The sequence below is a fragment of the Pseudomonas sp. HY2-MNA-CIBAN-0224 genome (assembly GCF_040310285.1).
GTDB classification, from domain to species: Bacteria; Pseudomonadota; Gammaproteobacteria; order Pseudomonadales; family Pseudomonadaceae; genus Aquipseudomonas; species Aquipseudomonas helleri.
In genome coordinates this window covers 57,672-109,187 of sequence record NZ_JBEOPQ010000009.1, presented here as the reverse complement: position 1 = coordinate 109,187, position 51,516 = coordinate 57,672, and the positions used below count along the sequence as shown (strand labels likewise).

41 protein-coding genes (1 of these 41 cut by a window edge) are annotated in these 51,516 nt (G+C 59.3%); 11 read left to right on the top strand and 30 right to left on the bottom strand.

Annotated elements, in window-relative coordinates; all coding sequences use genetic code 11:
* Positions 1-94: 94 nt before the first annotated feature.
* Positions 95-571 carry a copper chaperone PCu(A)C gene (locus AAEZ03_RS07570; RefSeq protein ID WP_048387643.1) on the bottom strand — a complete coding sequence of 159 codons (477 nt, stop codon included), beginning with the start codon at positions 569-571 and terminating at the stop codon, positions 95-97.
* 29 nt (positions 572-600) lie between these two features.
* On the bottom strand, positions 601-1,206 hold the full coding sequence (locus AAEZ03_RS07565) for an SCO family protein (RefSeq protein WP_350577394.1): 606 nt from the start codon (positions 1,204-1,206) through the stop codon (positions 601-603).
* A 503-nt stretch (positions 1,207-1,709) separates the two neighbouring features.
* On the opposite strand from AAEZ03_RS07565, the gene AAEZ03_RS07560 reads away from it, so the two are divergent.
* From AAEZ03_RS07560 to AAEZ03_RS07550, 3 genes are all read left to right on the top strand, one after another.
* Positions 1,710-3,821: a TonB-dependent receptor gene (locus AAEZ03_RS07560; protein WP_502947913.1), complete on the top strand. Its 2,112-nt coding sequence runs from the start codon at positions 1,710-1,712 to the stop codon at positions 3,819-3,821.
* A 309-nt stretch (positions 3,822-4,130) separates the two neighbouring features.
* Positions 4,131-5,822 carry a lipid IV(A) 4-amino-4-deoxy-L-arabinosyltransferase gene (gene arnT / locus AAEZ03_RS07555; RefSeq protein ID WP_350577388.1) on the top strand — a complete coding sequence of 564 codons (1,692 nt, stop codon included), beginning with the start codon at positions 4,131-4,133 and terminating at the stop codon, positions 5,820-5,822.
* Positions 5,819-7,357, top strand: coding sequence for an ArnT family glycosyltransferase (locus tag AAEZ03_RS07550; protein WP_350577385.1), 1,539 nt, complete (start codon positions 5,819-5,821; stop codon positions 7,355-7,357). Before arnT ends, AAEZ03_RS07550 begins: the two co-directional genes overlap by 4 nt.
* A gap of 13 nt (positions 7,358-7,370) precedes the next feature.
* On the opposite strand, the gene pssA is transcribed toward AAEZ03_RS07550, so the two are convergent.
* The 3 genes from pssA to AAEZ03_RS07535 form a co-directional block, all read right to left on the bottom strand.
* A complete protein-coding gene (pssA, locus tag AAEZ03_RS07545; RefSeq protein WP_350577382.1) occupies positions 7,371-8,714 on the bottom strand; it encodes a CDP-diacylglycerol--serine O-phosphatidyltransferase in 1,344 nt (447 codons plus the stop codon).
* Positions 8,715-8,864: 150 nt separating this feature from the next.
* Positions 8,865-10,001, bottom strand: coding sequence for a glycerate kinase (locus tag AAEZ03_RS07540; RefSeq protein ID WP_350577380.1), 1,137 nt, complete (start codon positions 9,999-10,001; stop codon positions 8,865-8,867).
* A 120-nt stretch (positions 10,002-10,121) separates the two neighbouring features.
* Positions 10,122-11,219, bottom strand: coding sequence for a sugar diacid recognition domain-containing protein (locus AAEZ03_RS07535; RefSeq protein ID WP_350577377.1), 1,098 nt, complete (start codon positions 11,217-11,219; stop codon positions 10,122-10,124).
* Between the two features lie 158 nt (positions 11,220-11,377).
* On the opposite strand from AAEZ03_RS07535, the gene AAEZ03_RS07530 reads away from it, so the two are divergent.
* On the top strand, positions 11,378-12,691 hold the full coding sequence (locus AAEZ03_RS07530) for an MFS transporter (RefSeq protein ID WP_350577375.1): 1,314 nt from the start codon (positions 11,378-11,380) through the stop codon (positions 12,689-12,691).
* Positions 12,692-12,762: 71 nt separating this feature from the next.
* On the opposite strand, the gene AAEZ03_RS07525 is transcribed toward AAEZ03_RS07530, so the two are convergent.
* The 6 genes from AAEZ03_RS07525 to AAEZ03_RS07500 form a co-directional block, all read right to left on the bottom strand.
* Positions 12,763-13,974, bottom strand: coding sequence for an amino acid deaminase (locus tag AAEZ03_RS07525; RefSeq protein WP_350577373.1), 1,212 nt, complete (start codon positions 13,972-13,974; stop codon positions 12,763-12,765).
* Between the two features lie 16 nt (positions 13,975-13,990).
* On the bottom strand, positions 13,991-14,380 hold the full coding sequence (locus tag AAEZ03_RS07520; RefSeq protein ID WP_048372043.1) for a RidA family protein: 390 nt from the start codon (positions 14,378-14,380) through the stop codon (positions 13,991-13,993).
* Between the two features lie 52 nt (positions 14,381-14,432).
* Positions 14,433-16,685 (bottom strand): ATP-dependent DNA helicase, encoded by a 2,253-nt coding sequence (locus AAEZ03_RS07515; RefSeq protein WP_350577371.1) that lies wholly within the window; start codon positions 16,683-16,685, stop codon positions 14,433-14,435.
* On the bottom strand, positions 16,682-18,331 hold the full coding sequence (locus AAEZ03_RS07510) for a VRR-NUC domain-containing protein (protein WP_350577369.1): 1,650 nt from the start codon (positions 18,329-18,331) through the stop codon (positions 16,682-16,684). The genes AAEZ03_RS07515 and AAEZ03_RS07510 overlap by 4 nt, the downstream gene beginning before the upstream one ends.
* Before the next feature lie 157 nt (positions 18,332-18,488).
* Positions 18,489-19,931: a hypothetical protein gene (locus AAEZ03_RS07505; protein WP_123749257.1), complete on the bottom strand. Its 1,443-nt coding sequence runs from the start codon at positions 19,929-19,931 to the stop codon at positions 18,489-18,491.
* A gap of 317 nt (positions 19,932-20,248) precedes the next feature.
* Positions 20,249-21,265 (bottom strand): zinc-dependent alcohol dehydrogenase family protein, encoded by a 1,017-nt coding sequence (locus AAEZ03_RS07500; RefSeq protein ID WP_350577367.1) that lies wholly within the window; start codon positions 21,263-21,265, stop codon positions 20,249-20,251.
* 289 nt (positions 21,266-21,554) lie between these two features.
* Between AAEZ03_RS07500 and AAEZ03_RS07495 the strand changes: the two genes are divergently transcribed.
* Complete coding sequence (locus tag AAEZ03_RS07495; protein ID WP_350577365.1) at positions 21,555-22,469, top strand: LysR family transcriptional regulator; 915 nt, start codon at positions 21,555-21,557, stop codon at positions 22,467-22,469.
* 114 nt (positions 22,470-22,583) lie between these two features.
* Here AAEZ03_RS07495 and AAEZ03_RS07490 read toward each other — a convergent pair whose 3' ends face one another.
* The 7 genes from AAEZ03_RS07490 to AAEZ03_RS07460 form a co-directional block, all read right to left on the bottom strand.
* Entirely contained in the window at positions 22,584-24,800 is a 2,217-nt protein-coding gene (locus tag AAEZ03_RS07490; protein WP_350577362.1) for a TonB-dependent receptor, read from the bottom strand.
* Between the two features lie 115 nt (positions 24,801-24,915).
* Entirely contained in the window at positions 24,916-25,908 is a 993-nt protein-coding gene (locus AAEZ03_RS07485; RefSeq protein WP_350577359.1) for a siderophore ABC transporter substrate-binding protein, read from the bottom strand.
* Between the two features lie 14 nt (positions 25,909-25,922).
* A complete protein-coding gene (locus AAEZ03_RS07480) occupies positions 25,923-26,684 on the bottom strand; it encodes an iron ABC transporter ATP-binding protein (protein ID WP_350577356.1) in 762 nt (253 codons plus the stop codon).
* Positions 26,681-27,631, bottom strand: a complete 951-nt coding sequence (locus AAEZ03_RS07475) for an iron chelate uptake ABC transporter family permease subunit (protein WP_350577353.1) — start codon at positions 27,629-27,631, stop codon at positions 26,681-26,683. Before AAEZ03_RS07475 ends, AAEZ03_RS07480 begins: the two co-directional genes overlap by 4 nt.
* A complete protein-coding gene (locus AAEZ03_RS07470) occupies positions 27,628-28,569 on the bottom strand; it encodes an ABC transporter permease (RefSeq protein WP_350577350.1) in 942 nt (313 codons plus the stop codon). Before AAEZ03_RS07470 ends, AAEZ03_RS07475 begins: the two co-directional genes overlap by 4 nt.
* A complete protein-coding gene (locus tag AAEZ03_RS07465; RefSeq protein WP_350577347.1) occupies positions 28,569-30,335 on the bottom strand; it encodes an ABC transporter ATP-binding protein in 1,767 nt (588 codons plus the stop codon). Before AAEZ03_RS07465 ends, AAEZ03_RS07470 begins: the two co-directional genes overlap by 1 nt.
* Positions 30,329-32,116, bottom strand: a complete 1,788-nt coding sequence (locus AAEZ03_RS07460; RefSeq protein WP_350577344.1) for an ABC transporter ATP-binding protein — start codon at positions 32,114-32,116, stop codon at positions 30,329-30,331. Before AAEZ03_RS07460 ends, AAEZ03_RS07465 begins: the two co-directional genes overlap by 7 nt.
* A 190-nt stretch (positions 32,117-32,306) precedes the next feature.
* Here AAEZ03_RS07460 and AAEZ03_RS07455 point away from each other — a divergent pair, with 190 nt between their 5' ends.
* Complete coding sequence (locus AAEZ03_RS07455; RefSeq protein ID WP_350577341.1) at positions 32,307-32,951, top strand: TetR/AcrR family transcriptional regulator; 645 nt, start codon at positions 32,307-32,309, stop codon at positions 32,949-32,951.
* On the opposite strand, the gene AAEZ03_RS07450 is transcribed toward AAEZ03_RS07455, so the two are convergent.
* Together AAEZ03_RS07450 and AAEZ03_RS07445 are read right to left on the bottom strand one after the other, a co-directional pair.
* Positions 32,948-33,412 (bottom strand): tautomerase family protein, encoded by a 465-nt coding sequence (locus AAEZ03_RS07450; protein ID WP_350577338.1) that lies wholly within the window; start codon positions 33,410-33,412, stop codon positions 32,948-32,950. The two genes, AAEZ03_RS07455 and AAEZ03_RS07450, sit on opposite strands and share 4 nt — an antisense overlap.
* Before the next feature lie 100 nt (positions 33,413-33,512).
* Positions 33,513-34,703: an MFS transporter gene (locus tag AAEZ03_RS07445; protein WP_350577335.1), complete on the bottom strand. Its 1,191-nt coding sequence runs from the start codon at positions 34,701-34,703 to the stop codon at positions 33,513-33,515.
* A gap of 99 nt (positions 34,704-34,802) precedes the next feature.
* On the opposite strand from AAEZ03_RS07445, the gene AAEZ03_RS07440 reads away from it, so the two are divergent.
* The 5 genes from AAEZ03_RS07440 (at position 34,803) to AAEZ03_RS07420 (ending at position 41,184) form a co-directional block, all read left to right on the top strand.
* Entirely contained in the window at positions 34,803-35,744 is a 942-nt protein-coding gene (locus AAEZ03_RS07440; RefSeq protein WP_350577333.1) for a LysR family transcriptional regulator, read from the top strand.
* A 127-nt stretch (positions 35,745-35,871) separates the two neighbouring features.
* A complete protein-coding gene (locus AAEZ03_RS07435; protein WP_278938138.1) occupies positions 35,872-36,381 on the top strand; it encodes a sigma-70 family RNA polymerase sigma factor in 510 nt (169 codons plus the stop codon).
* Positions 36,382-36,386: 5 nt separating this feature from the next.
* Positions 36,387-37,376: a FecR domain-containing protein gene (locus tag AAEZ03_RS07430; protein ID WP_278938137.1), complete on the top strand. Its 990-nt coding sequence runs from the start codon at positions 36,387-36,389 to the stop codon at positions 37,374-37,376.
* Between the two features lie 118 nt (positions 37,377-37,494).
* The gene (locus AAEZ03_RS07425) at positions 37,495-39,954 is read left to right on the top strand and encodes a TonB-dependent siderophore receptor (protein WP_350577329.1); all 2,460 of its coding nucleotides are present in this window, start codon (positions 37,495-37,497) and stop codon (positions 39,952-39,954) included.
* 606 nt (positions 39,955-40,560) lie between these two features.
* The gene (locus AAEZ03_RS07420; RefSeq protein ID WP_123749274.1) at positions 40,561-41,184 is read left to right on the top strand and encodes a glutathione S-transferase family protein; all 624 of its coding nucleotides are present in this window, start codon (positions 40,561-40,563) and stop codon (positions 41,182-41,184) included.
* A 117-nt stretch (positions 41,185-41,301) separates the two neighbouring features.
* Here the strand turns inward: AAEZ03_RS07420 and AAEZ03_RS07415 are convergent, their stop codons facing one another.
* The 10 genes from AAEZ03_RS07415 to AAEZ03_RS07370 form a co-directional block, all read right to left on the bottom strand.
* Positions 41,302-42,729: an aldehyde dehydrogenase family protein gene (locus tag AAEZ03_RS07415; RefSeq protein WP_350577326.1), complete on the bottom strand. Its 1,428-nt coding sequence runs from the start codon at positions 42,727-42,729 to the stop codon at positions 41,302-41,304.
* 14 nt (positions 42,730-42,743) lie between these two features.
* Complete coding sequence (locus AAEZ03_RS07410) at positions 42,744-44,243, bottom strand: CoA-acylating methylmalonate-semialdehyde dehydrogenase (protein WP_350577323.1); 1,500 nt, start codon at positions 44,241-44,243, stop codon at positions 42,744-42,746.
* 52 nt (positions 44,244-44,295) lie between these two features.
* Complete coding sequence (locus tag AAEZ03_RS07405) at positions 44,296-44,655, bottom strand: RidA family protein (RefSeq protein ID WP_278938132.1); 360 nt, start codon at positions 44,653-44,655, stop codon at positions 44,296-44,298.
* Positions 44,656-44,689: 34 nt separating this feature from the next.
* Positions 44,690-45,724 (bottom strand): zinc-dependent alcohol dehydrogenase, encoded by a 1,035-nt coding sequence (locus AAEZ03_RS07400; RefSeq protein WP_048371992.1) that lies wholly within the window; start codon positions 45,722-45,724, stop codon positions 44,690-44,692.
* Between the two features lie 103 nt (positions 45,725-45,827).
* The gene (locus tag AAEZ03_RS07395; RefSeq protein WP_350577320.1) at positions 45,828-46,619 is read right to left on the bottom strand and encodes an IclR family transcriptional regulator; all 792 of its coding nucleotides are present in this window, start codon (positions 46,617-46,619) and stop codon (positions 45,828-45,830) included.
* An 81-nt stretch (positions 46,620-46,700) separates the two neighbouring features.
* Positions 46,701-47,870, bottom strand: a complete 1,170-nt coding sequence (locus tag AAEZ03_RS07390; RefSeq protein ID WP_350577317.1) for an NAD(P)/FAD-dependent oxidoreductase — start codon at positions 47,868-47,870, stop codon at positions 46,701-46,703.
* Entirely contained in the window at positions 47,867-49,348 is a 1,482-nt protein-coding gene (locus tag AAEZ03_RS07385; protein WP_350577314.1) for an FAD-dependent oxidoreductase, read from the bottom strand. Before AAEZ03_RS07385 ends, AAEZ03_RS07390 begins: the two co-directional genes overlap by 4 nt.
* On the bottom strand, positions 49,345-50,160 hold the full coding sequence (locus AAEZ03_RS07380) for an ABC transporter permease (RefSeq protein WP_350577311.1): 816 nt from the start codon (positions 50,158-50,160) through the stop codon (positions 49,345-49,347). Before AAEZ03_RS07380 ends, AAEZ03_RS07385 begins: the two co-directional genes overlap by 4 nt.
* Positions 50,161-50,164: 4 nt before the next feature.
* Positions 50,165-51,046, bottom strand: coding sequence for an ABC transporter permease (locus AAEZ03_RS07375; protein ID WP_350577308.1), 882 nt, complete (start codon positions 51,044-51,046; stop codon positions 50,165-50,167).
* Positions 51,043-51,516, bottom strand: the end of a protein-coding gene (locus AAEZ03_RS07370; protein ID WP_502947912.1) for an ABC transporter ATP-binding protein. It continues 609 nt past the right edge of the window; only the last 474 of its 1,083 coding nucleotides appear in the window; its start codon lies beyond the right edge, outside the window; its stop codon occupies positions 51,043-51,045. Before AAEZ03_RS07370 ends, AAEZ03_RS07375 begins: the two co-directional genes overlap by 4 nt.

The following is a 51,516-nucleotide window of genomic DNA, read 5'->3' as shown; positions in this document are numbered from 1 at the left end:
ATCGAGGCGGTAGTCTCGTGGGCTCGGAGATGTGTTAAGAGACAGTCTTAAAAGATCGCGAGGCAAGCTCGCTCCTACAGGTTTGGTGGGGGGATTAGTGCGCGGTGCCGTGGTCGTGCATGTCCATTTCCATGTGCATCGTGTTCAGCGCACGTGCCTGGGCTTTGACTTCGATCGACTCTTTGGTGCCTTTGGCATCTTCGACAATCAAGGTCAGCGGCACGTGATCACCGTCTTTGATCTGACCTGTCAGGTCCATCAGCATCACGTGATAACCCTCGGGCTCGATGTTGACGGTCTTGCCGGCCGGCAATGCCACGAAAGGAACAGCGTGCATGCTCATGACGTCGTTTTTCATGGTCGACTCATGAATCTCAACGGTCTTGGCCACCGGGGATTTGACCTCAACCAGCTTGCTGTCGGCGCTCGCGGTGATGTGCATAAAGGCACCGGACGAAGGCTGGCCAGGAACAGTCGCGCGCACCCAGGCGTCATCGACAACGGTCTGTGCAGAAACGTTAAGGCTCAAGCCGAGCAACGACAGCAACATCAAGCGATTTACAGTTTTCATAAGACGGGCTCTTTCAAAGGAAGCGGAGATCAGCAGACCGACATCACCGTCAGCAGGTCTTCGGTGCACTGCTTGGCCGTCAGTGAAGGCGACAAGCCCAAACGCAGTACGCCACGCGTATCAAACACGAAGCTGGTGGCCGTGTGCGACAGGGTATACGACGATCCGGTCGGGATCTTTTCGTAGAACACCTTGAACTCTTTGGCCGTGGCAGCGGTTTCTTCGAGGGTGCCAGACAACGCAATAAAGCTTGGGTCGAAGGCTCTGACATAGGCATCGAGCATTGCCGGCTTATCGCGCTCCGGGTCCAGGGTGATGAACACCACCTGCAGACGATCGCCGTCCGGGCCCATCATTTTCTTGATTTGCGCAGCACGGGCCAATGCGGTCGGGCACACGGCCGGGCATTGGGTGAAACCGAAGAAAATCATCGGCATCATTCCGCGAAAGCTGCCGAGCATCATCTCGTTGCCTTCAGCGTCGCGAAGCTTGAACTTGCGGCCCAGAATCTCGTTGCTGAGGTCTTTGCCGTATTTGTACGACAAACCGCTGCCGGGGTCACAACCGGCCAGCAAGCCGAGACTGAGCAAGCCAAGACCGGCAACGACATGGCGGCGAGTCAGTAATGCATTCATGTCAGGTTCCTTTAAGCGGTCTGGCCTGTAAGCCTGACCTTTGCCCTGCGCAGTCAGCACAGGTGTGCGCATGACTCGACCAATGGACCCGCCATTAGCAGCAGCGCACGATTGCTGTGGGGTAAACGCGTTTCATGGGCGCTGAATCTACCACTGTCACGGCCCTGTCGCACGGCAGGCACGCCCCGTTGTGGTGCGCACATAAGCCCAACGCCAGCAAATCCGGGCAACGTGGCGGCGGTGCGACAAATCGACTCAGGCAGGCAGCGTATCCCTGATTGTCATAAGCGCCGCAGTGGCGATCAGGTTAATTAATGTAAAGGCGCGTGAAGTTTCGCTTTTTGATGCAAGAGAGAATCTATATCATTTGCCTTTAAGTTTGCACGGACGCCGACACTTCTCTCACTCTGCGCGGAATTCTGATGCCGACCACCCTCGCCCCGTTTCGTTTGACTTCACTGGCAGCCACCTTGCTTGGCCTGCTGGGTACTTCGCTGTGCAGCATGGCTGCTGCCGATCAAGCCCCGGCCTCCGTACTGACCCTGGACAGCACGGCCATTTCAGCCGATGAGTTACCCAAGAACGCCCTGCCGACCGTATTCAGCGGCGGCCAGGTCGCTCGGGGTGGTGAGTTGGGCGTGCTGGGCAATCAGGACATGATGGATGTGCCGTTCACGATGTCGAGTTACACCTCGCAACTGATCGAAGACCAACAAGCAGAAAACATCGGTGACGTGCTGCTAAACGATTCATCGGTACGCCAGTCCTTTGGCTACGGCAACGCGGCGCAGATTTTTGTGATTCGGGGCTTGCCTCTGAACAGTGACGATATTTCTTACAACGGTTTGTACGGCGTATTACCGCGCCAAGTCATCAGCACCGACAGCCTTGAGCGGGTTGAAGTGTTCAAGGGCCCCAATGCCTTTATTAATGGCGTGACTCCAACCGGCTCAGGCGTCGGCGGTGGCATCAACTTGCAGCCAAAGCGCGCCCAGGACACTCCGACCCGGCGCTTCAGCACCGATATTTCCAGCAGCGGCCGCGTGGGTGAACACCTCGATCTGGGCCAGCGCTTTGGCGACAACAATGAGTTTGGCGTGCGCATGAACATCGCCCAGCGCGAAGGCGATACCGCTATCGACAACGAAAGCCAGCGCACCAAGCTGTTTGCCCTGGGGCTGGATTACCGGGGTGATCGCTTGCGCGTGTCGACTGATTTTGGCTATCAAAAGCAGCGCATCAATGGCAATCGCAACACGGTGTATATCCCCGCCACATTGACCGGCATCCCCCACGCCCCGGATGCCGACACCAATTACAGCCAGAAGTGGACCTTCACCGAGCTGGAAGACACCTACGGCATGGCCCGTGGCGAGTATGACGTCAACGATCAGTGGACCCTGTATGCCGCCGCCGGGGCCAAGCACACCCGCGAAGTGGGCAACTACTCCACTCCGACCCTGCGCAGTACCGCAGGCGCGACCACCGCTTCAAGCATGTTTGTCGCCCATGATGAAGACAACCGCAGCGCCATGGCCGGCCTGCGCGGCACGTTGCAAACCGGCCCGGTGAGCCATCAAATCAACCTGGGGGTGACGGGTATCTGGACAGAGCAACGCTCGGCATATGAGTTGAGCGGCAGTTTCGCCAACGACTTGTACCACCCGATCGACGTGGCCAAGCCGACGGTTTACCCGTACGTGGGCGGCGATATCAACGACCCGGGCATCGTCGGCAAGACCATCAACCGCAGCATGGCGATTTCCGACACCCTGGGCTTTATGGACGACCGTATTCTGGTCACCTACGGTCTGCGTCGGCAAAACCTGAAAGTCGACGGCTGGAGCTACGCCGGCGCGCGCACGGCCACCTATGACGAGTCCATCACCACGCCGGTCTACGGCATCGTGCTCAAACCATGGGAACACGTGTCGCTGTACGCCAACAGCATCGAAGGTCTGGCCAAGGGCCCGACTGCTCCGGCAACCGCAGGCGGTGCTGAGGTGACAAACCGCGGTCAGGCCTTTGCCCCTGCACGCTCCAAGCAGGTTGAAGCCGGGATCAAGTACGACAAAGGCACCTTTGGCGCGAGCTTTGGGGTGTATCGCATCGAGCAGCCCAGCGACGGCTATGTCGACGCGCAAAACACCTACGTCCGCCAAGGCACCCAGCGCAATCGCGGGGTTGAGCTGAACATCTATGGCGAGCCACTGGACGGCTTGCGTTTGCTGGCGGGTGCGACCGTGATGGACACCGAACTCAGCGGCACCAAAAACGGCGCCAACAATGGTAATCGGGCGATCGGCGTGCCGAACTTCCAGTACAACCTGGGTGCCGACTGGGATGTACCGGGGCTTGAGGGCGTCGCATTGAATGGGCGCATGCTGCGCACTGGCGGCCAATACGTCGATGCGGCCAACACCCTGAGCATTCCGGCCTGGAACCGCTTCGATCTGGGCGCACGTTACAGCTTCGAGGTTGAGCAGCGTGCCGTGACACTGCGGGCCAACCTGGAAAACGTCGCCAACACCCGCTACTGGGCGTCGGCCAATGGCGGCTACCTGAGCCAGGGCGAACCGCGCGCACTGAAAGTCTCGGCTACGGTCGACTTTTAAACCCGCCCGACTCGTGTGGGAGCGTCCGCCCCGCCTTCAACGCCGCGCTGCCGCGCAGCAAACAGGCCGCCAAGTATCTTCAGCATCCCCCAATCGGTTCCCTCTCCTTCGGGAGAGGGCTAGGGTGAGGGGCTCTTAGATCAAAAGCCAGATCAAGATCAAAAGATCGCGAGCAAGCTCGCTCCCACAGGTTTTGCAGCGTCTGGCACGCTGCATTTTTTTCACATTGAGTTCACCTCCCCTCCACCCACAGCCCTCTAACGTGCCCGCCATAAATGACGTCCATTAAGGACTTTGCAGGTGGAAAGCATGACGGCTGTAGCCTCTCAACACACTCTGAGCAATCGCCTTGAGCGCTGGGCCATCCCCGGCCTGGTCGTGGCGTTTGTGCTGTTTTATCTCGTACCCTTGATGACCCACGGTTTGTGGATCCCTGACGAAACCCGGTATGCCCAGATCAGTCAAAGCATGTTGCAAAGCGGTAACTGGGTGACGCCGCATTTCATGGGGCTGCGCTATTTCGAGAAGCCGATTGCGGGCTATTGGCTGATTGCCATCGGCCAGGCCGTGTTCGGTGACAACCTGTTCGGGGTGCGCATCGCGTCGGCACTCACCGCCGGGCTGAGTGTGTGGCTGGCCTGGCTGCTCGCCAGCCGGCTGTGGCATGACCCACGCAAGTCGTTTGCCAGCGCGCTGCTATTGATGAGCTTTGGTCTGGTTGCTGGTGAAGCGGGCTACGCCAACCTCGACCCGCAGTTCGCTTTTTGGGTCAACCTGAGCCTGGTTGCCCTGTGGTTTGCCTTTACGGCTCAAAGCCAGCGCGCACGTCTGCGGACCTGGAGCGTGCTGGGCGTGGCCTGTGGCATGGGCTTCATGACCAAAGGGTTCCTCGCCTGGCTACTGCCGGTGTTGGTCGGCGTGCCCTTTGCCCTGTGGCAGCGGCGCATCAAGGACATGCTTTGCTATGGGCCGCTGGCGGTAGTGCTCGCAATCGCCGTGTGCTTGCCCTGGGCGCTAGCGATCCATCATCAGGAACCTGACTTCTGGCAGTTCTTCTTCTGGAATGAACACATCCGCCGCTTCAGCGCGAGCGATGCCCAGCACATTCAGCCCTGGTGGTTCTATCTGCCGCTCCTGTTGGCCGCCAGCCTGCCGTGGGCAACGCTACTGCCTGCGGCGCTGCTCGACGCCTGGCAGCAAAAACGCCAGCCGGGTATCGCCTTCCTGCTGCTGTGGTTGTTGCTGCCGCTGGCCATGTTCAGCTTGAGCAAGGGCAAACTGCCGACGTATATCCTCCCGTGCCTGCTGCCATTGGCCTTGCTGATGGGCCATGCGCTGATGTCCTGGATCGATCAGGGGCGCAGCACGGTGATACGCCTCAATGGCCTGTTGAACGCGCTGCTGGCCGTGGCCGGGCTCACGGGCTTGATCTACCTGCAAGTGACGCGCCCGGTTTACGCCAACACCGAGATGTTCAGCCTGTCGTTGGGGCTGATTGTGTTGATGGGCTGGCTGCTGGCCAATGCGCTGCAAGCCATGCGGCCATTGCAGTTGTGGGCCGCACCGGCTTTGGGCATGGGCCTGCTGGTTGCGTTGTTGCCTGCGGCGATGCCCGCCAGCGTGGTCAACAGCAAGATGCCCGATCAATTTATCGCTGAGCATGTTCAAGAGCTGAGCCAGACCCGCACCTTGTTGAGCAACGAGCTGGGCAGCGCCGCCGCACTCTCGTGGCGCCTGAGCCGCCCCGACGTGACGCTGTACGACACCGAAGGCGAACTTAAATACGGCCTGGATTATGCCGATTCAGCTACGCGTAAGGTTGATATGGCTAACATCGGCGAGTGGATGAAAGAAGCGCAAGCCCGTGGCCCGGTTGGCGTGGTGATGCGTGCTCGTTCGGCCCTTGAGGTTCAGGAAGTCGAATTACTGCCCTTGGGCGGCAAGCGCTATGAGCGTGGCGACCTGGCGATCTTTATCTTCCCTCAGGCCAACCCTGAATGACCGTTATCCAACGCTGGACCTCAGAACACCGGGCGCTGCTGCTGTTGCTGGGCGTGTCTGCCTTGATGCTTTTACTCGGCTTGGGTTCGCGCGAACTCTGGGGCCCGGAAACCCGCTGGGCCAACATTGCCCTGCAAATGCTGCAAAGCGGTGATTACCTGGACCCGTACCTCAAGGGCTCGGCCTATTACGACAAACCGCTGCCCTCCTACTGGCTGATCACCGCGATGGCCGGGGTGCTTGGTGACCTGAATCACTGGTCATTACGCCTGCCATCGGTCATCGCCGCCTGGTTGAGTGTGTGGTTGGTGTACCTGATCGGCAAACAGCTGTTCAGTCAGACCACAGGTCTGATCGCCGGCTGGATGCTGATCAGCACGTTTTACTTTGTGTTCTGGGGCCGCGTCGCCACGGCCGACATATTGACCGTGTGTGGCCTGCTCGCCGCCGTGTGGTGGTATTGGCGGGGCCCTGATGACACCCGGTTTAGCCGTTACTGCGTGTTCTTCTTGTTGCTGGCCGTGAGCTCATTGCTCAAAGGGCTGATCGGCTTTGTGTTACCGGGGCTGATCTTGCTGCCCCATGTACTGAGCGAGCAGCGCTGGAAGCGACATGTGAACGTGCGTTTGTGTGCGGCCCTGGCCATCGCGCTGGCGGTGTACCTCATACCCTTTGCCCTTTCGCATCTGTATGGCGCTGCCAGCTACGGGCAAAGCGGGTTGGGCCTGGTGCTGCGTGAAAACGTGGTGCGCTTCTTCCAGCCTTTCGACAACCTGGGGCCGATTTACACCTACCTGCTCTACTTGCCGGTCTACACCCTGCCCTGGGCGCCGGTCTGGATCATTGCTCTGTGGGTTGCGCTGCGCAACTGGCGGCATATAGAGCCAAATGCCCGCTGGCTGGTCTGGGGCCTGACCCTGTTGTTTGTGTTCTTTACCGCCAGTGGCAGCCGCCGCAGCTATTACGTGCTGCCGCTGGTGCCCTTCGCGCAACTGCTCGGCGCCAGGTGGGTTGCCCGACGCCTGCAACAGCGCAAAAAAATCGTGGGCCGAGGCTGGAAAGTAGCCTTCGGGCTGAGTTGCGGCTTGCTGCTGTTGGTACTGGGGGTGTTTTACCCGTGGTCCAACAGTGGCGGCGGCGTGATGCAATTTGGTCAGGACGTTAAAGCACGAGCCAGTGCCCAAGCGCCTTGGGACGACTGGCGCATGGTGATGATTGAAGTCGACAACAAACTGCCGCTGTATGTGCAGAACGACAATCAGCCGTTTTACTTTGTCAGCGAAGACCAGGACTACCCGCATCAGGGTGACAGCGCCGCCCTGATGGCATGGCTGGATAAAACCAGTGGCCATCACTTTGATCCAAAACGCACCTTGATCTTCGCCCAGCACCGCAGCGGCGACCCGTTGCCGCTGGGCTATTTGAGCGTGGATCATCAGGTGGTCAGCAGCCAGGTCGATAACGGCGATCGCCTGCTGCACCGCCGCGAGACTGAAAGCGTGGCGTATATTCCCGCCGGGGGTGGGAGCTTTTAGCTGAGCGCTGGATTCAAAGAATCCTGTACAACAGACGTTCGATTCGAACCCGGCTGACGCGGCGCAGGAACTTGGCCACGGCGGGCGGGTAGTCCGTCAGGGTTTCGAGATTTTTGAAGTGATCGATGCGCTGGGTGTGGGCGAAGATCGCTTCCAGTTCCTTGCGCCGGGGTTCGAGCAATTCGCGACGCGGGTCGTCGATCAGCAGGCCGTTTTCCAGGTCCAGGCGGAACGCTCGCGGGTTGAGGTTGTTGCCGGTCAGCAAGGTGTAGCGATCATCAACCCACATGCCTTTGAGGTGATAGGTGTTGTCACCGTCACGCCACAGGTGCAGGTTGAGCAGGCCGCTGTCGATCTGGCGCTGATGGCTTTTGGCAAAACGACGCAGGCTCAGTTCGTACAGGTAGGGCAATGCTGCGATCACCCTGAACGGTTCACTCGGCGGGATATAGAAGTCGTTGGCGGTCTTGTCACCGACCACGATGTCGATCTTCACCCCACGCTCCAGCGCTCGGTTGATCTCGCGGGTGACGGGCAGCGGCAAGTTGAAATACGGCGTACAAATGGTCAATTGCTGCTGGCTGCTGGCAATCAACTCGCACACCACCCGGTTCAGCGGGTTGTTTTTACCAACGCCCAGCAGCGGGCTGACGGACAGGCCAAAGTGCCCCACCGTGCCTTGTGTGGTGTCGTAACTGGCTTTTTTCAGATGGCTGCGCAAGTTGCCAATGGCGCTGCGCAGGCTGCGCGTGGTCGGCAATGACGGCAGATCCAGACGGTGCACGGCCTTGGCTTCAATCAAGTCATGCTGAACAAAGTGCTGCATGGAATCCGCCAGCGCTTTGTTGTTCAGCACGTGATATCGGTCGTAGCGGTACTTGTCCAGCTTATGCAAATACACGTTGTTCAAGCTGGCGCCGCTGTAGATCACGCAGTCGTCGACAATAAAGCCCTTGAGGTGCAGCACCCCGAACAGCTCACGGGTTTGCACCGGCACGCCGTAAATCGGCACCTCGCTGTCGTGAGCTGCCGTTTGCGCCTGATACCAGGCCGCGTTGCCGGGCTGCTTGCCCGCGCCAATCAGCCCGCGCTGCGCCCGCAACCAGTCAACCACCACCGCAATTTCAAGTTCCGGACGTGCCGCTTTGGCAGCGTGCAAGGCGTCAAGAATTTCCTGGCCGGCTTCGTCCTGTTGCAGGTACAAGGCCACCAGCGTGATCCGATGACGAGCACCCGCGATATGCGCCAGCAGGCTGCGACGGAACTCGGCAGCACTGGGCAAAATGCTGAACGCATCGGCAGACAATGGAAAACTGCGCAGTTTGGGCAACAAGGAACGTTTGAAGAGCGACGGCATAGGGCTCGCAAGGGTCGAATGCAAAAGACCGCACAGCTTACACGATTCTTGGCAATCACATTAACTGTAGGAGCGAGCTTGCCTCGCGATCTTTTTAAAGATCAAAAGATCGCGAGGCAAACTCGCTCCTACAGAGGGGGCCGGCTGCGATTACAGGGTGCGCAACGTCAACAAACGGGCGATGTCGCGGGCGCGGTCGGTGAGCAATTGCTCTGCCTGGGCGCAGGCGTCTTCGAGGCTCATCGGGCCGCTGGTCAAGGCGAAGGCGGCGTGGATGCCATGGGCGTACAGGGCTTGGTAGCCCTCGCCCAACGTCCCGGCCAAAACCACCACCGGCACGCCGTGGGCTTGTGCGATACGGGCAACACCAAACGGGGTTTTGCCACGCAGGGTCTGCGCATCAAAACGCCCCTCCCCGGTGATTACCAGGTCTGCGCCCTTTACCGCTTCGGACAAAGCAACCAACTCAGCAACCACCTCGACCCCGGCACGAAATTGCGCGCCAAAGAACGCTTTGGCGGCAAAACCAAGCCCGCCCGCTGCACCCGAACCCGGCTCATCACGTACATCCTTAGGCAAGACCTTGGCGCAATGATCGGCAAAGTGCCCGAGGGCTTGATCCAGCAGGCGCACTTGCTCAGGCGAGGCACCTTTTTGCGGGCCAAAAATGGCGGACGCGCCATGCTCGCCGCACAGCGGGTTATTGACGTCAGCCGCGATGTCAAAACGTACGTCATTCAAACGCGGGTCCAGACCGGCCAGGTCAATGCGTGCCACGTTGGCCAAGGCCAGGCCGCCCTGGACCAGAGGTTGGTCCTGGGCATCGTATAAACCCAGACCCAACGCTTGCAGGGCACCGGCACCGGCGTCGTTGGTGGCGCTGCCGCCGATGGCCAGGATGATGCGCTGAGCCCCGGCATCCAGCGCGGCCTTGATCAACTCACCGGTCCCGAACGTACTGCTGATACAGGCGTCGCGCTCATTGCGAGCGACCAACTGCAAGCCGCTGGCCTCGGCCATTTCAATGATTGCGGTGCGGCTGTCCGGCAGCCAGCCCCAGTTGGCCTCGACCGCAGTACCCAAAGGCCCTTGCACGCGATTACGGCGCAGTTGCCCGTTACCGGCGGCGACAATCGCATCTACCGTCCCTTCGCCACCATCGGCCATGGGGCACGTGATCAACTGCGCATCCGGTAGCACATCGCTAAATCCGGCAGCAATGGCATCGGCGACTTTTTCAGCGCTCAGGCTGTCTTTGAACGAGTCGGGGGCAATCACGATTTTCATGGGGCGAATCTCCAGTTCTTATGCGTTCCATGCTGCCAGTAATCAGCTGCAAACACGCCGTTCTGGTGCACAAGCAATCACAGGGTTTGTTGTTCATTTCTACAACCGTAGCTGTGCAAGCTAGCTGTGTGGCAGCAATTGCACCCCCAGGTACAGCGCCAGCATGCCGTTGAGGCTTAACGGATCGACCCCACTCAACTCGGCAATACGCTCCATGCGGTAGCGCAGGCTGTTGCGGTGAATGCCTAGCGCATCGGCACATGGCTGGCTCTGGCCGTCGTGTTCGCACCAACTGCGCAGGGTTGAGATCAGTTGCCCGTTACTGTCTTTGGCCACCACTTTGTGCAGCGGCCCTAACAGCTCTTCGAGGGCATCGTCGTTGCGATGGCGCCACAACATCACTGGCAAGCGATAACGATTGAGCGTCAAGACACGCGTCTGCGGCAACACATCCCGCCCATAAGCCAGCAAGTCACCGACCCGTCGATAGCAGCGACGTAAGCCCTTCAAGCCGTCGGCCTGACCACCTGCAGCAACGCGCAAGACGTTCCAGCCCAGACCATCAAGGCGTTCAAGCAAACGCAGGTCATCCAGTACGGTGGTCGACGGCCGACACCACAACAACGAACCGGTGGCCGGGGTCACGCACCAGCTGTCCGGATAGCGAGCCTGCAACCAGGCACTCAAGGCTTCGGCGCTTTGCCCCGCGCCCAACTCAAACAAAAATGGAATGCGTGATAACTGCGGCTTAAGCCCCAGTTGTTGGGCTTCATCAATCAGCCGGGGCGAGTCGCCCGCATCACTGAGCAATAAAGCCACCAGGTCATCGCAACGCTGCCGCCGCCATTGTTGTTCGGCCTGTTGGTGACGCTGGCCCACCAGCATTTCAGCGGTCATGCGCACCAGCTCGGCATAAGTGCGCAGCAACTCGGGCTCGCCGGTCAGCCCGAGCACGCCAATCAGGCGCTGGTCGAGCAATAAAGGCAGGTTGATACCCGGCTGCACGCCCTTGAGGTGCTTGGCCGTTTGCGTGTCAATCTCGACCACCCGTCCGTTGGCCAGGACCAGTTGTGCACCTTCGTGCCGAGTATTAATGCGCTCTGGCTCACCGCTGCCTAGAATCAGGCCCTGGCTGTCCATCACGTTTACGTTGTACGGCAAAATGGCCATCGCTCGATCAACGATGTCCTGCGCCAGATCATGATCCAGTTCAAACATGGGGTGACAATCCTTGGAAACATTTGTTCATGGGCACAGGCTGCTGGCCAAAAGGCTGTGCATTGGCACAAAGACAGCAACGCCGAGGTGACCGAGACTCATGCAGCGATCAACGTTAACCTCGGATCGTGAAAAAACATAATAAAGAGAGACAAAAGATGTCACAGAGCGCCAACACGACGCTGATCAGCGATGACGACAAAAACGCCATCTACAAGCGCATCACCCTGCGCTTGATCCCCTTTATCTTCATCTGCTACCTGTTCAACTACCTCGACCGGGTCAACGTTGGATTTGCCAAGCTGCAGATGCTCGACGCACTCAAGTTCAGCGAAACCGTATATGGCCTGGGCGCCGGTATTTTCTTTATCGGCTATGTGCTGTGCGGCGTACCGAGCAACCTGGCCCTGACCCGCTTCGGTCCACGGCGCTGGATTGCGGTGATGATGATCACCTGGGGCCTGCTCTCGACCTGCCTGATGTTCGTCACCACGCCGACCCAGTTCTACGGCCTGCGTCTACTCACCGGCGCCGCCGAAGCGGGCTTCTTCCCTGGCGTGGTGCTGTACCTCTCGCAGTGGTTCCCGACCTTCCGCCGTGGCCGCATCATGGCGTTGTTCATGTCGGCCATTCCGTTGTCCGGCTTGCTCGGCGGGCCTTTTTCCGGATGGATTCTCAGCCATTTCGCGGCAGGCCAGGGCGGCCTGGCAGGCTGGCAGTGGATGTTCCTGCTGCAAGGGATTCCGACCGTGCTGCTCGGTGGCCTGGCGATTTTCCTGTTGAGCGACAGCTTCGCCAATGCCAAATGGCTGAGCGCCCACGAGCGCGCAGTACTGGAAGCCGACCATCAACTGGACGCCGCCAACCGGCCCTCCACGGCAACTGATTCGCTGCTTGCGGTGTTCAAGAACCCGGCCATCTGGGCGTTTGGCTTGATTTACTTCTGCATTCAGAGTGGCGTGTACGCGATCAACTTCTGGCTGCCGTCGATCATCAAAAACCTGGGCTTCAATGACGCTCTGGTGATTGGCTGGATCAGCGCGATCCCCTACTTGCTGGCGGCAGTGTTCATGCTGTTGGTGGGGCGTTCTGCCGACCTGCGCAAAGAGCGGCGCTGGCACTTGGTGGTGCCGATGCTGATGGGCGCAATCGGGCTGATCATTGCGGTCAACTTCGCGACCCAGCCGGCCATTGCGATTTTGGGTCTGACCATCGCGACCATGGGCGCATTGACCGGCCTGCCGATGTTCTGGCCGGTGCCGACCGCCCTGCTCAGTGCTGGTGCGGCAGCGGGTGGCCTGGCCTTGATTAACTCGATGGGGCAGATGGCGGGCTTCTTGAGCCCTTACCTGGTCGGGTTTGTCAAAGACGCGACCGGCTCTACGGACGTGGCCTTGTACATGCTGGCTGCCGTGATTGTCGGTGGCAGCCTGCTGGCCTTGCGCATGACCCGGGGCATGACCAACGCCTGATGGTTCACGCTTTTGCTTCGCGATCTTTTTGATTTTCAAGATCAAAAGAGCGCGAGGCAAGTTCGCTCGGGTTAGAACTCGATATTCAGTTGCTCAACCACGTTGAACTGCTCGTCTACCAAGCAACCGACGCGCCATTTGTCGAAGGTCAGGCACGGATGTGAGGTGCCAAAACTGATAATGTCGCCGATGGTCAGCTCAATGCCAGGGGCAACGGTCATAAAGGCATGCTGGTCCATCACGGCGGTCACCCGGCATTCGCTGACGTCATCGCCAAACGCAGGCACTACGCCTTCGCGGTAACGTTTTAGCGGCATCGGCAAGCCCGCATCGTAGGCCACATCACGTTTGCCCAAGGCAACAACGGCAAAGCCCGGCTCAGGCAGCGATTGCACGTGGGCCCAGACTTCCAGCGCCGGACGCAGACCTTCGTGCAGGTCACTGCGCCGATCCAGCACGCAGCATTGCGCCTCTTTGTAAATGCCGTGGTCGTGAACCACGTAGCTGCCAGGTCGCAGCACGCTGAGGAATCGCCCGCTGGCCGACTCGGCGGCGAACGCTTCAGCAATCAAGTCATACCAGGCAGATCCCGACGCCGTGATGATCGGTTTATCGAGGGCAAAGGCGCCGTCTTTTTGCAGATGCAGGGCCAAACGCACCAGCGACGCTGCAAAAGCACGAATCTCGCTGATCGCTGTGTCACCCCGAATCACCCCTTCGTAGCCTTCGATGCCCGTCAACGCAAGCGCTGGCTGGGCGTTGATCGCCGCCGCCAGCGCCAGTACTTGCTCCTCTGTGCGACACCCGCAACGCCCGCCGACTACACCGTACTCGATCATCACGTTGAGACGCTGGCCGCGCCCGGCAAAAAACGCGCCCAATGCTGCGACGTTGTCCGGATGATCCACCATGCAGTAGAACTCGAACGCCGGGTCCGTTTGCAGCTCGGCTATCAGTACCATGTTCGGCTGACCCACCAACTGGTTGGCCATCAGCACCCGGCGCACGCCGGCGGCATAGGCGGCACGGGTTTGCACCGCAGTGCCCAAGGTCATGCCCCAGGCGCCCTGCTCCAGCTGGCGGCGAAACAAGGCCGGGGCCATGCTGGTTTTGCCGTGCGGGGCCAAAACTGCGCCGCTGCGGGTTACGAAGTCCTGCATCCAGCGAATGTTGTGTTCCAGCGCCGCACGGTGGATCACCAGCGCAGGCAAGCTGACGTCACGCAGCAGATTGTCGGCACGTTTGCCAGCGCCCTTGGGCACCAGCGCAGTATTGAGTGGCATCGGTAAACCTCGTGTGTCAGACCTTGGCTTTGTAGGCGATGCAGTCGATCTCGACCTTGCAATCGACCATCATCATGGCCTGAACGCAGGCGCGGGCCGGGGCATGTTCGCTTTTGAAATACGACGCAAAGACCTTGTTGAAACTCCAGAAATCACGCGGGTCTTGCAGCCAGACTCCGGCACGCACCACATCTTCCAGGCCGTAACCGGCTTCTTCAAGAATCGCGATGAGGTTTTGCATGGTCTTGTGGGTTTGCTCAACAATCCCGCCGTTGATGATTTCACCGTTTTCCATGGCCACCTGACCCGACACGTGCAGCCAGCCATCGGCCTCGACAGCGCGGGCGAATGGCAAGGGTTGACCACCGGCGCCCACAGCTCCAGTACCGTAACGTTTGATGCTCATATAAGCAGGCTCGGTTAGTGAACAGGCTGGCAGTGTGTCACACGCCACGCCATCAGCCCAATTGCCACCAACCGGGCAGCAGTTGTTGCACCTTGGGTTCTGCAAAGCGGTCATCGATCAAGAACAGCGTGCCTTGGTCGCTTTGGGTACGGATCACGCGCCCGGCGGCCTGCACCACTTTTTGCAGGCCTGGATAGAGGTATGTGTAGTCATACCCCGCGCCAAACAGCCCGGCCATGCGCTGCTTGATTTGCTCATTGACCGGGTTCAATTGCGCCAGCCCAAGGGTGGCGACAAATGCACCGATCAGCCGCGCCCCAGGCAAGTCGATGCCCTCGCCAAACGCACCGCCCAGCACGGCGAAGCCAACACCTTGGCTGGCCAGGGTGAACTGATCCAGAAAGCCTTGGCGCGCGGCTTCGTCCATGCGTCGTGATTGCAACCACTGCGGCACCTGCGGATGGCGTTCGGCGAGCAACTCTGCAACCTGTTGCAGGTAGTCAAAACTGCTGAAAAACGCCAAATAGTTGCCGGGGCGTTGCGCGAACTGGGCCGCGATCAATTCGACGATAGGCGCCAGGGACGCTTCGCGGTGCACATAGCGGGTCGAGATCTGGCTGACAACCTGCACTTTGAGTTGCTGTGCACTGAACGGCGATTCGACATCGATCCAGACCGTATCGGCAGGCAACCCCAGCAGGTTGGCGTAATAAGGGCGCGGGCTGAGCGTTGCCGAAAACAGAACGTTGCTCTGCGCGCTGGCCAGCCGCGGACCGATGAATCCGGCCGGGACAATGTTGCGCAGGTTGAGTTGTGACACCCGTCGCCGGCCAGCATCGCGCACGCTGACGTCGAACAAAAAGTGCTGGTCAAACAGCTCGGCCACCCGATTGAACTGCAAGGCTTCAAAATAGAAGGCTTGCAGGTTGCCGGTCAGCCCTTGCGGATGATCGTTGAGGTAGTCACCGATTGCCGTTATGCAGCCCGACAAGGCGCTGAGCCATTTACCCGGCAGTTGCGGATGCACCTGATAAGGCCCGGTTTGCTCCTTGTGCAGTGCATTCCATTCACGATTGAGGCGCTTGAACGGTTTGTCGAGCGCGGCCGGAGCGTTTTGCCGAACGCTGTTGAGGGTCTGTTGATCAAGGCTGGCGCTGTACATCTGCCGCGCCCGCTCCACCAGGTTATGGGCTTCGTCGACCAGCGTCGCGACCCGCCATTGATTGGCTTGGGCCAGGCCGTAGAGCAAGGCCGTAAAGTCGAAATAGTAGTTGTAATCGGCAATCACCAGATCAGCCCAGCGGGCCATTTCCTGGCTCAGGTAGTACGGACACACCTGATGGTTCAGGGCGACGCCGCGCAGTGTCTGCTGGTCCAGCGGTGACTGGGCAACGGCCGCCTGACGCGCAGCGGGCAGGCGATCATAAAAAACCTTGGCCAACGGGCAGGCATCGCCATTGCAGGCGTTTTCGGGGTATTCACAGGCCTTGTCCCGAGCCACCAGTTCCAGCACGCGAAACGGGCTCTGCGAACCTGCCGGGTACAGCACTTGTGCAGCATCCAGCGCCAATTTGCGGCCGGGCGTCTTGGCGGTCAGGAACATCAACGTGTCGAGTTGTTGTTTGGGCATGGCCTTGATCAAGGGGAACAAGGTGCCAATGGTTTTGCCAATGCCGGTGGGCGCCTGGGCCATCAAGCAACGGCCGCCGCTGGCGGTTTTGTACACGGCCTCGGCCAGGCTGCGTTGCCCGGTACGAAACTGCGCATGGGGGAAGACCAACTGCTGCGCCGCTTCATCGCGAGCCTGACGGTGGCGCATCTCCTGCTCGGCCCATGTGAGGAACAGCGAGCATTGCTGATTAAAGAATTGTTCGAGGTCGGCAGCCTTCCAGGTTTCTTCGATTCGTGTTTCTTTCTCGCTGACGATATCGAAGTACACCAGCGCCAGATTCACCTGGGGCAGTTGCAGGCTTTGACACAGCAGCCAGCCATACACCCGGGCCTGAGCCCAGTGCAGTTGCCGATGGTTGACGGGGATCGAGGCAAAGTCGCCGCGAAAGGTTTTCACCTCTTCCAGTACATTACCTTGCGGGTCGTAACCGTCAGCACGACCGCGCACGGTCAAGCTCTGGTACTGGCCTTCAAGGCTCACTTCGGTTTGATACCCGGCACTGCGCCGTGAGGCTACTGTACGATGCCCGGCAATGCCCTGCTGCGCCGTCGGCGACGGGGTAAAGCGCAAGTCAAGATCGCCGACCTTGGCCGTGAACTCGCACAAGGCGCGCACTGCCACGCGATAACTCAAGGGCGAGCGTCCTGCCATTGCACGTAACACACCGTGACCGGCATCTGATGTTGCTCGCACAGCGCGAGCCAGCGCAGTTGGTTGTCTTGCAAGCGGTCACCGGGGCCTTTGACTTCGATCATGCGGTAAGCCTTTTGCGCTGGCCAGAACTGAATCAGGTCAGGCATGCCGGCACGATTGGTTTTGATATCTTGCAACAAACGCTTGAACCAGACTTTCAGGTGTTCAGGCGGCAAGCACAGCAAGGCATCGTCCAGCAGGCTTTCGCTCACATAGTCCCAGGCCACAAAAGGTGACTGCACGCCGAATTTGGCGGCGTAGGTGGCGCGTATGGTGTGTTGGTATTGCAGGCTATCCAACTGCGCCAGGCAGGCGTCGAACAACTCTGCACGCCTGGAAAAGAAATCTTGATCGAGCAAATCGGCCGGGCCGCTTTGATAAGGGTGAAAAAACGCACCCGGCAGCGGTGCGAAAATCGCCGGCCAGCACAGCAAGCCGAACAGACCGTTGATCAAAGTATTTTCGACGTAGTAAACCGGAGCTTCAGGCGCTTGCAGGTGGTTAACCACTTTGAACTCAACCGACAGGGGTTCATCACGATCGAGGCTCAGGTCCAGGCGCTCGATCGGTTGCGCCTTGGGTCGCTCCAGCGCCGCCAGGCCTAGCTTGCGGCGCAAACGGGGCAGCATGCGCAGCAATTGCTGTTGCTCAGCGTCGGTAAAAGGCGCATCCGCATTGGGCTTGGTCAACGCCATGGCCTGCTCAAACTCACCCAGCAGCTCAAGCACCCTAACCATGCGCAAACGCGCCTCAGGGTGCTGGCTGTCACGGTAGACCCGTAAAGCCTGGGGCAACTCCCCTGCCCGCTCGTGGAACTGGCCGATTTGAAACAACAAACGCGCCCGACGACGTTGCAGCCAGCGGTTATCAGTGTGGTAGTCGAGCACCCTGCCCTGTATGTCCTGCACTTCGCCACCCGCTTCAAACGCCTCACGGCAGGCGTGGAGGTGCAGGTAGCCATCAATATCGGCCCGGCAGCGCAAGGCGCGGGATTCCGGGCTGAACGGCACGGTTTCGTAGTTAAACAGCCCCAGATCAGCCAGGACCAGGTCCGGCCAGCCCTGGCTCAGGTTGCCAAAGAACATCAGCCGCAAACGATCGCTCAAGTCCCGGTGATTAAGGGTATAGAGCTGTTCATCCAGTGCGGGATGCCATTCGTTCAAGCTTTGTTGATGGGTAAAATCAGCAGCAAGATCCTCAAGCCACGTGGTTTTTTTACCTTTGGGCTGGGTGATGTGCGCACTGAAACGGCCAAGGATCTCGGGCTTGGTCAAGACCTCAAACACCTCGGCCAGTACCAAGGGCGCCTGATCATTCACCCAGCCGCCCTCCACCAAAGGCTGTGCAGCAGAGCGTATATCGCCGATTTCTGCATAACTGAGCTTGCTCGCCCGAAAATGTGCGCCTTTGCGCATCACCATGCGCACCCACAGCGCTTGTGAAGCAGCAGGCAACTGGCCAAAACCAGCAATAAACTGCTGCTCTTCAGGGCTCAGGACATCCTCATACCGGGCCGCCACCCAGTCGAGTACATGCTGAAAGTTTTTGAGGTAATAAAACGGGTCTTGTAGGGGATCAGAAATCACAGGCACAACAAACCACTGGCTTTGGTTACTGGTTATGCATACAGATAGCAGTTCGCCTACCCGCCTGGCAAACCCTATTGGATGAGTGGCTGACGAGTTCGGGTGTGGTTGCCGCTGACCAGGGACCAGACAGCGGCTTCAGGTCTACTGTTAAATCTCAGAGCAGTTTGTTCGGGTCATGCATCCACAGCGCAGCAATCAGGGATTTACCGGCAGTAAAGTCTGTTTTTGACATACCGAACAGCACCCTAAGTGATGACACAGGCAGCCCGCTGATCGATTCAAGCCACTTTACATCGGCCTCAGACGCGGCATTTTCCTCCATCAGGGCAAGCCGCAAGTCATTCTGGGCGTAAAGCTTTGCAGGGTAGCGTTGTCGTAAGAAGGCTTCGAGACCACTTGCCTGATCCACGAACGGTGAATACAGTGCGCACACCAGATGTTCATCGGTCATGCCGTGAAGCTCGTCCAGATAATGCGTAATGCTGTGTCGAAGCTTTTCAATGCGTCTTGGGGTATTAAAACTTCCGCCCAGCTGTTTAATCACCTGACTTTTATAGCGCTCATTAGTTTGATTGTCGGCGCTGGCCTTGCGCAAAAACTCTTGCACCCCGACATGATATTCATCCCCGCATTGACAAACACCGCGAACGCCCTGTACATGCGCCGACAATAAAACAACAGCGGCCTGAGGCTCTTCAATATCGAGGATCTTTATGTTCCAAGACCCCTCTACAAACATCAGCACTTGCGAATGCAGCATATCGACTTCATAAGAGAGGCAATCGAACACGTTGATAACGTTAATTTCAGTGTCTGCACTTTTTGTACCCAACAGATTCAACGGTACGGGAAGGCGCAACCAGTGTTTAAAATCATCATCCAGCTTTGAACATAATTTGACTGCACTTTCAAAGCCTTGGGTATACAGAGCATTGGGCGCATGGCCCTGCTTAAGTGCCACTTTTTTTATCCATTGACTGTACTCACCCAGATGTTCGGGCGGGCGACGATCGATCAACGCATCAACGTGCCCGCCCCATTCGCAGGCACGCCGATAGAGCTTGGCACGCGACAGCAGATCAGCGTAAAAGAACGTCGCTCGGGGCACACCTTCCGAGAGATGCCCGGCCATCAGTATCTGCGTGCGATCCATGTCGGACCCCAGCCGCTCAAAGGCGACCGGTATATGCTTGTCCAGCCGCCTGACTTGCGTTTCATCTACCAGCAGCAGCTCCACCGTAGGATCGTCATACACAAACAGCTCATTGCATTGAGTCTGTATTCGCGCCATGACCTTGGTCGTGACACGGGGCTGACGCAATACGGCAATACGCAAGGTAAATGTTTCGGGGGTACGACCGGCAATACTCAGTTGGGCTGCACGTAAAAAAGCCAAGGTGTAAGCGCATTCTTTGCCGCCTTCATGAACCACCATGACCCGATAACTTCCAATGCGCTCCAGCCCTCCAGCGGCGACTAATATGCGTTGAACCAACAACTGCAACGCAATGCGCTCGGGGCGACTAAAAAAACCCAGCAGCCGGTGTAGAACTTGTTGATAAACAAAATGCATGGCTTGTTCATGAAAGTTGCTCATGGGCTATTCCTCCAGTTCGACCGCTGTATTATCGACAGCCCTCAGCGCCAAGCACACCGTTACCTAATGGGTTCACCCCATAACAGATGCGACCCACATATGCATAGGAATCCACCTACACATAAAACACACACAAAAGAATATTTTTCCAGATTGGAAAAATCTAAATGAATTGATCCCCAGCAATAAAAATTTTCAGGGGCGATATTCAATAAACAAAAGCGAGGGCCATGTTTACTCATGCGCAACAAAAATGCCCTTGAACTCGAGATTCAAGGGCATCTTGTTTGCAACTGGAGGCCGTATTGGGATTTAAACTACGCCAATTCCAGCGCCACACGTCCACGACAGGGGCAATCGTCCATGTACCGATGGGCCTCAACGAATTCTTCGAACGCAAAGACTTTTACGTCCAGAGGCAACAACACCCTGTCTGCGGTTAACTGGTTGATTTCGCGCAGGGCACGCTGGATGGCCTCTACGTCCTGATCAATGCCCAACTCCGGCTTGCCAGTGAAGTTACCGATGCAATGCACAAAAAACTGAATGTTCTTCTGAAAACAGGCGCAGGCAGGCAGACGCGTCTGGTTGCCGCCTTGCAGACCGTAGAGCACCAGGCTGCCGCGAGGGGCTAGCACATCACCCAGCACTGACATTTGCGGGCCACCCAGACCATCGAAAACGGCGTCCACGCCTCGGCTGTCAGTGATCTTGTTGATCTGCATCAGCAGGTCCTGCTCCTCGGTCACGATCACGTGATCGGCACCCAGGCCCAGCAGGTATTCACGCTCCTCACCTTCTTTGGTCGCGGCGATGACCTTCGCCCCCAACGCTTTGCCTAACTGTACAAATGAGGGACCGGCGCAGTGGCTGGCATCGGTAATCAATACCGATTGGCCCGGCTTGATACGCGCCAGATCGACATAGGCGAAATAGGCGATCAACAGCGGGGTGTAATGGGTGCTGGCCTGTACCGGGGTCAGAATATCCGGATAACGGGTGAGTGCTGAGTGCGGCATCAGGATCAGCTCGCCGTAGGTTGGATACGCGTTGGCGCTCTCGGCCGGGAAGCTCGCCACCTTGTCGCCTACCGCCAAATCATCAACGCCAGCACCCACAGCAGTGACAATGCCAGCCATTTCATGGCCAATGCCCGCCGGTAAATGCGCCGGGCTTGGTGCCAGGTTCTGGCGCCAAAGAACGTCATACCAACTGATACCTATCGCTTCGACACGCACCTGCACTTCGCCAAGCGCAGGCGCAGCGACCTCGTGCTCTTCGCACTTGAGCACCTCGGCTGACCCAAACTTGTGAAAACGGATCGTGCGCGACATCACAAACCTCGCCTTATTAATCGCTAATACCACGGGACTTTATCCGGGCTTTGTGCGCAAGACTAACAGACAGCATTAATAGTCGACATGCCTGTCATTGATCCGGCGCGTTTTTTTAGCTGTCAAAAGCAGCGAATTGCACCGCAAAAACCCTTGAAATTACCGGCTATAAGCCTTTAAACCCGCCACCTCAATCCAAGAAAGCCAATCTACCGAGTGACGATTTATGAACTTTGCCAGTAAGATCCATTACCTGACTTTCCGTTGACCCTTCAGTGAATCCCGCCAGATGAACCGTAACGACTTGCGTCGCGTCGATCTGAACTTGCTGATCGTCTTCGAAACCCTGATGCATGAACGCAGTGTGACCCGTGCCGCCGAAAAGCTTTTTCTGGGGCAGCCGGCCATCAGTGCGGCCCTGTCACGCCTGCGCAATTTGTTTGACGACCCTTTGTTCGTGCGCACCGGCCGCAGCATGGAGCCCACAGCACGGGCGATAGAGATTTTCGCGCTGCTGTCACCAGCACTCGACTCCATCTCCACCGCCGTCAGCCGTGCTTCAGAATTCGACCCGGCCACCAGCACCTCGGTGTTTCGTATTGGCTTGTCGGATGACGTTGAATTTGCCCTGCTGCCGATGCTGCTCAAGCGCTTGCGCGCTGAAGCCCCGGGCATCGTCCTCGTGGTGCGGCGAGTCAACTACATCCTCATGCCACCGCTGTTGGCGTCGGGAGAGATATCGGTTGGCGTCAGCTACACCACCGACCTGCCCGCCAATGCCAAGCGCAAAGTCTTGCGCCGCAGCCGATCCAAGTTACTGCGTGCCGACAGCATGCCCGGCGCCATGAGCCTGGATGACTTTTGCGCGCGGCCCCACGCACTGGTCTCATTTGCCGGCGACTTGAGCGGCTATATCGACACCGAACTGGAAAAAATCGGGCGCAAGCGCCATGTGGTGCTCGCCGTGCCGCAGTTCAACGGTCTAAGCACATTGTTGGCGGGCACCGACATCGTCGCCATGGTCCCCGACTATACCGCCGAAGCCCTTACCGCCGCCGGCGGCGTACGTGCCGAAGCCCCGCCACTTGAAATCGAAAGCTTTGAATTGCACATGGCCTGGCGCGGGGCACAGGACAACGATCCAGGGGAACGGTGGTTGCGGTCGAGGATTCAGATGTTTTTTGGGGATCCGGAGAGTCTTTAAAGAATGACAACAACTGCGGTGAATATGCAGGAGTGAGATTACCTCGCGATCGTTTGATTCTCCCCCCAACCAAAATCTGGCGGCACCTGCCGCCAGACCTTTTCCCCTACTAGCTCAAAAATCCACCGAAGCCGAAAGCTCAACCGTCCGTGGCGCGCCAAGCCCCAGGCTGGACAGTAGTGGCGTCCCCCAATAGGCCTTGTTGGTGACGTTGGTCACGCTGCCGCGCAAGGTGATCGGGCGGCTGGCCAGGTGGGTGGTGTAGCGGGTACCAACCTCAAAGATGGTGTAGCCAGGGATCGATTGCGAGTTATCGGCATTGATGTATTGCTTGGACACTGAGGTTGCGTTGGCGGTGAGGGTCAGGCCGTCGATCACCGGGGTGTCCCACTCCACGCCCAGTTTGCCTTGTAATTTGGGCAAGCCGGTGGCCGTTTTGCCCTGGTTGATGCCGCCAGCAGTCTTGGTGAGTTTGGGATCAACATGGGCCACGCCGCCCATGAGCCGCACGTCGTTCAGCGGCGCGCCGAAGAAGCCCCATTCAATCCCGCGGTTGCGTTGCTCGCCGCCAAAGGAGAAGACGTTGGTGTCCGGGTCGGTATAACTGCTGGGGCGCTTGATTTCATAGAGGCTCAGGGTGTGGGTGAAGTCGCCAAGGTCTAGCTTGAGGCCGACTTCTTTTTGCTTGGATTTGTACGGCGCGAACACATCCCCGGCATTCGCAGCTGTCATCGGCGCGGTGGCGCCTTTGCTCAGGCCTTCTATGTAGTTGGCATACACGGAGATATTGTCGGTGAGCTTGACCAATAATGCCGCTGCGGGTGTGGTAGCGGCTTCGTCATAGCGGCCGGTTCGTGCGCCGGTGCTCACGCTGAAGGTATCGGTCAGGACTTGCTGACGACGTACCCCCAGGGTTAATTGCACCTGGTCTTCAAGCACCGATAAGGTGTCTGCCACGCCGTAACTGGTCAGGCGGGTTTCGCTGTGAGCAATGTACGGGAAGCTTTTATCCGCTGCCGGGCCCCACACCGGGTTGTAAATGTTTGTAATCCAGTCCGCTCCGGGCACCTGCCTGCGGCCGTAGTCCTTCTGGGTGTCGCCGTAGTGCGTGGCGTTGATCGACCATTGGTGCTTGATCGCCGCTGTCTGGAAGTTGCCTTTCAAGCCCGCTTCGCCTGAGGTTTTCTCCAGCTCCATTTTCAGTTGGCCCATGCTGGTCTTGAAGTCGCCCGCCTCGTTAAAGACCGTGGCCAACATGGTGCCGCTGTAAACGTAGCGGGTTTCGCTGGTGCCAAACGCCGCATAAGCCATCAGGTCGTCGGTCAGGTCGTACTCACCGCGCACGATGGCGCCGTGATCCTTGGTCTGCACATAGGCCCAGTCAGGGTTCAGCAAGGTATCGGACTTGGGTGGCTTGGGCACCGCAACGCCGGAGGCCAGGTTTATACCGCGGTTCTGCCCGCGAACACGGTCTTCACTCTCATACAGGTCAGCCGACAGACGCGCGCGCTCGCCTCGCCAGTCCAGACCGAGCGAGGTCAGTTCAGCTTTGAGCTTTTGATGATCCACTGCACCGTCGCCATCCCGGTACACCCCGTTAAAGCGCACGCCGAACTGCTGGTCTTCGCCAAAGCGTCGCCCCACGTCCAGGTGACCGCCAAACTGCGCATCGGACATATAGGTGCCGGTAAAGCGCGTTAACGGCTCGTTGCCTGCACGCTTGGGCACCAGATTGACGGCCCCCCCGACCGAACCTCCCGGCGGCATGCCGTTGAGCAGCGCAGACGGCCCTTTGAGCACTTCGATGCGCTCGTACATTTCCGGCGAAATCCGGTAGTAAGGGGCCACGCCATACAGCCCGCCGATGGTCACGTCGCTGATGTTGCTGGCAAAACCACGAATGGAGTAGTTCTCGCTGAAGGTGCCGGTCAAACCGTTACTGAAGACCGCTGGATCTGTAGCGGCAATCACTTGGGTGATGTTTTGTGCCTGGCGGTCAGCAATGTATTTTTCGGTGTAACTGACGGTGCTGAACGGCGTTTCCATAAAGTCTTTGTTGCCCAACAGGCCAACCCGGCTTCCATAGGCAACCTGCCCTCCCGCATAGCTGGGGGGCAATTCGGAAGGCAAGTCCATTTCACCCTCCACCCGCGTTTCAGGCAGTGTCGAGACGGCCTTTTCTTCGGTGTTTAAGGTGTCGGCATAGGCTGGCAAGCCGGCCACGGCCAAGGTCATGCCCAATAGCACGCGCTGTACGGCAGTGGCGGTGCGGCTCAAGGCAAAGTCTGCGCGAGGTTGCGCTATGCGGGTTGATAAGTGATTTTTACGCACGCTAAGGCTCCATTCAACTGGGAAGTTGCTGGTTGTTGTTTATCTAAATAAAAAGGGTGTTTTTAATGAGAATCGTTAGATGACCAATAAATGACTGGCCAAGGCCTGGAGCGGCTTAGCGCTGATAGCCTTTTTCAACGTCCTCAATCATGAATTTCAGCGAGGTCGGACTCGCGCCTGTCACATACCAGGCCTGGGCATCGGCAAAAATCACCTTGCCGTTCTTCCATGCTTTGGTCTGTTGCAGCAACGGGTTGCCCATGCTTTGGGCGTCCATCACCGGGCGACGCTCCATCACCGCCGTGCGGTCCACCACATAAATGATGTCGGGGTTGGCCTGCTGAATGAATTCGCTGGAAATCGGCTGACCATGCAGGCCCGCTTCGGCTGTCGCGCTGGCGGGTTTCACCCCTAGGGCATTGAAGATAAAGCCGTAGCGCGACTGCACGCCGAATGAACTGAAAGCGCCATTGTTGTGAAGCACCACCAGGGCTTTTTCGGGCCTTCCTTGCGTGAGATGCCTGACCTCTTCGACTTTGGCATCCAGCTCATCGACCTTCTCGCGGGCCAGCGCCTGCTTGTCGAAAATCTGCCCCAAGGTCAGCAAGTGATCCTTGATGACGTCGATATGCCGCGCTTCGCTGTCGCGGTAGTCGACATCGAAATGGACGGTCGGAGCCATTTCGCTCAGCTCTTTATAGTGATTGGCCTGCAACGAGGTGATGAGGATCAGGTCCGGCCTGGCCGCATAAACGCGCTCAAGATTGGGCTGCACAATAGCGCCGACGTCTTCGACACTCACGGCATCCTTGTAGCGGGCGAGAAAATGCGGAACAAAATCCTTAGGCATCCCCACCACCGGCACGCCGAGCTGTTCAAGAAAATCGACCTCATTCATGTCCAGGGCTACCACCCGTTGCGGGGCACGCTCAATCACCGTAGTGCCCAATTGATGCTGCACGCTGACCGGTGCATAAGCGCCCTGCCCCGCCTGCGCGGCAGGGCTGGCCTTGGTCGGTGTTGCCGGTTTGTCGTTGCAGCCCTGCACCGCAAAAGCTGCAGCTATCAACAGGGCCAACGGCCACAAACGCTGGGTGTGATGCGCCATGTTCAAGGTTCTCTTTATGGATTGAAGTAGTTGCACAAAAGCCCGCGCGGGCCCTGACTGATGTCGAAGTCCAGCCCGTACAGCTCGCTGAGCCGGTTTTCGGTAATCACCTGCTCAACGCTCCCGACGCACTGCACCGCCCCCGCCTTCATCGCCACGATGTGATCGGAATAGCTGGCAGCAAAGTTGATGTCATGCACCACCAAAATCACCGTACGGCCGAACTCATCGCAGAGTCGGCGCAGCGCGCGCATGATCTGCACGGCGTGCTTGATATCGAGGTTGTTGAGCGGTTCATCGAGCAACAGGTAGTCGGTCTGCTGGGCTATCGTCATCGCCAAAAAGGCCATTTGCCGCTGCCCGCCGCTGAGTTCGTCGAGGTAGGCGTGGCGTAGCGGTTGCAAAGACAGAAATTCGATTGCCTCGCCAATCAGCCGCCGGTCTTCGGCGGTCAACGCCCCACGGCTGAACGGAAAGCGCCCAAACGCGACCAACTCCTCCACCGTCAAGCGCAAGTTGAAGTCTGGCGACTGGCGCAACGTCGCCACCCGTTTGGCGTACTCATTGATTGGCAAGCCCGTAACCGGGCGGCCTTCGAGGCGTACTTCGCCACGGCCCGGCACCATCAGCCGCGCGATCATCATCAGCAACGTGGTCTTGCCAGCGCCGTTTGGGCCGATCAGAGAAGTCAGCCCGCCTGCCGGGAAACACGCATTAACGTTGTTCAGTACGGTCTTGGCGCCATAGGCCTTATGAATGTCATGGACAGTAATCATGGGGTTCCTCGGGTACGCACCATCAACACCAGGAAGTACCCGCCGCACACCAGATTGACGAGGATGCCGACAGTGGTCTTGTAGTTGAAAACATGCTCGACCAAGAGTTGGGCGGCGATAAACATACCGACGGCAATCGCGCTGCCCAGCGCCAGGGTGACCCGGTGCCTGAAGGTGCGGGCCAACGCGTACGTGATGTTTGCGACAAATACGCCCATAAACGCCGTGGGCCCGAGCAAGCTGGTGGAAATAGCCACCAGCGCCGCAATCAAGCCCAGGTGCAGGCGCACGTTGCGCCGGTAATCAACCCCCAGCGAAATAGCCTGATCGCGCCCAAGGGCGAGTACATCGAGGGTGGGTAAGGTCTTCAGGCCCACCAGGCATACGGCTGCAACCAGCGCCCCGGAGAACAGCAACTGATGAGGCTGTGCCCGATTGAAAGAAGCCTGGCTGAAGCCCTGCACCACAGAGAACTCACCGGGGCTGACCTTGAGCTGGACGAACTGGGTAAAGGTACTGATCACCATGGTCAGTACCAGGCCGACCAACAGCAGGAAATACACGTTGCTCTTGCCGTCCCGAAACAACCCGCGATGGATGCACCACGAATAGGCAAGCATCAGCAGCACGGACAGTAAAAAGTTACCGGAGACACCCAGCAGAACCGCGCTGTACGTCCCGAGAGACAACACCAGCAAGGCCTGCAAGAGCAGATACACCGCCTCATAGCCCATTATTGCGGGGGTCAATATGCGGTTGCCGGTCAGGGTCTGGAAGGTGATCGACGACCAGGCAATCGCCACCCCGCCGATCACCATGGCGGCGAGCCGGGCGAGCCGCTTGGGGATCACATAGTCAACGTCCAGGCCCGAGCGCAGGAACACAAACACCAGCGCCAACACAACGACCACACCCCACACGGCATATCGGGGCAGCACGCGGCTCATCGGTGCCTCCAGAGGATCAGCGCGAGGAACAACACCCCGCCTACGCTGCCCGCAGTCAAACCGATGGGCACTTCGAACGGGTAAATAATCAGGCGCCCAAGAATGTCGCAGACCAACAGCAAGCACGCGCCACCCAGTGCCACGATGGGCAGCGTGCGCGCCAGGTTGTCGCCATAACGCAGCGCGACCAGATTGGGGATGACCAGGCCGACAAAGGGGATCGCGCCGACCGTAATCACTGTGGCAGACACCGTGACTGCCACCAGCAGCAATCCCAGTACCACGGTTGCCGGGTAGTTGAGCCCCAGGCTGGTGGCCATGCCTTCGCCCATGCCCACCACGGTGAAACGGTGGGCATACAGGTAAGTCAGAGCAACAATCGGCAGGATCAAATAGATGATTTCGTAGCTGCCCTGCACCACCCGGGAAAAGTCCCCCAGTAACCAGCCCTGCATGCTTTGCATGATGTTATTGCGATAGGCATAAAACTCGGCAAAGGCGCTCAGTACGCCGCCATACATCAGGCCGATAACCGGGACCAACACCGTGCTTTTGAACTGGATGCGGCGAATCACCCACACAAAAATCAGGCCAGCAGCGAAACAAAACACCAGCGCAAACAGCATTCGTGCAGGCGCCCCCGCAGCGGGCGCCAGCGCCAATGACACGAGGATGCCGAGCTTGGCCGCATCCAGCCCGCCCGTGGTGCCCGGCTCGACGAATTTGTTACGCACAATATGTTGAAGAATCACCCCGCACACCGCCAGGCCAACCCCGGTTAGCACCAATGCGGCAAGACGCGGCAGGCGGCTGGCCGTGATCGTCAGCCAGGCATCGCCCGACGCCGACCACAACTGCGACCACTGCAACTGTCGCGCCCCAACCAACAGCGACGCCAGGCAGAGCAAGGCAAACAGCACAGCCCATCGTGCACGCATCAGGCTTGCTCGCCGTTCGTAGGCACAGCAATACGCCAGCCCTTGGCCGCCCGGCGTTGCTGCAAAAACTGCGCATAACAGCCGTTGCTGGCGCGCAATGCTGCCGGGGAACCTTGCTCAACCAATTGGCCCTTATCGAGCACCAGAATCTGGTCCGCCATGGCCACCGTCGACAGCTGGTGCGCGATCACTACCAGCGTGTGCCGACCGCGCAACCTGGCGAGTGTCTGGGCGATCACCTGTTGGTTCTCGGCATCCAGGGCGGCGGTGGCTTCATCGACCAGCAGGATGGGGGCGTTTTTGATCAGCGCCCGTGCAATCGCAATGCGTTGGCGCTCACCGCCCGACAATTGCGCACCACCCTCACCCACCGGCGTATCGATGCCCTGAGGCAAACGTTCGATCAGCTCGCTGACCCCGGCCTGCTGCGCCGCATCGAGAATCTCGGCCAGGCTGGCGGCAGGTCTGCCGATACGAATGTTGTCGGCAATACTGCCTTGAAACAGATAAGTGTCCTGAAAAATCTGACTGATCTGGCTGGCCAGTTGCGCGCTGGACATCTGCCGCACGTCCACCCCGCCAATCAGTACGCTGCCCTGGCTGACATCGAAAAAACGCGCGAGCAAACGCACCAGCGTTGTCTTGCCGGAGCCGGAAGCACCAATCAGTGCCGTCATGCTGCCCGGCGCAATGCGCAGGCTGACGCCGTGCAACACTTCCGGCTGGTCGGGTGCATAACGCATGCTGACCCCGCGCAACTCAATCGAAGCATCTGCCGGGGTCTGTGGCTGCTCGGGTTCAGGCAAGGGAGCAACGGCAAAAATACTTTGCACTTGCTCAAGCTGGCCGTAGGCACCACGCACGGTTTCGGCGTAGCTGGCCACGTCGAGCAGCGGATCGATGTAGCGGCTGGCCAACACCAGCGCGACCACAACAGCAATCACCGAGCCGGTGTCCTGGGCAATGCCCAGTTGTGCGTCGAGCCAGCCCACAGCCGCTATCAGCAATAGCGCAAAGATGGCCTGCACCACCCAGGCGTTGAGCACCACCGAGAGCGTGGACTGCAAGATCAGGCGCATGCCGGAGCGGCGCTGCCGGTCGATGGCGTGTTCCAGCAACTGCGTCCCACCGCCTTCGCCGTTAAAGGCGCGCAGCACCGACTGAGCCTGGGCAAACTCAACCATGCGCTGGCTGGCATCGGCAAAGTGCTGCTGGTAAGCCCGGCCGGAGTGTCGCCCGAGCCGCCCTGTTAACCGCAGCGCGAGCACCAGCAGCGGCAGCCCCAGCAGTGCAATCAGACCCAGCGGCCAGTGCAGCGCAAACAGCGCCGCGACCATCACCAGCGGCGTGACGGCGCCGGTGATGAGCGGCGTAAAGACATGCGCTGGCAATTGTGCAACCGACATCACGCCGTGGGTAATCACATGCCCGAGGCGACTGGTATTTTGCGCGGTGAACCAGCCCAGCGGCAGGCACGCGACATGATCACCGATACGTTGCCGGGCGCCCTGCAAGATCGCCACACCCACGGCAACGCCTGCCTTGTCTACCTGGCGTCGCCAGGCCCAACACACCACCACGCCCGCCAGCGTCAGACCAAGCCATAACCCGGCGCCCCGCACATCGTTGGCCAATAAATGCTGTAACACGGGGACCAGGGTGATAAGGCTCAGCCCGCTGAGCAGGCCATAGGCTACGGCCATGCACAGGTAGCGGCGCAAGACCGGCGCGTCATCGCCCAATAATTGAGTAAGGGGTTTTAGCATGACGGCACCGCCTGTTGTTCTGAATGCGTATAACCACCCTGCGCCCACAAGCGCGCATAGAGCCCCTTGCGTGCCAGCAGTTGCTGATGCGAGCCCTGTTCATGCACCGTGCCGTTGTCGAGCACGATGATCTGGTCGGCATGCATCACCGTGTCGAGGCGATGGGCAATCACCAGCAGCGTGCGGCCTGCGGCAAAGCGTGAAAGGGCTTCCTGGATCGCCACTTCGCTTTCGGCGTCGGCGGCGGCCGTGGCTTCGTCGAGCACCAACACGGGCGGATCAAGCAACACGGCGCGGGCGATGCTCAAGCGCTGCTGTTCGCCGCCAGAGAGCTGTGCGTCTTCGCCGATCACGGCGTCATAACCGCGAGGTAACGCAAGGATTCGCTCGTGGATATTGGCGGTTCGTGCCGCCGCCTCCACCTCTTGCCGGGTGGCCGACGGCCTGCCCAAGGCAATGTTGTTGTGCACGCTGGCGTGGATCAGGCGCACCTCCTGCAAGACAAAACCGATGTGCCGGTACAGGCTGGAGGACTCGATGTGGCGAATGTCCACACCGCCCAGCGTGATGCGCCCCTCGGTGGGGTCAAAGAAGCGCAGCAGCAGTCGCGCCAGTGTCGATTTGCCCGCACCGGAGTAACCGACAATGGCCGTGGTGGTGCCCGGTTTCAGCGTCAAGTTGACGTCTGCAAGCACACGGCGCTCAGCGTCATAGGCGTAACCCACACGCTCAAAGCGGATCTCGTTGCCGTTGGGCGATGCCTGTTCGCTTGGGTTTGGCTGCTCCAGCACCGGTGTATCCAGCAAGGTCTGCACACGCCGGGCGGCGCCAGTCGCGTGATTCAGGTCATGGGTGATGTAGTGCAACAACAGCAAGGGGCCGCAAAGCCCCGGAGCTACCAAGGCAAACGGCAGCACATCAAGAGGTTCCATCCAGCCCAGGCCAACGAATACGGTGCCAAAGACCAGCACCATGCCCAGTACCGTGACCGGCGCAATCAGCGCGTTGGCATTGGCCATCGGCGCCACCAGTGGCCGGGTGAAGCCGACAAAAGCCTCGGCGAAGGCATCAACCGCATCGCGGTAGCTGCGGGGAGCCCTGGCGCTGCCACTAAACGATTTGACCACGGCAATACCGTTGACGAATTCCACGACCGCGTTGTCAATGCGCCCCATGCCGGCCGCGAACGCCTGCATGTTCGCTTCACTGGCTTTCATGGCCCTGGCAAAAAACAGGAAAAACCCCGGAAGCGGGAGGAGCGAGACGATTGCCAGGCGCCAATCCAGCGCAAACAGGTAGATCAGCGCGATCAGAATGGCACCGCCTGCACGGCCCAGTGTTGTGTAGAAATGCGCCGTCAGGCTGTGCAGTGTATTGATGTCGTCCTGCATCGCCTGCTTGACCTCCCCCGAGGCCCGGCTGGTGAACCAGCCTAACGGCACGCGGCTCAGGCGTTGCGCAATCGCCACGCGCAAATGATGGGTGAGGCGGTTGTCAGCCAAATGCGCGAGCAGCTCAGAGGCGGCGATCAACAACAAACCTGCACACAAGCTTGCCAGCCCGACCGTCACGGCCCACCCCACCTGGTTTTGCGCCATGTCGGCTTCGCTCAGGGCAAGCCGGGCGATGTGTGCAATCACCGCCAGCGGCACCAGCGTCAACATCGCACCTAAAGCCGCAAGCACGGCGGCAATGATCAATCGCCCACGAACTGGCTTCAGTAGCTGGCTGATCGGGCCACGCACCTTTCGTTTGGCCGAGGCCGGGTCAGGAGTTTCCATGGAATTCAAACGTCCGGAATTTCAGGAGAGCTGGAAAGCTCGCGCTTTCCTTCGCAGGGATACAAGCGTCGTCAGGGCTCTGGAAACGCCACTGTAAACGCCAATCTTAATTAGTTGCATGACTATAAACTAATTTGCGAAATCCTGACAAGACGGCTACAAGACTGTCACCCACGTTCAAGGATCTGTTATGACCCCGCCACAATTGCCCGCAACCCGAGGGCGCCCTCGTACCATCACCCGGGAACGCATCGTCGAAGCAGGCATCAAGATCGGCTTGCCGAGCATTACCTTTGTCGGCGTTGCTGCGGCACTGGGCGTCAGCCATATGGCGCTTTATAAGCACGTGGCCAATCTCGAAGCGCTGAAGAGCATGGTCGCCGAAGAGATCTTCACCCGCTGGCAGATACCCCAGGCCGGGGCTGATCAATACAACGGGCTGAAGGACTACATGATGGTGTTTGCCACCTCGGTGCGGGTGTTCGTCAAGGCGCATCAGGGGCTGACGCCTTACGTCATCCGCAGGCTGGCGGCGACCCAACCAATGCTCGCCAAAATCGACGACCATCAGAGCCATATCGCCCAGGCCTATGGCCTTTCAAAAGAGCGCGCGCGCTGGCTGCTGGCGACCGTCGCGTTTCACGGTATCGCCGTGGCCGATACGGTGTATTCGGTGACCGGTCGGGAACCGTTGCTGGAGGCGGAACGCGCGGCAGAAGAAGCCGAGATGGAAGCCGAACTTGAACAAGGCATGCACGCGTTGATCGTCGGTGCACTGGTGCTGCTGGAGCAAGACGCTGAAAAAGAGGACGTAGCAAAACCGGCCATGCCCTAAAGCTGGCGGGCAAGCAGGTTGTGAAGCAACAGCGACTCGCCTGAGTCGCTGTGTGCATTGTTAATCAATCGCTCCGTCGGGGCGTATTGCATCTCGCCGTTACCAAAGGACCAGTCTTCGCGTTTAACATCGATCAAATTGATCCAGACGTCTTCCTTTCTCAGCCCGGTTTTCTCATGAATACCCTCGGCAATGGCTTTGTAAAAAGCCTTTTTTACCTCAACCGAGCGCCCGGCATTCCAGGTGATCTGGATGAACACAATGTTCGGCGTGTAACTGATCCCCAGATATCCCGCAGCCGGGTAGACCAACTCTTCCTTGGCATGCCGGTGAATGATCTGAAACTTGTCATGCTCAGGCACGTTAGCAACGTTGACCATCGCCTGGTAAACCACATCGCCAATGGCAGCGGCGGTTTGGGCAGAGGTATCTGATGAAAGATCAATTCTGACGAGAGGCATGGAACAGTCCTTTTTAGAAGGGAGGGCCTGGGGGAGTTAGCGCGTGGTTCTACGCTAGGCGCAACGACACATTGCAGCAAGCGCAGTGTTCTCGAAAAACTCAGGTTTCACTTGAGCGGCGGATAGATCCAGCCACACCGAGGATAAAAAGCGCCGGCAGTAACAACCCCAGCACCAGCCAGGGTATGGCTTGCGGCCCCCAGCCTGTCAGCAGAACTGCACCGATTACGCCACTGCCTGCAAACGCCAGATTAAAGACCGTCACCAGCATTGATTGAGCGATGTCAGCGCCCTCACCCGCCACCTCGGCCAACGCCGTTTGCAATAACGTCGGCGCTCCGCCAAAACTCAACCCCCACAGCACGAGGCAGCAATACAGTGCACTACCATTAAGACGCCCCACGCCCAAAGCAAGCGCTATCAGTGCAAAGGTGGTCAGGTTGATCAGAATCAAACGCTTGAGCCTGCCGTCGATTAAAACGCCGGTGCCCCACAGTCCAATCATTGCGGCAATCCCGAATGCCAGCAGGCCCCGATCGACCTGCACGGCCAATCCAACAGACGCCATAAACGCAGCGATGTACGTGTAAAGCGTGTAATGGGCCAGAATCCAGAGCATGACCACTACCAGCACAGGTCGTACACCGGGCGTTTGCAGCACGTTGCGCAACGGCAAACGCCCTGCAGAACGCAGCCCTGGATAATCAGGGATTTGCTGATGGATCCACAGCATTACCAGCAGACTAAGCCCTGAAAGCGCTGCAAATACCCAGCGCCAACCCACTAACACACCCAGCCAGGCTCCAAGCGGTACGCCCAAAGCGAAGGCTAAAGGTATGCCCAGCATCGCAAGCGCCATGGCGCGGCCTTGAAGCTCAGGCGCGACCATGCGTCTGGCGTAGCCTGCCAGCAGGCTCCAGGCCAGACCGGTTGCTATCCCGACAAAAAGGCGGGCAGCCAGGGTCAGGCAAAACCACGGCGAGAACGCGGTCACGGCATTGCCGACACAAAACACCCCTGCCGCCAGCATCAGCAATACGCGCCGGCGCCAACCTTGCAGCGCCAAGGTTAATGGAATAGCCGCCAGCCCTGAACCCAGCGCGCACAGGGTCACCAGTTGGCCAGCCCAGGCTTGCGACACACCAAACGCTGCGGCAATTTGCGGCAAAAGCCCGGCGGGTACGGTTTCATTGGCGGTGGCGATAAAGCTGGCCATGGTCAGCGCCAATAGCGCCGCCAACGGAAGGCGCTCTTGGGGTCTCGATAAAGAAGAAAGTGTTTCAGCGGTCATGGCCTGTGCTCAGTCGCGATAGAAGGCCTAAGTCTGCGCAATTGCCAGAGCCTTGATAATTGGCCTAGCATTTGACGAACCTTCAAATCCAGATTGAATATGGCCACTGACCGCTTGGGTGATATGCGTTTATTTGTCGAGGCGGCAGCGCTCGGCAGTTTGTCGGCTGCGGGTCGTAAACTGGGCTTGTCGCCCGCTGCGGCCAGCGCGCGACTGATCAAACTGGAGTCGGCGCTGCGCACCCGTTTGTTTGATCGCACCACGCGCCAGTTACGCCTGACCGAAGAAGGCCGCTTTTACTTACAACAATGCTGGGTCGCCTTGCGCGCTATTGACGAAGCCGAAGCCGGTCTTCAAGCCAGCGGTAAAGAAGTACGTGGCAAAGTGCGGATATCCGCCTCGGGCGATTTTGGCCGCAATCTGTTCAACGACTGGCTGCAAGACTTCAGCGCATTGCACCCGGAATTGAAAATCGCGCTGACCTTGTCTGATTCAGTGTCAAATCTGCTGCAGGACGATCTCGACCTAGCCATCCGTTTTGGCCAGCCCCAAGACAGCTCGCTAATCGCCCGCCAACTGGCTCCCAACTGGCGGGTACTGTGTGCGTCACCTGAATACCTGGCACGCCATGGTGAGCCTGAAACCCCTGCTGATCTCGCCAGGCACACGTTCATCGTCCTGGTCACGTCGGCCGGGCCGCTGAATACCTTCCACTTTGTGGTTGAAGGGCAGCCATGGGATCACGTCGTCCCCATGAGCGAAGCCTGGGAAACCAACGACGGTGCGCTGGCCAGGGAATGGGCATTGGCAGGTCACGGCATCGCCCGAAAAACCATTTGGGATGCCGCCATGGATATACGGACAGGCCGACTTAAAGTCGTGCTCCCTGACTTTTGCATCCGCGAAGCAGGCGTCTATGCCGTTTTACACAGTAACCGCTACCGAAGCCCCCGGGTGCGGGTATTGCTGGACTTCCTTATCGATCGTTTCAGTCGGGCAACCCATGATTTGTTGCTCGATACCAAGGATGCTGCGCACTAAACAGCGGGTTATTCACTCACCTGCCATCCCTGTGAACACACTGGGCCCGGTACTGGCAGATTGCATCCCTCCAGCGGCCACGCTAAAGTTGAGAATACTTATCAATCACTAACTGATTTTCATCATCATGACCAACCACCGCAGTTTCGAACAGGATGTCGAGCACCTCTACCTGCAACACAGTGGTTGGCTGAAGAACTGGTTGCGTAAACGCTTGCAGGAAAACGCCGATGCCGATGACCTGACGCAGGATACGTTTGTACGCATCATGCGGGCACAGCGCCCGGTCGATGACTTGCGCCAGCCCTTGGCCTATCTGGCGACGATTGCCAATAGCCTGCTGATCAATCGCTGGCGCCGTCAGGCGGTGGAGCGCGCTTACCTGCAAGCGTTGGCCGAGCAGCCACAAGCACTGCAAATGTCCCCGGAAGACAAATCCCTGCTGATTGAAACCCTGGTAGAGATCGATGAATTGCTCAACGGCATGTCGCCGTCCATGCGAGAAATTTTCTTGCTCTCGCAACTCGACGGCCTGACCTACAAACAGATCGGCAGCCAACTGGGAATGAGTGTCGATAAAGTCCAAAAGTCCATGAGCAAAGCATTCGCCATGTGCTACGCCAGCCAGTTCGAGTGAGTCGCGTGTCAGTACCTGAAAACCCGTCCACGCCTCTGCCCGAAGCCATCCGTGACCAGGCCCTGGCATGGTTTACCCTGGCGCAATCGGGCGAAATGAATTCGGCGCAAGCGTTGGCGCTCCAACAATGGCGCAATGCACATGTGCAACACGAGCAAGCATGGCAACGCTTCAACAGCATTCGCCAGCAGTTGCAGTGTCGTTCCAGCCAACTGGCCAATCCCTTGGCCCGGCAGACCTTAAAGAACACCCCTGCACAGGAACGCGACCGTCGCCAAGTGCTCAAGATACTGCTCGGTGCCGGGCTGCTGGGCGGCACTGTCTGGCAAGCCAGCGACAGCTTCTGGCTGCAAAGCACGCTTGCCGATTATCACACCGGCACCGGCGAACGCGACCACTACACCTTGGCCGACGGTACGCAGATCTGGCTTAACACGCGCACCCTGCTGGATGTGCACTACGACGCTCAGGTACGGCGTCTGACCTTGCGTCAGGGCGAAATAGATGTACTTACCGCCGCCGACCCTGGCGGGCGACCGCTGCTGGTCTATACCGCCGAGGCGCGCTTGCAACCGCTGGGTACGCGTTTCAGCGTGCGTCGCGAGGAGGATGGCCGCGGCACCCTGCTGGCGGTCAGTAGCGGCAAAGTGGCTGCCAGCCTGAAGAACAGTGGCGACTCACGTGTGGTGCAAGCCCACACCCAAGCCTGGATCAGCAGTAGCCAGGTGTATCCTGCACAACCCGCCAATCTCGCCGACACCGCCTGGATCGACGGATTTATTGTCGCCGAGCGCATGCGCCTGGGGGACTTCATACAGGAACTGTCGCGCCATGTGCCCGGCCTGTTGCGCTGCGATCCCGCTGTCGCGGACCTGCGGCTGACAGGGTCGTACCCGTTGCAAGACCCCGAACAGATCTTCTCAATGTTGGAGCAAAGTTTGCCGGTGACAGTGCAGCGTCGGACCCGTTATTGGACAACCCTCACCTCGCGCTGAGCACGCCTTCAAAATAAATCAAAAAAATCGGCAGGTTTTTGATTCTCATTTGGCTTATGGGCAAATCCCGCTGATTGCGATAGCGGGCAGCCCCCTCTCCTGACGTCGGAAACCCGCCATGAAAGACCGCTCTATCCCTCGACCGCCTCTACGTAAACGCAGCTGTGTTTCAGCCGTCAGCATGCTGCTGCTCGGCGGGCTGGTCGTTACCGAAGGCTTGCTGGTACCCCAGGTTCAGGCGCAGGCAGCGGATCGGCAGATTCAGTTTTCAGTCAATCCCGGCCCTCTGGATCAAGCGCTTGGCCAGTTTGGTCGGCAAGCCGCCATTGCCCTGTCGACCAATGCCAGCCTGACCGCAGGCAAAACCAGCCAGGGCCTTAAGGGTCAATACAGCGTGGCCGAGGGGCTGGCACACATACTGGCGGGCAGCGGTTACTCCGCCGTGCAGCAGGCCAATGGCGCCTATTTGCTGGTGCCGCAGGTCGCCGGTGCGCTGGAGCTTGGCGCCACCAGTATCAACGCTTCGGCATTGGGCAGCACCACAGAGAACACCGGCTCCTACGCCACCGGTGCCATGCAGACAGCGACCAAACTGTCGATGAGCCAGCGCGAGACCCCGCAAGCGGTCACCGTCATCACCCGCCAGCGCATGGACGACCAAGACATGCGCAACCTGGATGACGTGGTGCAAGCCACTCCGGGCTTGCGCATGGCGGCTGCACGTCCCGCCAACAGCGAATATTTTTCCAGGGGCTTTCCCATTACCAACCTGATGTTCGATGGCTTGCCCACCACCTACAATGCCGACTGGGTAGCCGCTGCAGACATGGCGCCGTACGACCGCGTAGAAATCGTGCGTGGCGCCACCGGCTTGATGCAAGGCGCGGGCAACCCGTCTGCCGCCATCAACATGGTGCGCAAACGCCCAACCCATGACTTTCAAGGCAGCATTAGCGCAGGGGCCGGAAGCTGGGACAACTACCGCTCCGAACTGGACCTCTCAGGCCCGTTGAACGACTCGGGCAGCCTGCGCGGGCGCTTTGTCGGCGCCTACCAGGACAAGGACGGTTTCCAGGACTATGCCGGACGTGAGCGCGGTGTGTTTTACGGCATCAGCGAGTTCGACCTGAACGACTCCACCACCCTGACAGTCGGGGCCTCGGATCAAAACGATAACAACAACATCAACTGGGGCGGCTTGCCGGTCAACCCGGACGGCAGCCACGTCAACTTCTCCCGCTCCAAGACCTTCGGTTACACCTGGAGCCATCAGGACATCGACAACAAGACCGTGTTTGCCGAGCTGGACCATCGCTTCGCCAATGACTGGCGCGGCCATGTTTCGGCCTCTAAAAACTGGTCGGACTTCAAGCTGACCGGCGCTGTGCTGGAGCATTACGCCACCTACCAACAGCGGGTCTTCAACCAGAAGCGCAACTACGACCAATCCACCTACGACGCCTATGTCAGCGGGCCTTTCAACCTGTTTGACCGCCAGCACGAACTGGTAATCGGTGCCAGCAAGCGCCAGCTGAAGACCTCCGGCAAGGGCGGAAATATGTTTATTCCGGTGGCCGACATCATCAACTTCGACCCCCACAGCGTGCCCAAACCCTATGTGCCCGACAGCTACAACCTGAGCGAAAATATCGACCAGGAAGGGCTCTATGTGACCACCCGCTGGAGTATCAGCGACCCGTTAAAAGTGATCCTCGGCGCTCGCCTTGACTGGTACGACACCACATCGATCTACGATCAGTTGAACGACGATTACTACACCAACAGCAATTACAAGGTCACGCGCAACCTGACCCGCTATGCCGGGGTGATCTATGAACTGGACGCCAACCACTCGGTCTACGCCAGCTACACCGACATCTTCATGCCGCAAAGCGAAGTGGCCAATGACAACTCCGTCATCAAGCCTATCGTTGGCAAGAACTACGAAATCGGGATCAAGGGCGAATACTTCAATGGTGCTTTGAACGCCAGCGCGGCCATCTTCCTGATTGATCAGGAGAACCGGGCGGCCTTGCTCGACAACCAGTCCCAATGCGCCCGCAGCGATGACGGCGTGTATTGCTACGAAGCCGCGGGTAAAGTCCGCAGCCAGGGCATTGACCTGGAGTTGATCGGCGCCTTGACCCCGGACTGGCAAATCGGCGCAGGCTACACCTTTGCCCAGGCCAAGTACCGCAAAGATGCTGACCACAACAAGGAAGGCCGACTGTTCGATACCGACGTGCCGCGCCACCTGTTCAAGCTCAATACGGTTTACACCCTGCCGGGTGAGCTCAACCAATGGCGCGTCGGGGCCAACCTGTATAGCCAGAGCAGCATTTTCAACAAAGGCAGCAACTCAACCTTCGGCCAATATCACATCGAGCAAAGAACCTATGCATTGGTTGGGCTGATGGCGGGCTACAAGGTGAACCAACACCTGGATACCCGCTTGAACATCAACAACCTGTTCGACAAAAAGTATTACCAGGGTATCGCCAGCAACAGCACCTGGAGCCCCTATGACGTTTACGGCGATCCGCGTAACTTCAGCATCGCGGCAAAATACAGCTTCTAAATACCGTGGGAATTGTTCCTTGGATCAACAGCCACAGGGTTGCCTGGTTCTTGTAGCCGTTGACGAGCCTTGCGAGGCTACGTCCGGCTGCGCAGCAGCCGTAGAGCCTGGAGGCAAAGATCAAAAGATCGCGAGACAAGCTCGCTCCTGCAGGACCTTTTAATCAATCACTTATTTTGTGTTTGATAGGAGTGGCCGCCCCGTCTACGACGCCGCGCTGTCGCGCAGCAAACAGGGCACTGTAGTCGCTGACGAGGTACGAAGGCTGCGATCGGCTGCGTGCAGCCGTGAAACCATCCACCTCGGTATTCTTGGGTACATATCCATTGCTGCGGCTTAGCAACTGCGCAACACCTGCGTTCGGCCAGCGTGGTTTAACGGGGCCTCTTAGACCAAGGTCACAAGCCAGATCAAGTTCAAAAGATCGCGAGACAAGCTCGCTCCTACAGGGCCTTAGGAATCAATCATTTATTTTATGTTTGAAAAGAGGGAACCCGGGTTTCGTATCAATCCCCCCCACCACAGTGATTGCGCTTGAAGCAATCGGGCCAATGTGGAATATACCGAAGTGTCGACACCAATAGCCTCCAACGAGAAGGGCCTGGAATGATACGCATAATGGGCAGGGCATCATCGATCAATGTACGCAAGGTACTCTGGGCCTGCGCCGAGATGGAAATACCCTTTGAACGGGAGGATTGGGGCGCTGGCTTCAAATCGACGCGCACCCCTGAGTTTTTGGCACTGAACCCCAATGCCATGGTGCCGGTCATTCAGGATGACGATTTCATTCTGTGGGAATCAAACTCGATCATTCGCTACCTGGCTGCCCGCTCCAACGCCAGCAACCTTTACCCCCACGAAGCTAAAGCCAAAGCCCGCGTGGACCAATGGATCGATTGGCAAGCGTCGGATCTCAACAAGTCGTGGAGTTATGCCTTTATGTCGCTGGTCAGGCATTCGCCAGAGCATCAGGACAGCCAGGCGCTGGCTGCCGCGTGCAATGACTGGTCCAGGCACATGGAGATTCTCAACCGTCAGCTTGCATCAACCGGGGCCTACGTTGCCGGCAACGAATTTTCCCTTGCAGACATTCCCATCGGCCTGTCGGTTAATCGTTGGTTCGAAACGCCGCTTGCACACCCGGATTTCCCGGCCGTCAGCGACTATTACGAACGTTTGAGTCAGCGACCGGGCTACCTCCTGCACGGAAGAAATGGCACGCCATGAACCATCAAGGCATGAATAGCATCAGTTCCTGTCCATGTATCAAGTGGCACCTTGATGTGGGAGCGGGCTTGCTCGCGATGCGGACAAGCCCGCTCCCATGGGGTTTAAGCCAAGTGCTTAGTTGCCCCAGCCCACCACGCCCTTGATTTCCAGGAAGTCGTGGATGCCCCAGCCCGCATATTCGCGGCCATTACCCGACTGTTTGTAGCCACCAAACGGCGCAAAAGTGTCCCAGTCCGGGTAGTTCAGGTACACAGAACCTGCACGCATGCGCCCGGCCACGGTGCGCGCGTGTTCTAGATGGGTGGATTGCACATAGGCGGCCAGGCCGTAAACGGTATCGTTGGCGATTTCGATGGCTTGCTCTTCGCTGTCGTAAGGCAGAATCGACAGCACCGGCCCGAATATCTCTTCGCGGGCGATGGTCATGCTCGGCTGTACGTTACCGAAAATTGTGGGACGCACGTAATAGCCCTTGTCCAACCCTTCCGGGCGGCCCAGGCCACCGGCCACCAGAGTGGCGCCCTCCTCGATCCCGGCCTGGATCAAACCCTGAATCTTGTCGAACTGCGCCGCGCTGATCACCGGGCCCAGGTTGGTGTTGGCATCACGCGGGCTGCCGGTGACCAGTTGCTGCGCTGTACGTTTGGCAATTTCCAACGCCCGGGCATGCTGCGCCGCCGGGACCAGCATGCGCGTCGGCGCGTCGCACGATTGCCCCGAGTTGGAGAAACAGCCCTGCACGCCCTTGGCAACAGCGACCTCAAAGTCAGCGTCTTCCAGGAGGATATTCGCCGACTTGCCGCCCAGTTCCTGAGCCACACGCTTGACCGTATCGGCTGCCGACTTGGCGACCATAATGCCTGCACGCGTAGAGCCGGTGAACGAAACCATGTCGACCTGCGGATGGCTGCTCATGGGTTGGCCGACATCCGGGCCGGTGCCATTGATCAGGTTGAAAGCCCCGGCCGGCACACCTGCTTCATGGAGGATTTCGGCAAAGATGATGCCGGTCAGCGGTGCGATTTCACTCGGTTTAAGCACCACGGTGCAACCCGCGGCAATGGCCGGCGCGACTTTGCAGACGATTTGGTTGAGCGGCCAGTTCCACGGCGTGATCAGCGCACACACGCCGATGGCTTCACGCACCACACGGGTAGTGCCGTGCTGTTCGCTGAACGTGAACGACTTCAGCGCGCTGATGGTCGATTCAAGGTGCGCACGACCGCTCCAGACCTGTGCGTCGCGGGCAAAATGCAACGGCGCGCCCATTTCCTGGCTGACGGCCTGGACCAGGTCGTCATAGCGCAGGTTGTAGACCCGCAAAATCTCTTCCAGCAGTGCCAGACGCTCACCAACGCTGGTCAGCGAAAACGCCGGGAAAGCCCTGCGGGCCGCTGCCACAGCTTTGTTCACATCCTCGGCATTGCCCACGGCGATCTTGATAAAGGCCTGTTCAGTTGAGGGATCAACCACCTCAAGCGTCTCTCCAGACTCGGCCTCAAGCCATTGACCCTCGATATAAAACTTCAGTGCATTGTTCATTGTGTTCACTCGGCTCAATGGTTACTGGGGAAGGCAAACTGCGCCGCCTCGTGGCTGGCACGGCGCGGCCAACGTTGGGTAATAGCTTTTTTCCGGGTGTAGAAACGCACCCCGTCCGGGCCATAGGCGTGCAGATCGCCAAACAGTGAGCGCTTCCAGCCGCCAAAGCTGTGGTAGCTCACTGGCACGGGCAGCGGGACGTTAACCCCGACCATGCCCACTTCGATTTCATCGCAGAACAACCGGGCCGCTTCACCGTCGCGGGTGAAGATGCACGTGCCGTTACCGTATTCGTGTTCATTGATCAGTTGCATGGCGGCTTCGAGGCTGCCCACGCGAACGATACACAATACCGGGCCGAAGATTTCATCGGTATAGATGCTCATCTGCGCGGTCACCCGGTCGAACAACGTACCGCCGACAAAGAAGCCGTTTTCGTGCCCTTGCACCTGCAAGTTACGGCCATCCACCACCAGCTCAGCACCTTGGGCAACGCCCGCATCAATGTAGCCCTTGACCTTGTCCCGCGCCGCAGCGGTGACCAACGGCCCCATGTCGAGGCCGCTGGAAGTGCCCGCCCCAATTTTCAGCCCACGGATTTGCGGCAGCAGTTTTGCTACCAGGGCATCGGCAACCGCGTCGCCCACACACACCGCCACCGACAGGGCCATGCAGCGTTCACCGCAAGAGCCATAGGCTGCGCCCATCAAGGCGCCGACGGTATTGTCCAGATCCGCGTCGGGCATCACCACGCAATGGTTTTTTGCCCCGCCCAATGCCTGTACACGTTTGCCGCGCTTGGTGCCCTCGCTGTAGATGTATTGCGCAATCGGCGTGGAACCGACAAAACTCAGGGCTTTGACATGCACAGACTCGATCAGGCCATCTACTGCTTCCTTGTCGCCATGCACCACGCTCAGCACGCCGTTGGGCAAACCCGCCTGAATCAGCAATTCAGCGATATACAAGGTCGAACTCGGGTCGCGTTCCGAGGGTTTGAGGATAAAGCAGTTACCGCAGACGATCGCCAACGGGTACATCCACAACGGCACCATGGCCGGAAAGTTGAACGGCGTAATGCCTGCCACCACCCCTAGCGGTTGCAGGTCGCTCCAGGCATCGATGCCGGGGCCAACATTGCGGCTGTAATCACCCTTCAGCAGTTGCGGCGCGCCACAGGCGAATTCGACGTTTTCAATCCCGCGTTTGAGTTCACCCGCTGCATCTTCAAGCGTTTTGCCGTGCTCTTCGCTGATCATCAGGGCAATCGCCGCTTCGTGTTCCTCAAGCAACTGTTTGAAGCGGTACATCACCTGCGCGCGCTTGGCCGGTGGCGTGTTGCGCCAGGCCGGAAACGCCGCCTTGGCGGCCTCAATGGCCTGCTGCAAAGTCGCTGCGTCAGCCAGAGCCACTTGCTTGCTCACCGCGCCCGTGGACGGGTTGTAAACGTCGGCGGTGCGGCCAGTGCCCTGAACCCGCACACCGTTGATCAAATGAGGAACGATACTGCCCATTACGACTCTCCCATGCCGGGCAAGCAGCCCTTGCCCGGCCGTATTAAATGGCTCAGGCCTTGACGGCTGCCTGCAAGGCGATTTCAACCAAAATGTTGTCGGCAGCCATATTGGCCTCGACGGTGGCGCGTGCCGGCAATGCATCCTGCGGAATCCACTCACGCCAGACCGCGTTCATGGCGGCAAAATCCTGCACGGCACGCTTGAGCCAGATCTGTGCGAACAGAATGTGTGACTTGTCCGACCCGGCTTCGGCGAGCAAGACGTCGATCCGCGCCAGAACCTGCGCGGTCTGCCCGGCGACGTCTTGGGTGCGGTCGGCCGGGACCTGACCGGTGATATAGACAATACCGTTGTGTACCAGCGCATGGCTGAGCAGGCCCGGATTGGGTTGCAGGCGAGTAATAGTCATGGTGCTAACTCCAGTTGAGAATTAAAGGTTCAGGTCAGGCGATTTTCAGGACCGTGCGCCCGACCAGTTGGCCCCGGCGCATGCGTTCAAAGATGTCGTTGATGTCTTCCAGGCGTTCAAGGCTGATCTGTGCCTTGACCTGGCCACGGGCGGCAAACGCCACCGCCTCGTTAAGGTCCTGGCGGGTGCCGATATTGGAGCCGGTGATCGACAGCTCCCAGCCGCTGATGCTGGAAATGGAAGCGCGAACCGTGTCGGCATCACCGCCAGGCAAGCCGATAAACACCGCTGTACCACCGGGGCGCAGCATCTTGATCGACTGCTCAAAAGCGGCATTGGCCGTGGCGGTCACCAATACCGCGTGCACGCCACCGGGGATCTGTTGCTTGAGGCTTGCCACCGGATTGTCGAGGGCATTGATCAAGCACTCGGCGCCATAACTGCGGGCCAGTTCGAGCTTGTCGGCCGACACATCAATGGCCGCGACGCGCAAGCCCATGGCGATGGCGTACTGCACAGCAACGTGGCCCAGGCCACCGATGCCCATGACGGCCACCCATTGCCCCGGCCGGGCCCGCGAGCGCATCAGGCCGCGATAAGTGGTGACACCCGCGCACAGAATTGGCGCCAGGGCGTACAGGTCGGCACCGGAGGGGATGCTGGCGACGAATGCCGCAGGGGCAATCATGTATTCGGCATAACCGCCCTGCTTGCTGTAGCCCGTGGATTCCCGCTGCTCACAGATGGTTTCCATGCCGCCCAGGCAAAACTCGCAGGTACCGCAGGCGCTGTACATCCAGGGCATGCCGACCGCTGTGCCGATGGCGGGCTCGGTTACGCCTGCGCCGTGGGCGGCGACATGGCCGGTGATTTCATGGCCCGGGATCAGCGGCAAGGTGGGCAAATCCGACCAGTCACCGTCCATGGCATGCAGGTCGCTGTGGCAGACGCCACAGGCGACGATGCGAATCAGGATTTCACCGGGCCCCGGGGTCGGGATTGTCACCTGTTCGATCCGCAGTGGCTCACCCACGGCGTGCAGTACGGCAGCCTTCATGGTTTGACTCATCGCTGTCTCCTTGTAGTTGGGCCCTGAGGCCGGGCAAAGCGGCACCTATACCGCGGGCCAGGCCCGCAGCAGTGCGTATCAGGTAAAAGGATTGCCCTGGGGGTTAGCCCGCCGGGCGCAAACTGCGTGTCGCGCTGGCGATGGACCGGGCGGTGTTAATCACTTTGGGTGCCAGCTGTTTTCGGGCGTCGTCCAGGTTCCAGCGGCTGAACGGCACCGAGATGTTCACGGCCCCCAGTGGGTAACCATCGGCATTGACCACCGCCGCGGCCACGCTGATATCTCCGGCGTAATACTCTTCGAGGGCGTAGGCGTAGCCGTCGTGACGGGCCTCGGCGACGATGGCGCGCAGTTGATCAAGGTCGGTGACAGTGTTGGGGGTGTAGCCCTTGCGTTCGGAGGCGACCAGGATCGCGTCAGCCTCGTGCTTCGGCAGCGCCGCCAGATAAGCCCGGCCTGCCGAGGTGCAGTACATGGGCAGGTGGCGACCCAGCGGGATGTGAATGGCAATCTGTTTGTGACTGGGAAAACGCGCCACATAGAGCATGTCCAGGCCGCAGGGTTCGAGCAGGTTGCAGCTCTCTTCGACATCGCGGTTCAGTTCATGCAGGTACGGGTTGGCGCGTTCGATCAGCTCACTGGTTTGCAGGTAACCGGTGCCCAGATCAAGGGATTTGGGGGCCAGGCGAAAGCGCTTGGTGACCGGATCCTTGTACAGATAGCCCAGCGCCTCAAGAGTGAACGCCGAACGCTGCACGGCGCTTTTGTTCAGCCCGGTCGCTTCTGCCAGTTCAATCAGGCTCATGCTGGGGCGCCCGGCGCGAAAGGCCGTCAGCAAAGACAGACCTTTGGACAAGGCGGTAATGAAGAGTGGCGAGTCTTCCAGAGAACTCATGGTTGTTTCCTTGTGTGCCGCGAGGCATGTCGATCACGGTGCGTAAATTCGAGAGCCGGCTTGGGGCTCAAGCACGGTTGGTTATTCAAAATGACTCAATACAATACCGGGCTCTACCACGGCTTGGTTACGCTCAAAACGGTCGATGGCAAACGGGCGCATACGCTCATCCACCACGCCCTTGACGATGGCCTTGGCCAGAAATTCACCGGCGGCCGGTGCGCCGGCGTGACCGTAGCACCAGCCAGCGCTGATAAACAAACCCGGCAAGGCATTGTGCGCGCCCAGTAGCGGGCCAAAATCTTTGGATATATGCACCAGCCCGGCCCATTGCCGCAAGATACGGGCATGCCCCAGTTGAGGAAACATCTCCAGATACGCTTTGGCAGTCGCGGCCATCACCGGCACGTCGGCATTCAAGGTGTTTTGCGGGCGTTCGGCAACTTCTGCGCCACCCACCACTTCGCCACGTGCGGTCTGGTGCATGTAACAAAGCCGGTCCAGCAATGCCACGGCAGGGCCTATCAAGGGCCGCATCGGCTCCAGCGCCATGGCTTCCAGGCGCATCGGGTAGCCGTCCAGCGGCACGCCGGCCAATTGCGCCAACCGGTTGCTTTCGGCACCGCCAGCCAGCACCAGGGTGTCGGTAGCAATGCGCTGTTCACCCACACGAACGCCGGTCACCCGCCCGGCGCTGTGGTCGATGGCGCTGACCTCGGTGCGGTAACGAATGCTCACCCCACGCGCCTCGCAGGCCTGGCGATAGGCATACATGGCGGCATGGTGCGGCGCGACCCCGCTGTCGGGCAGGTGCAATGCCGCGCTGACCCGCTGGTGTGCCAGCGCCGGCAGCACCTCACGCAATTGCGCAGCGTTCAACAGGCTGGAATTGATGCCACAGGCTTTGTGCACCTCAAGCGTGCGGTCAAGCATGGCGGCCGTGCCGCTGCGTTCGCCGATCATGCTGTAGCCGCGGCGCGAGTACATGACGTTCTCGCCCAGTCGCTTGGACAAACCCTGCCACAAGTGGCACGAATGGGCGAAGAAGCGCGTCCATTCCGGTGAGCTGAACGCCCCGCGAATCAACGTCCCGTTGCGTCCCGAGGCGCCGCCCTGCCAATAACCGGCGTCAAGCACGAGAATGTCACGCACGCCCAGTTCAGCCAGGTTGAAGGCCAGCGACAGGCCCTGGATCCCCGCACCAACGATGATGATCGACGCCTGTGCGGGTAAAGGTTGTGTAGGGGTCATTGCAGAGGCTCCACAACATCGGCCAGACCGGCCGCTTGCGCGACACTCAGGGCCCGCCGTGGTGGGCGCAGGGTCGGCCTTGGCAAGGTGTGCAACGGGATCCCGCTGCGGGCGCTGACCAGCGCGCGCAGCAAGTCCCAACAAGGTTGGCCCTGACACGGCCCCATGCCGCAGGAGGTCAGGCGTTTGATCACTTCAAGGTCGGTAATGCCCTGCTCGATCAAGGCCTCGACCTCGTGGCAGGACACATCAAAACACGGGCACAGCAACGCCTTGTAGCGCGTACGTGCAGCCACCGGCAGCAGTTGATCAGGTTCAGCCGCCGAGCCAACCCTGCGCAGGCGGCTTTGGCGCTGCTCACGCAATTGCAGCAGCCCTTCGGCGCAGCTCTGGAACGTCAGGCTGGCATCAACCAGCCACGGCCCGGCGTGAACCAGCGCGTCGCAGGCGACCGGTTGCTCGAACAGTGCCGCCGACACCGCGTTGCGCCCCAGCACACGCCGCAATTGGCTAATGGCTTTGACCGCCACCACATTGACCCCCAGCTCACGCAAACGATTGGCATGGGCGGTTTGATCGCCATTACCGACCACTACCACTCGCGCACCGGGCGCCACTGCCTGTTCGTGGGCCATGATCAACGCGGTGCGCGCGTCCATGACGCCGGGCAACCACATATTCGGGATCACCGGCGGGCAAGCACGCCGCCCGGTAGCCAGTACCACGTCATCAGCTTCGAAGGCCACGGCGCCTTGCGCCGGGTCGTGGGGCGCACCGAGTAACAATTGCCCTTCCCGGTAAGCCCCAAACACCTCAACCCCGGTCACTCGTTGCACCCTCTCATCCAGTTGCGGTATTGGCTGCCCGGCGCTTTGCGCATAACGGCCAAGTTGATGGCCACGGGTCACCAACACCACGCTGCGCCCGGCCCGTGCCGCTTCATTGGCGGCGGCACAACCCGCAGGCCCGCCACCAATGACCAAGACGTCGCTGCTCACATACTGGCCTTGCGGCACAGCCACTTCAGCCGTTCGCTCGGCCGGTTTGGCGACTCCTGCGAGGAACGCCAAGAGAGCTTCCCAGCGCTGAAACAGCGGCGTGCCGCTGGGCACCAGATTGGTGTGCTCAAATCCGCCCTGCAGCCAACGATCCGGAATCAGCCGCGACAGGCGCAGCACATCGAACGCCGGGCTCGGCCAGCAATTTTGCATTTCAACCTGCACCCCGGCAGAGACCGCCAGCAGATCCAGCCGCACATTGGGCACCCCGTTAACCCTGGCCAGCACCCCGGCCACGTAGCTGCCCGAGTAACCCAGCGGCCGATGGGATTTACGCGTCCAGGCGAGTGTCTGAACACCGTTAGCCAGCAGCGCAGCCGCCAGGCTCTCGCCCTTGCGCCCTTGCAGGGAACGGCCATTCCAGAAGAACTCGACACACTCGCTGCTGGCATGCCGCAGGCGCAGGTTGACCTCACTCATTCAACAGACCTCCCGGCCTTGCGCTTGGCCATGATGCTGATGCACAGCATGATGATCGACAGAAATGTCATCAAGGTTGCCACCACCGCGATCAAGGGATCGATCTCTGAACGCAGCGAACTGAACATCCGCTTGGTCAAGGTCGACGTGTCGCCGCCACTGATAAACAGCGAGATCACCGCTTCGTCCAGGGAAATGGCAAAGGCGAACATCGCAGCGGCAATCACGGAAAAGCGGATTTGCGGCAACGTCACGTCAAAGAACGCCCGTAACCGGGTAGCGCCGAGAATGCAGGCGGCCTGTTCCTGGGTCATGTCGTAGCTGCGCAACCCAGCGCTGACGTTGATCACCACGTAAGGCAGCGCCAGCAACGTATGCCCCAGCACCAGGCCGGGAATGGTGTTGTTCAGGTCAAACCGGGCGTAGACAAAGAACAGGCCAATGGCGATGAAAATAGTCGGCACAATCATCGGCGCCATCAACAAGCCACGCAGAACCCCCGAGACTTTCGACTGGGTCACGTGCAGCGAATACGCCGCCGCGGTGCCCAACGTGGTCGCCAGCACCATTACCAGTGACGCCGTAATCAGCGAGACCTGGGTTGCGCTGCGCCATTCCAGCGAAGCGAAATACTTGAAGAACGGCTCAATGCTGAACGACTTGGGCGGAAAGCTCAGGTAGCGCGCATCCGAAAACGACATCGGGATCACGATCAAGGTGGGCAGCACCAGGAAAATCATGGTCGCCAACACCAGTACATAGAGCCAGGAGCCGCGCACCGCTGCCATCAGGTTTTGTTTTAGTCGGACCATGATTTCACTCGCTGCGCCGGCCGAGGCCCGCGCTCTTTTTGACAATGAACAAGATCAGCAACGTGGCCAACAGCAGCACCACACCCAGGGACGACGCCGCACCCCAGTTGGCGTACATGGAGACGTCACTTTCGATCCGCATCGAGATCATCTGCACCTTGCCGCCACCCAACAACGCCGGTGTGACGTAGAACCCCAGGGTGATCACAAACACCAAAGTGGCACCGGCTGCCAGCCCTGGCCCCGACAGCGGCAGAAACACATCACGGAAGGCCCGCGACGGTGACGCGCCAAACGCGGCGGCGGCCTGGCTGTAGATCGGGTCGATGCTCTTCATGGCGGCATACAGCGGCAGAATCATGAACGGCAACATGATGTGGATCATGCCAATCACCGTGCCGGTCAGGTTGTACACCAGCGGCAGCGGCGCATCGGTAATGCCCAGGCTCATCAATAAGTCATTGGCAATGCCGCGCCGTTGCAAAATGATCAGCCAGGCATAGGTACGCACCAGCAACGACGTCCACAGCGACACCAGCAACAGCGCCATGGCCACATTGGCCAGCCAGCGCGGCCCCTTGATCATGAAGTACGCGTAGGGGTAGCCGATCAGCACGCAGGCGATGGTCACAATGATCCCGGTCTTGAAGGTCTGCACAAACGTCAGCACATAGATCGGTTCCAGCAGCCGGGTGTAGTTCTCTATGGATAATTGCCCGTCGGCATTGAACAGTGACAGCCAGAACAGCCAGCCAATCGGCAGCACAAACGTCAGCAGCACCAGAAGCAAGGCCGGCAGCCCGGAGCCGAACAGGTACCAGCGCTCACGCCTGTGCGCCTTGCGCAGGTCGCGCGCGTTGAGCGCATCGAAAAGGTCGCTGCTCATTGATCATCTCCAACCAGCAGCGTGTCCTGTACATGCAGGCCCAGCACCACGGCATCGCCGCGGGCTGGCAGGCGGTTGCCTTCGGAACTGTTGGTAGGCCGACGAATCGCCACCGACATGCCCTCCCCCAGATCAATCTGCACCAACTGGCTTTCACCCTGGAAAATCACGTCGGCCACATGCCCGCGCAACAGGTTGTAATCGCTGGCCTCGGCCGGGACGAACTGCAGTTTTTCCGGGCGCACCACCAGGCTCGGGTTCTTTAAACCGTTGGCAACGTTGGCGCCGCGCAAAGCCCGGCCCTGAAACAGTGCCTGGCCGCCCTGCAAGGTGATCGGCAAACACGACGACTCCCCGACAAACTCCGCAATGAAGCGGTTGGCCGGGCGCTCATAGAGATTGACCGGAGTGTCGATCTGGCGGATCCGCCCTTTGCTCATGACCGCGATCCGGTCAGACATGGTCAGCGC

Excerpts from the sequence above, each read along its gene's own strand:
- AAEZ03_RS07460 (WP_350577344.1), bottom strand. The coding sequence starts at position 32,116 with ATGGAAACTCCTGACCCGGCCTCGGCCAAACGAAAGGTGCGTGGCCCG.
- AAEZ03_RS07530 (WP_350577375.1), top strand. The coding sequence starts at position 11,378 with ATGTCACAGAGCGCCAACACGACGCTGATCAGCGATGACGACAAAAAC.
- AAEZ03_RS07390 (WP_350577317.1), bottom strand. The coding sequence starts at position 47,870 with ATGACCCCTACACAACCTTTACCCGCACAGGCGTCGATCATCATCGTT.
- AAEZ03_RS07565 (WP_350577394.1), bottom strand. The coding sequence starts at position 1,206 with ATGAATGCATTACTGACTCGCCGCCATGTCGTTGCCGGTCTTGGCTTG.
- AAEZ03_RS07415 (WP_350577326.1), bottom strand. The coding sequence starts at position 42,729 with ATGAACAATGCACTGAAGTTTTATATCGAGGGTCAATGGCTTGAGGCC.
- AAEZ03_RS07450 (WP_350577338.1), bottom strand. The coding sequence starts at position 33,412 with ATGCCTCTCGTCAGAATTGATCTTTCATCAGATACCTCTGCCCAAACC.
- AAEZ03_RS07425 (WP_350577329.1), top strand. The coding sequence starts at position 37,495 with ATGAAAGACCGCTCTATCCCTCGACCGCCTCTACGTAAACGCAGCTGT.
- AAEZ03_RS07470 (WP_350577350.1), bottom strand. The coding sequence starts at position 28,569 with ATGCGTGCACGATGGGCTGTGCTGTTTGCCTTGCTCTGCCTGGCGTCG.
- AAEZ03_RS07395 (WP_350577320.1), bottom strand. The coding sequence starts at position 46,619 with ATGAGTTCTCTGGAAGACTCGCCACTCTTCATTACCGCCTTGTCCAAA.
- AAEZ03_RS07560 (WP_502947913.1), top strand. The coding sequence starts at position 1,710 with ATGGCTGCTGCCGATCAAGCCCCGGCCTCCGTACTGACCCTGGACAGC.
- AAEZ03_RS07465 (WP_350577347.1), bottom strand. The coding sequence starts at position 30,335 with ATGCTAAAACCCCTTACTCAATTATTGGGCGATGACGCGCCGGTCTTG.
- AAEZ03_RS07550 (WP_350577385.1), top strand. The coding sequence starts at position 5,819 with ATGACCGTTATCCAACGCTGGACCTCAGAACACCGGGCGCTGCTGCTG.
- AAEZ03_RS07440 (WP_350577333.1), top strand. The coding sequence starts at position 34,803 with ATGGCCACTGACCGCTTGGGTGATATGCGTTTATTTGTCGAGGCGGCA.
- AAEZ03_RS07495 (WP_350577365.1), top strand. The coding sequence starts at position 21,555 with ATGAACCGTAACGACTTGCGTCGCGTCGATCTGAACTTGCTGATCGTC.
- AAEZ03_RS07385 (WP_350577314.1), bottom strand. The coding sequence starts at position 49,348 with ATGAGTGAGGTCAACCTGCGCCTGCGGCATGCCAGCAGCGAGTGTGTC.
- AAEZ03_RS07520 (WP_048372043.1), bottom strand. The coding sequence starts at position 14,380 with ATGAGCATCAAACGTTACGGTACTGGAGCTGTGGGCGCCGGTGGTCAA.
- AAEZ03_RS07570 (WP_048387643.1), bottom strand. The coding sequence starts at position 571 with ATGAAAACTGTAAATCGCTTGATGTTGCTGTCGTTGCTCGGCTTGAGC.
- arnT (WP_350577388.1), top strand. The coding sequence starts at position 4,131 with ATGACGGCTGTAGCCTCTCAACACACTCTGAGCAATCGCCTTGAGCGC.
- AAEZ03_RS07405 (WP_278938132.1), bottom strand. The coding sequence starts at position 44,655 with ATGACTATTACTCGCCTGCAACCCAATCCGGGCCTGCTCAGCCATGCG.
- AAEZ03_RS07500 (WP_350577367.1), bottom strand. The coding sequence starts at position 21,265 with ATGTCGCGCACGATCCGTTTTCACAAGTTTGGGTCAGCCGAGGTGCTC.
- pssA (WP_350577382.1), bottom strand. The coding sequence starts at position 8,714 with ATGCCGTCGCTCTTCAAACGTTCCTTGTTGCCCAAACTGCGCAGTTTT.
- AAEZ03_RS07375 (WP_350577308.1), bottom strand. The coding sequence starts at position 51,046 with ATGAGCAGCGACCTTTTCGATGCGCTCAACGCGCGCGACCTGCGCAAG.
- AAEZ03_RS07475 (WP_350577353.1), bottom strand. The coding sequence starts at position 27,631 with ATGAGCCGCGTGCTGCCCCGATATGCCGTGTGGGGTGTGGTCGTTGTG.
- AAEZ03_RS07420 (WP_123749274.1), top strand. The coding sequence starts at position 40,561 with ATGATACGCATAATGGGCAGGGCATCATCGATCAATGTACGCAAGGTA.
- AAEZ03_RS07505 (WP_123749257.1), bottom strand. The coding sequence starts at position 19,931 with ATGAGCAACTTTCATGAACAAGCCATGCATTTTGTTTATCAACAAGTT.
- AAEZ03_RS07445 (WP_350577335.1), bottom strand. The coding sequence starts at position 34,703 with ATGACCGCTGAAACACTTTCTTCTTTATCGAGACCCCAAGAGCGCCTT.
- AAEZ03_RS07540 (WP_350577380.1), bottom strand. The coding sequence starts at position 10,001 with ATGAAAATCGTGATTGCCCCCGACTCGTTCAAAGACAGCCTGAGCGCT.
- AAEZ03_RS07480 (WP_350577356.1), bottom strand. The coding sequence starts at position 26,684 with ATGATTACTGTCCATGACATTCATAAGGCCTATGGCGCCAAGACCGTA.
- AAEZ03_RS07485 (WP_350577359.1), bottom strand. The coding sequence starts at position 25,908 with ATGGCGCATCACACCCAGCGTTTGTGGCCGTTGGCCCTGTTGATAGCT.
- AAEZ03_RS07400 (WP_048371992.1), bottom strand. The coding sequence starts at position 45,724 with ATGAGTCAAACCATGAAGGCTGCCGTACTGCACGCCGTGGGTGAGCCA.
- AAEZ03_RS07435 (WP_278938138.1), top strand. The coding sequence starts at position 35,872 with ATGACCAACCACCGCAGTTTCGAACAGGATGTCGAGCACCTCTACCTG.
- AAEZ03_RS07380 (WP_350577311.1), bottom strand. The coding sequence starts at position 50,160 with ATGGTCCGACTAAAACAAAACCTGATGGCAGCGGTGCGCGGCTCCTGG.
- AAEZ03_RS07535 (WP_350577377.1), bottom strand. The coding sequence starts at position 11,219 with ATGTTTGAACTGGATCATGATCTGGCGCAGGACATCGTTGATCGAGCG.
- AAEZ03_RS07525 (WP_350577373.1), bottom strand. The coding sequence starts at position 13,974 with ATGCCACTCAATACTGCGCTGGTGCCCAAGGGCGCTGGCAAACGTGCC.
- AAEZ03_RS07410 (WP_350577323.1), bottom strand. The coding sequence starts at position 44,243 with ATGGGCAGTATCGTTCCTCATTTGATCAACGGTGTGCGGGTTCAGGGC.
- AAEZ03_RS07455 (WP_350577341.1), top strand. The coding sequence starts at position 32,307 with ATGACCCCGCCACAATTGCCCGCAACCCGAGGGCGCCCTCGTACCATC.